The following is a 54,578-nucleotide window of genomic DNA, read 5'->3' on the forward strand; positions in this document are numbered from 1 at the left end:
GTGCCTGGAGCGGAAATCAACTGGCCTGTTAGCATGGACAATCTTTTAACAAATAATGGTATTATGTTCAGATAAAATAAAAAAATTGCCGAGAAAAATACCCTTTCTCGACAATCTGAGAAAACGCAGTTTGGACTGCGTTTTCTTTATGAACAATATTTAAGCCTGTTTAACAATAACCTTTGCTGCTGTTGATTTTCTTTGATAGTAATACCAGTTTAATGCGAAAGAGATTACATAGAATCCAATAAAGATATAGAAGGCACTTACTGGTGTACCCGTTGCTTTAACTGACCATCCAAAAAGTTTTGGGATTAAGAATGACCCATAGGCCGCAAATGCTGCTGAGAATCCAATGACTGGCGCTGCCTCTTTCGGTATGAAAATATTCGGTATCATTTGGAATGTTGAACCTGATCCAATTCCTGATGCTAAGAATAGCACCAAGAATGAGATTAAAAATCCAGCAAATTGCTGTGCATTTAAGAAGTAGATTACTCCTAACGCTCCAATCGTCATGACCACGAAAACATAGGCTGTTACTTTGGCGCCGCCAAACTTATCAGATATCCAGCCTCCAACTGGTCTTGCAGCCGCAGCCACTAAAGCACCCAGGAAAGCAAGAGAAATGTATTCCGGGAATTGCGATTTTAAAAGCAACGGAAATGCTGCAGAGTAACCAATAAATGAGCCAAAAGTTCCAATGTATAACGTAGTCATTATCCAAGTATGTTTCCGTTTTACAATGACAAATTGATCGGCAACGGATTGTTTTGCGCCAGGTACATTATCCATTTTGAATAATGCAAGCAATGTTACGATCACAATCGGAATGACCCAAACAAAGGCAGCGTTTTGCAGCCACAACTCCTGGCCGTTGGATAATACTTGCTTACCGCCAACTAAGGCAAAAGTTCCTGAGGTGATAACTAATGGTGTCACGAATTGTACAACAGATACTCCCATATTTCCTAAGCCGCCATTGATCCCAAGTGCGGTCCCTTTTTCTTTTTTAGGGAAAAAGAAGCTGATGTTTGCACTTGATGAAGAGAAGTTCCCTCCGCCTAAACCACAAAGTGCCGCTAAAATTAACATGACCGTGAACGGTGTATCCGGATTTTGCACAGCAAAACCAATTCCGATAGCAGGAATGGCAAGTATAGCGGTTGAAATGACTGTCCAGGTTTTTCCTCCCATTGTTCCTGCTGCAAACGTATAAACAAACCGAAGTGTTGCCCCCACAAGACCTGGAACGGCGGCTAATGTAAACAGCTGTTCTTCAGTATAGTGAAAGCCAATGTCGTTTAATCTGATAGCAACTACTGACCAAATCTGCCAAACAATAAACGCAAGCATTAATGATGGAACAGAGATCCACAAGTTTCGTTTAGCATGTTTCTTTCCTTCAGTGTTCCAGAATTTTTCGTCTTCTGGATTCCAATACGTTATTCGGGCCATTTTTTTCTCCCCCTATTGTATGTTTAATTTTTTATTCGAAAGTTATTGGTGTTTATGATGCTAATATAAACCACATGGCAACATGAAATTTGTGACGTACGTCACAAAAATAGTGAAGGAACTGTGAACAAAGGGGGTTTGACGAAAAGTTGTCATAAATAAAAGAAAGAGACCTCCGTAAAATGAAGGTCTCCTTGATTGTCCTATTGTCTTTTTTGTTTTTCATTGTCCTCTTTAAATAAACCAACATAATGCTTGGTCTCTCCTGCATCATCCTTAATAGCAGTGATGGTGATCCATTCTTTATAAATCTCATTATTCTTCCGTTTGTTCCAAATGGCACCTTCCCAGTATCCCTCTTTCTTAAGTTGCTCCCACATTGCTTTATAAAATTGGTTGTCGTGTTCACCGGATTGAAGAACACTTGGAGTTTTCCCAATTACTTCTTCTTGTGAAAACCCAGTAATCCTCGTGAAGGCTGGATTTACTTTTTGAATAATGCCGCCCGAATCAGTCAAGAGAATACCTTCTCCTGCGTGGTTCACAATTTTGGATGAAACCTCAAGTTTATCTTGATAATAAAGCCAAACTACCAAAACCAATGTAGCTAAAGAAAACTCTGACAGCGACATGAATCCAATAGCATAATGTCCGGTCCAATTAAAGAGAATTGTTAAGATGATTGGCGGGAAGAAGCCGCCTAGGCCGCCCATTGCAGCAACAATCCCGTTCACAATCCCAGCCTGTTTGGAAAAATATAAAGGAACCAGTTTGAAAATTGCACCATTCCCGATTCCGGCAAAGAAAGCCACTAATAAGCAGCCAAAAGAGTAAATTGGCAGTGAAGGTGTAAACGATAATAAAAATCCGGCAAAGGTCAGGCTGAAAAATACTGCCATTAAGATTAAAAACGGATTGATCTTATCTCCAAGCCAGCCCCCTACAGGTCTAAAGATTGTCGCAAGGGCAATGAATCCGGCTGTTCGAAGGCCCGCATCCACCTTACTTAAGTCAAAATGATTTACTAAAAAGGATGGTAAATAGATGGTGAAAGCAACAAAAGAACCAAATGTGATAAAGTAACATAAGCTTAAAAACCATAATTTAGGGTTACGATAAACCTGTTTGAAACTAATTAAAAATGAATTGTTTACTTTATGCTCATTACGGTCACCAAGAAGGAAGTTGATGACAACAAATATCAAAACAATCACTAAGAAAATTAAAATAGTCGTTCTCCATCCATAAGCACTTGCCAAAACTGGAGCTGAGAACGAAGTGATCGCGGTACCAATATTCCCCGCTCCATAGATCCCATTAATAAAACCATGTCTTTCTTTTGGATAATACTTTGGCAATGAAGTAACACCTATAGAAAAGACTGCCCCGCCAATACCAAGCATAAAGCCGCCCAAAATTAACATAAAAAATGAATTGGCATAGCTAATAATAGCAATTGGAATAACTAAAATAATAAAACTAACAGTAAATAAGATTCTAGCACCATAACGGTTGGCCCAGAAACCAATCGGAATTCTAAGCAAAGAGCCAAGAATTACAGGTACTGCTGTTGCCCAAGAGATTTGTGTCGCTGACAGGGGAATATCTTCCTTTATAAAAGTCATCAATGAAGATATTAATACCCAGACCATAAAACCTACGACAAGGCTGCTTGTTTGAACAAAAAGCTGTCTTGATCCTTGTTTCATTTTAATCCCCCTTCATTTCATTCCTTCATTAATATTTCCTTACCATTTTCAAATATTACCAAACATTTTTCGTAGATGGGAAAATTTCTCTGTGTATTATAGAACAAGTTTCTATAATAAACTGTGAGGTTTGGCACATTTTAAAAATTTGATTATCTCTATACAAATGGTTTTACCCTAAAATAAGAAAATAAAATAATAATTACGTGCTTTGGATAAGGTAAAATATAGGTCCAAACGACAAAGGAAGTAAGGAAGGTCATTATGCGAAAGAAAAAATTCTATCTCGATCCGCCTAAAATACTTGTTATCGGCTTCGCACTTATTATTCTGATCGGGACTCTTCTTCTGACCCTTCCTATTTCGACAACAGATGGAGAGGGTCTGTCATTTTTAAATGCATTATTTACTGCAACCTCGGCTACTTGTGTAACCGGATTGGTTGTAGTTGATACAGGAACAACATTTACCCTTTTTGGCCAAATAGTCATTATATCCATGATACAGGTTGGAGGCTTAGGGTTTATGACGGTTGCAACACTCTTTGCCTTTTTATTAGGTAAAAGAATTTCTTTAAAAGAACGTATTTTGCTTCAGGAATCCTTAAATAACATTTCCATGGATGGAGTCGTCAGGCTTGCAAAGCGGATATTAATTTTTACTGCAGTTATTGAAGGAGCAGGAGCAGTCTTGTTATCCATTCGTTTTTCCTTGGATATGCCGCTTAGAAGAGCAATATATTATGGCATTTTCCATTCTATTTCTAATTTTAATAATGCCGGTTTTGATCTAATGGGCGAATTTCATAGTCTAACCAGTTATGTGTCAGACCCTATAGTCACCTTAACGGTATGTATGTTAATTACATTGGGTGGTATTGGGTTTATTGTTATGAATGAATTGTACGAATATCGTCGCTCTAAAAAATTATCTTTACATACAAAAATCGTCCTTATGACAAGTTTATTTCTTGTAGTTATAGGAACAATCGGGATTTTCTTTTTAGAATTAACGAATGCTAAAACGTTAAAACCGCTTTCGCTATCAGGAAAAGTTTTAGGGTCTTTATTTCAGTCGGTTACAGCTCGAACAGCAGGGGCTAATACACTTAGTATTGGCGACTTAACTCAAACCTCCTTATTTTTAATCATATTTCTTATGTTTATTGGTGCTTCACCAGGTTCCACAGGCGGTGGGATTAAAACAACGACTTTTACGACTTTGATTGGAGCAGTATGGTCGCAAATCCGTGGGAAGGAGGATGTTATTTTTTATCGGCAGCGAATTGTTTATGAAACTATTTATAAGGCATTGACCGTGACCTTCAGCGGTCTTTCAATAGTTACAATAGTAACACTTGTGTTGACGATTACTGAACATGGAAAGGATTTTCTTATGATCTTATTTGAAGCAATATCCGCATTTGCAACAGTAGGTCTCTCAATGGGTTTAACGCCAGATTTATCTCCAATAGGAAGGGCAATCATTATTTTTACAATGTTTGCCGGGAGGGTTGGACCATTGACGGTTGCATTTGCTGTAACAATGCGTAGAAAACCTGATGCATTCCGATATCCAAAAGGCAAAATCATGATAGGCTAGTTTTTACATAAAGGAGGTACTTAAATGGCTAATCAATATGCAGTAATTGGATTAGGCAGATTTGGTATTAATATTGCCAACAAATTGTTTGAATCAGGTCAGGATGTACTGGGAATAGATGTGAATGAAGAACGGGTAGACGAAGCCCAATCTTATGTAACCCACGCTGTCATAGCAGATTCGACAGATGCTGAGGCCATGAAAACAATCGGAATCCGAAATTTCGACACAGTTATTGTAGCAATCGGCAATGACATCCAAGCAAGTATTTTGAGTGTCTTGCTGCTAAAAGAGATGGGTGTTCCAAAGGTAATTGCTAAGGCGCTAAATAAACTTCATGGTCAGGTGCTAGAAAAAGTTGGTGCGGATTGGGTCGTGTATCCTGAACGCGATATGGGTATTCGAGTCGCACACCAGCTCTTATCACCGAATGTATTAAATTTTATTGAAATTTCAAAAGATTATAGTGTGGAGGAAGTTAAGATTCCAAACTCTATGATTGATAAAACATTAAGGGAAATTGACTTAAGAGCTAAATTTAACATTAGTGTCATTGCAATTCGACATAATCATGATATCCATATTACTCCATCTCCCGATAAACTGCTTGATAAAGGAGATGTTCTTGTTGTGATTGGAAAAAATAGGGATCTTGAACGATTTGCAAATTTGGATTAAATAAAATCAAAAAGATAGGATAAATTATGAATAAGGAGGGTGAAGTAATGCCTAGAGGAAAAGAATTAGAACAATTGCCGATGTCAAATACCTTGCCAGGGGCAGGGAAGGATGCTGGTAAATTTAATCGAGAGATCCTCGGTTCGATTGTGCAGAATGCTGAGCCTCAGCCGAATGAGATTGAAAGAGAGAATGAAGACATGGTATAGGCAGGAGCTACTCCTGCCTTTAATCATTATTCCTCGATCAATTCATTAATTTCTACGATAGTCCGTTCTTCAAGCGGCCCACGTAAATGAACAGTAGCAGTTCTGCCGTCATCATTTAATTTGTCAATCCAAACGGATGTACCATTATATTTGACCTCAATATCCGCAGAAGAAGACAAAATTTGTTTAACTCGATTTGTATCCATCTAATCACTCCTTGAAAAATTAATCATTTTAGTCTGTGTAAACAAGCTATTTTACATACGTCTTTGGTAAAATGAAACCGTTTCCTTCTATTATTATAGAGTTTCCTTCGAAGAATTATTAATTGGATAAATAAGTCTAAAATCATATTGCATACCCAATACTCTCATTATATGATGATTAGAAATAATTCTTAGCCTGCTACAGCGAGTTTACACGGTCATTAAAAAAAAAATGAAACCAATCATCATTTATTTCGTCTTATATAATGGAGAAATAAAAATAGTCATGTCCAACCAATAGCAATCATACAAATTAAATGGATATAGGGATAAAAAAGAAAAGTATATTTGGATCTTTGGAGAAAATGTCGAAAATAGTTAAAAAATGGGGAAAGATTTAGCGGGATTTAAACATTAATTGGTATGATTTATGTTTTTCATTTTAAAGAAAATATGATATAGTAATTGATGTTCGTTTACCGAAGCTTAATTTGGTAAGTGAGAGGAGAATTTCAAAATGAATAAAGCAACACTAACTAAAAAACTAAATAATAGTCATATTACATTTCTTGCAATAGCCGTTATATTATTCTGGATTAAAACATATGCGGCATATCGAATTGAATTTAATCTTGGTATTGATAATAATCTGCAGAAATTTTTACTGTTTATTAATCCTTTAAGCTCAGCACTTTTCTTTTTTGGGCTGGCATTATTATTTAAAAAGCGTACGAAGCTTGTCATGATTATCACAAACTTCATTTTATCCTTTTTATTGTACGCAAATATTGCTTACTATCGTTTTTTTAATGATTTCATCACAGTTCCAGTTTTAATGCAGACTAAGACAAACGCAGGTCAGTTAGGGGATAGTGCGCTGTCATTAATGTCGCCATGGGACATTTTTTACTTTGCAGATTTCTTTATTTTGATTGCATTAGCATTAACAGTTTTCAAACATGTGACGGTAACGAACAGAAAATCATTTAAAATTGTTCTGTTATTTTCAATAACAACTTTTTTATTTAACCTTGGTTTAGCTGAAAAAGACCGCCCACAACTATTAACGCGTTCTTTTGATAGAAATTACTTAGTAAAGTATCTTGGGGCATATAACTTTACCATATATGATGTAATACAAAACGTTAAATCATCCAGTCAGCGTGCACTTGCTGATTCAAGTGATATTACAGATGTAGAGAACTATCGTAAAGCCAATTATGCAGCACCTAACCCTAAGTATTTTGGCAAAGCAAAAGGAATGAACGTAATTTATGTTTCAATGGAGTCCTTACAAAGCTTCATGATCGATTATAAGATGCCGGATGGTCAAGAAGTTACTCCATTCCTAAATTCGTTAACACATGATAAAAATACATTCTATTTTAAGAATTTCTACCATCAAACAGGGCAGGGGAAAACATCTGATGCCGAGTTTTTAATGGAGAACTCTCTATATCCAATGGCACAGGGGGCTGTTTTTGTTAACAAAGCGCAAAACACCTACCAAGCTATGCCTGCGATATTAAAAGGTCAAGGATATACTTCGGCAGTATTCCATGGAAACTATAAAACATTCTGGAATCGAAACGTAATTTACAAAGCTTTCGGCTATGATCAGTTTTTTGATGCTGAATACTATAACATGACGGAAGAAAATACAAAGAACTATGGCTTAAAGGATAAACCGTTCTTTAAAGAGTCAATGCCAATGCTCACAAGCCTGAAGCAGCCTTTCTACACGAAGTTCATTACATTATCGAACCATTTCCCATTTGCAATGGATCCTGGAGATACAGATTTTCCTGCAGGTGATTATGGCGATACGGTTGTTAACCAATATTTCCAATCTGCCCATTATATGGACCAAGCATTGGAACAATTCTTTAATGACTTAAAAACATCCGGATTATATGATAATACTATCGTCGTCCTTTATGGTGACCACTATGGTATTTCCGAAAACCATAATGATGCCATGGCACAAGTACTAGGAGTCGATGAAATTACACCTGCGATTAGTGCGAAATTGCAGCGGGTACCGCTATATATTCATGTACCGGGGGTTAAAGGTGGTATTCAATCACAAGTAGGCGGGGAAGTTGACGTTCGTCCAACAGTGCTTCATCTACTTGGTATTGATACGAAGGATTACTTGGAATTTGGTTCTGATCTCTTATCTAAACAGCATCGCAATTGGGCATTATTCCGAAATGGTGATTTTGTTTCTGCAGATATGATTCAAGTAAAAGATAAATGTTATTCTGCAAATACTGATGAACTTTTGGAAGACTCTGAAGCATGTAAGGATATTTCTGACAGTGTCAATACAGAGATGCAGATGTCAGATGAAGTGGTTTATAAAGACCTCCTTCGGTTCTATAAACCAGAAGGGTATACACCAATAAACCCAAATGACTACGATTATCTTGGACCAAATGCTAAAAAGGGAACAGAGACAATTGAAAATAATCAATAAAAAAAGAGAGAAGACGTGTCTTCTCTCTTTTTTTATTTCAGATTATCTTTAAGTTTTGTTACAATAGTGGATATATTATTAATAACAAAAGAGGTTTTTTTCTATGCGGAATAAATTACAATTTTCCATTTTGTTTTTTGTTTTCATTCTGGGAGTTATTATTACTGGATGTACGAGTACTGACCCGGCTTCAAATAACACAAATAAAGATGTCTCCAATCATGCAGCACCTCCTGTTGAGCAAAAAACTGTTGGACCTAAAGATTCACTAAATAGTGAACATTCTACAAATGTTTCAGAAACTGATAAAAGACTAATCCCGGCTGTCATCGTGAAAAATATAGACGGTGATACTGTTGAAGTAAAAATCAATAATAGGGTTGAAAAGCTTAGAATGCTGTGTGTAGATACACCGGAAACCCATCATCCCCGTTTAGGCGTTCAACCATTTGGGCCAGAGGCGTCAGAATACACTAAAAAAATCCTTTCAGTAGGAGAAAAGGTGGAAATTGAACCCGGGATTGGAGATGGCCGTGATAAATACGGCCGCCTACTGGGTTATATTTACATTGATGGAAAAATGTTTAATAAAATGCTTCTTGAGAAAGGGCTGGCCCGAATTGCTTATGTTTATGCTCCCAATACTAAATATGTAGATGAATTTTATGCGGTTCAGAAAGAAGCTCAGAAAAAAGGTGTGGGCATTTGGTCAATTGAAAATTATGCTCAGGAGGATGGCTATCATTCCTCCACAGTAAATAGTGATCAACAATCGCCGAGCCGTTCAAACAATAAAAGTGAAGGCAGTTTTCAAAATAACCCTGGTGACGATCAAGAAAATAATTTGGCGTGCAAAGGGAAAATTAAAGGGAATGCCAATTCTCATATTTACCATGTTCCGGGCGGAAGTTACTATGAATCTGCCAAGGATAATATTGTATGGTTTTGTTCTGAAAAGGATGCTCAAGATGCTGGATACCGAAAATCCAAACGATAATACTAATCTGTTAGAAAAATAGTTAGCTGCACAATAAAAGACTGGGCAAATTGCCCAGCCTTTATTGATTGTAAGGGGGGACCAGGAATATCCTATCTCCGTTGCCAACTAATTCAGGATGGCAGCAGGTTTCATTTCCTGTAATTTAGTAGAAACCTCCGTAGGAACTACCAACAATGATTAATAGGATAAACAGAACAACAATCAATACAAAGCTCATGTTTCCACCACCGTAGCTCATTTAACTACACCTCCTTTTATTTTCTAATACAAATTATGTAAAAACATCTTCGATGGTTTGGACGAACTCCCTGAAAAGGAAAGTTTTTTAAAAAAAGGCTATTCAAATATAATAATCGCTAGTAAAGTGCTAGAAAATACAGATATTACAGAATTATTATGAAATTTGCGAAATATATTGATAAATATGTTTAGTTCTGTTATTATAGTAGTAACTTAAATTTAATAAAAATTTTTTAGGAGGAGTCTGTCACCAAGGGGTATCTATGCCCTTGGTAGACAGGCTTTTTGTGTTTTTTGGAAAAAGGGCCTGTAATCGTTTACAGGCCCTTTTTATTAATTTAGAGAAGGAAAGGTGATTGGATGGAATTATTATTACAGCTGGCTATTATTCTAGTAGCCTCAAAAATCGCGGGAGACATAAGTGTTAGATTAGGACAGCCTTCTGTATTGGGGAAATTGTTAATAGGAATTTTATTAGGACCTGCCGTTTTAGGAATTATTACTGAAACCACGACATTGGAACAAATAAGCCAAATTGGAGTTATTTTGTTAATGTTTATTGCCGGTCTTGAGACAGATTTAAACGAATTTAAGAGGTCCGGGAAGGCAGCGACCTATGTCGGCTTAAATGGGATAATCGTACCATTATTAGTTGGTTATGGTACGGGAATTGTAATGAACATGTCGACAGTTGAGTCATTATTTTTAGGATTATTGCTTTCAGCTACTAGTGTAAGTATCTCAGTTCAAGCTCTTAAAGAATTAAATAAAATGCAATCGAAGGAAGGTTCGACCATTTTAGGTGCAGCTGTTATTGATGATGTTGTCGTCATCATTGCCTTAGCATTTTTAATGAGTATGGCCGGTGGTGATGTAAACTTAAGCATGGTCATCGTTAAAAAGGTACTTTTCTTTGGCGGCGCGTTTTTTGTAGCATGGAAGGTTGTTCCATGGTTCTTAAAGAGATTTGTTTCTTTAAAGGTGACAGAAACGGTCATCACAGCAGCTTTGATTATTTGCTTTCTATTCGCTTATGCCGCAGAAATAACAGGTGTGGCGGCGATTATTGGAGCTTACATTGCCGGTATTGCCATAAGTTTAACAGATTATAAGAATGAAGTATTTGAAAAGGTAGAAACAATCGGCTTTTCTATATTCATCCCAGTATTTTTTACTTCGATTGGTGTGAAAGCTAGTTTTGATGGAATAGGGCAGCATTTGGGCTTCATGGTGATCTTAAGTATTATTGCAATCTTAACAAAATTAGTAGGAGCTGCCATTGGTGCAAAAATGGCACGCTTTTCTTGGAATAGCTCGCTGGCTATTGGAGCTGCAATGGTATCACGTGGGGAAGTAGCCTTGATTTTGGCCACTATTGGTTTAGAAACAAAATTAATTACACAGGAACTATTCTCCATATTAGTTGTAGTCGTTCTAGTTACGACTATCGTCACTCCGCCAATGATGAAATACTTCTTTAAGAAGGGAGAAAATCAAAAGTTGATTAAGAACCAATTAAGAAAACAAGCCTAGAAATGAATACAATCCAGCCTGACTTAGGCTGGATTGTTTTTCTTATGATGCAGTTTTATAGGATTTTTTTTGCTGGGGTTGCCGCCCAATATTTCTTAATCCAATTATATACCGAGTAGTAAAAATTATAGCAGCGGCAATGACAAAAATTCCGCATATGACACCAGCTTGGTCTGAACTTGTCCATTCAGGTAAATGTTCTGCCCACCGGCGTGGTACGCTGATTTTGCCAGCATACAAGAATGATCCTGCTAAGCCGGTGAAAAAAAGAAAATAAGTGGCAATTGCAAGCTTATCAAACCCATTTTGTTTTTGTGTGCCTTCGGATTTATTAAAATAGTACATAAAACCGAAAATCATCGCAACCACACCCATTCCCATGTATGTATGGAAGTGTCCCGGCACCCATTTGGTATTATGCATAACATGGTTAACAACAATTGTGGCGTCAATAATTGCCGGTACTGCACCTGCCACCCAGCCGAACATGGCTAAAAACATCATACTGGAGGCAAAGTCCCATTTTACAGCTGAACGGAAAACAATCATTAGGGCCCCATATGCTGTTACAACCATTACAGGAAGACCGTTTGCATATGAAAATATTTGGCCGATAATCAACATCCATTGCGGCACGGCAAAGTCCATTAATAAGTGGTGTGTATAAATCATTAGTGTAAACAGAGTTGAACAGTTCCATGCTATTAGGAAAGCTTTATTAGACTTCCAAGGGCGACCTGTGTACTCTGATAGAATTTCATAAACGGCAATAACAGCCATATAAATGGTGCAATTGGCAAAAATATGGCCAAAGGCATATGTCAAATGTTTGGCAAGCATTGGGTCAAAAGTGATATGAGGATTCAATATATTTATAATTGACTCCACTAATGCTGTTGCCCCTGCAATGATACCAACAGAATTTGCAATAATAACCATTGTAGAAGCTACAACTGCAGCAGGGGGCCCATAACCTTTCTTTCCCCTAAAAATATAATCCCAGCCAAGTGATTTACCTAAGCTGCCATATTCTTTTACAAATCTTACAGCGATATAAAAATACATGATTAGGTAGCCGACACCTAAAATTAACAAGCCAAATAAGAATAGCAGGGCTCCTGTTGAGCCATATATTTTCGCTGATGCTGAAGGAAGTGGATAGAGGAATGTCCAGCCATCCGAAAACTTAAATACAAATATTGCTACCAGCACCATAACAACGCCTATTAATGAAAGAAATAGATTTGTAAAGTAGATCTTTGGATTCAAATGAATATATTTGGTTAAAAAATACCACATGATGGCGCTTCCGCCTAAGGCAGCAATTCCAACCATACCCGTTCCATGGATGGTCATCACTTGGTAAAATAATTGCGGTGAAATTTTAACTACATTTCCTTGATTCAAAAGCATTATAACACCGAAAATCATCATTAATACCAGCACTATAGAGGTAATAGTTAAGGCAATAGCAACGGCTTTTTTATTGAGACTACGAGCTTTTGCTTCCATTTATTTACCTCCTTTCGGTTTTACAACGATATCTTTGATCATCAGATGATGTCCGGTACTGCAATATTCCAAGCACATAATTTTATAAGTTCCCGGCTTATCAAACGTTACTGTAAGAGCATTAGTATATTCTGGCATAGTCTGAGTTTGGCTAATAAGCTCTAAGTCAGGGTCATATAAGCCAAATCCGTGGGTAACATCCTTGCTTGTAACGCGAAACTCTACTGGCTCCCCAACCGAAAAATTTTCGTCACTTAAATCCCAAGCAAACTGATACCCTGTAACATCAACAACTTTTGCATTAGATTCTGCTTTCGCATGCTGTGCGTGGTATGGCAGCCTGCTCAACGTTAAGCTTGAGGCAAACCCCATAACGGCAATTAAAGCAAGAAAATAAAATTTACGAATTTTGTAGCCTTTTTCTTGAATAGGTCCATACTCTCTTAATTTTCTCGACTCCCCATAAACAAAAGAAAATGCAAGTGCGATGAGGAAAACGAAAAAAAGTGTAGCGTACCAGGCAATTAATTGGTACATTCTATTCCCTCCCATTATTGAAATAGCCAAACAAGAAGTCCCCCAACTGCTTGTTTGTTTCACTAATCATTGTAAACGGCAATTTGTGAAAAAATAGTGAACTAAATCATACCTTCCTAGTGAAATCAAATACGTTCAAATATTTTTCATTGACTTTTTTAGAAACAACCCCCATGTTCCTGCGTATTATTACGAAGAATATAGTAAAAGAAAAAAGTTTATTTCACTCGGGAGGTTAGATAAATGGGAACAAAGGTTATTGATATTGACACATTACTAGAGGCAACGTTAGATCTAACAACTGAGAATAGCGCTTTTATGATGAAACAGGTAGAGATTGATAAATTGCTTGATAACACTCAAGATTGGTAATTGCAAAATAAGTTTCCCCCATTCATAGTTTAATATAATTTTATTGGCCTTCTGTACTTTCGGAAGGCTTTTTTGTATTTGTAATAAAGCCCTATGTGACTAAAATGCTTTAAAGCGAAAAAATATTTTTCCTAATTCTATTGCTTTTGGCCTAAAAAAATACTAGAATAGTTTTTAATATATGAATTTTTAGAATACTTTTTTTGACAATTTAAGGGGGACTTTTAAACAATGAAAAAAACAGTAAAAGGGCTTTCAATTGCCTTAGCAGGAATGCTGCTTCTAGCAGGATGCGGCAGTAAAGAGTCAGCAGGAGAGGCGAAACAGGGAGGAACTGATAAGGAAAAAACATTTAAAGTTGGAATTTCGCAGTTTGCCCCGCACCCATCATTAGATGCAGCAACAGAGGGCTTTCAAAAAGCATTAGAAGACAAGGGAATTAAAGTGGAATTTGATGTACAAAATGCACAGGCAGACCAAAATAATACACAAACCATCGCGAAAAACTTTGTCGGGGACAAAGTGGACTTGATCTTTGCAAATGCGACTCCAAGTGCCATTGCTGCACTTAATGCGACTAAAGATATTCCAGTTATCTTTACATCTGTAACCGACCCGGTAGGTGCAGGATTGGTTGAGGCGTTTGATAAACCTGGTAAAAACATTACAGGAACGACAGATAATCATCCGGAAGCTACAAAGAAAACAATCAGCTTTATTACGGACGAAGTAAAAGCAAAAAATATCGGCGTTATCTATAATGCCGGTGAACAAAATTCTGTTGTTCAAGTTGATGAGGTAAAGAAATTAGCACAAGATAAGGGAGCTAAGCTTGTTGAAGTATCTGTTGCCAATACATCAGAGGTGAAACAGGCTGCTGAGTCACTTGTTGGGCGCGTTGATGCTTTTTATATCCCAACAGATAATACAGTTGTAACGGCGCTTGATGCTGTAATTGCAGTTGCGAACAACAAAAAGATTCCGTTATTTGTCGGTGAGCTTGACTCTATGAAAAAAGGTGCAGTTGCAGCGAGCGGATTTAGCTATTATGACCTTGGCTATCAGTCCGGGGAAATGGCTGCAGAAATCTTAAGCGGCAATAAAAAGGCGTCTGACATTCCAGTTGAGCTGCCAAAAAGCTTGAAGCTTGTTATTAATAAGAAAGCAGCGGAAGCCCAAGGGTTAACGGTAAAAGAGGAATGGAAAAGCCTTGGTGAGTTCTACGACGGAAAATAATTAACTAAATGCTTGGCGGGAGTCAATCTAGAATAAGATTGACTCCTTGACTGATTAGAGATTAATAGTTTATTTGAAATTGTAAATCTTTATCGCTTAGGCCTAAAGACTAAAAGAAAGGATGATCTTATTGTTTACGGCAATTTTTGGATCATTTGAAGCGGGTATCATCTATGCGATTATGGCTCTGGGCGTCTATCTTTCCTTTCGTATTCTAGATTTTCCCGATTTAACGGTAGACGGCAGCTTTGTAACTGGAGGCGCGATTGCAGCCGTAATGATTATGGGTGGTGTTAATCCCTATTTAGCTACAGTAGTGGCACTGTTGGCTGGATTTTTAGCCGGATGTATGACAGGCATCCTGCATACCTTTGGTAAAATCAATAATTTATTATCAGGTATTTTAATGATGATTGCCCTATATTCGATTAACCTCAGAATTATGGGGCGCCCCAATATCTCCATGTTAAATACTGACACTGCTTTTTCAAAGCTTGAGGCGGTATTTGAAAAAATCGGTATAGATGCGTTTTTGAATAATTTACTGACAATTGTCGGCTTAGGTGATAGTCTCCCTGAGACATGGGGCGTTCTCATTATGATGTTAATCGTGACTTTTGGGATTAAATTCCTGACCGATTGGTTTTTACAAACGGAAATTGGCCTTGCTATTCGAGCAACGGGGAATAATAAGCGAATGATTCGCAGCTTTTCAGCTAATACGAACCTTTTGACCATTTTAGGACTTGGAATTTCCAATGCCTTAGTTGCCTTTTCTGGTGCATTGATTGCCCAGCAGGGGGGATTTGCTGATGTCGGCATGGGTATTGGGATGATTATTATTGGTCTTGCCTCGGTGATTATTGGTGAAGCTCTATTTGGCACAAAGACGATTGTCAGAACAACGCTGGCTGTAATTGGCGGATCAATTATATATCGTATTGTTGTGTCAATGGCTCTCCGGTTTGATTTCCTAGACCCAGGAGATATGAAACTCATAACAGCTATTATCGTCATAACTGCCCTTACGATGCCGAAAGTATTGGAGCACTCTAAAGAAAAGAAACGCAAAGCCCGTAGAAAAGCAGAAATGTTAAACATCTTGGCGACTTCTGTCAAGGGGAAGGGGGAAAATCATGCTGCAATTAAATCAGATTCATAAGATATTTAATGAAGGCTCTCCGGATGAGAAAATTGCTATCGATCAAATTAACCTTTCCCTTAAAGCTGGAGACTTTGTTACCATAATAGGCAGTAACGGTGCCGGAAAATCAACGTTGATGAACATTATCTCAGGCGGGTTATTCCCGGATGTTGGGGAAGTATATATCGATGGTAATAATGTCACCAATATGACCGAATATAAGCGTTCAAAAATGATTGGACGGGTCTTTCAGGATCCAATGGCAGGTACCGCTCCCAGTATGACAATTGAAGAGAATCTCGCGATGGCCTATTCCCGGAATAAGACCCGGACCTTAAGAAGGGGTGTAACGAATAAAAGGCGGGAATACTTTCGAGAAGTGCTGGAAACCCTTCATCTAGGATTAGAAAACCGCCTTAGTGCTAAAGTAGGTTTGTTATCAGGCGGGGAGCGTCAGGCCCTTTCCCTATTGATGGCAACCTTTACCGAGCCGTCTATTTTACTCCTTGATGAGCATACAGCTGCTCTTGATCCTTCCAGGGCAGAACTAATCACAAACATTACCAAGGAGATTGTCGATCGCTATAAGCTGACAACCTTAATGGTTACACATAATATGCAGCAGGCAATTGACCTTGGAAACCGTCTCATCATGATGGATAAAGGTCAGATTATTCTTGAGGTAAATGAAGAACAGAAGAAGCATCTAACAATTGAAGGCCTATTGGAGGAATTTAAACGAATCCGCGGCACACAAATGGCAAGTGACCGGGCTATTCTATCGTAAAAAATTTTTAATAACGAAGTAGTCTATAATATTTTACCAAAAAACATAATTACAAGGTTAATAGGAGAAACATCCATTATTGATGGGTGTTTCTTTTGTTTTTTCTCGCAATTTATTATATGAAAAGAATTTTTCTTTATTACCTGAAAGCGGCACAGCTTTCCCCCCTGTTCTTGAGAGAATATGGAATTTTACTTTAAAATTAATTCGAATATTTCAATTTTTTATAGGGAGGTCTTAAAATGTCAGAAAAAAGAGCTGTTGCCGAAAATCAGATAGAGGATTTTTTCCCGGTAAGGGATGTCGATTATATTGAAATTTATACAGGAAATGCCAAGCAGGCTTGTCATTATTTTTGTACCGCCTTTGGGTTTCAGCCGATTGCTTATTCTGGTTTGGAAACAGGAAATCGTGAAACCGTTTCTTACGTTGTTAGGCAGGAGAAGATCCGCTTAGTGCTAACAGGTTCTTATACAGAAGGCAGCAGGGCAGCCCAATTTGTGAAAAAACATGGTGACGGCGTCAAGGACGTTGCCCTCCTCGTTGACGATATGGATAAAGCATTTTCAGAAGCGGTTGAAAGAGGGGCGATTGTCATTTCTGCACCTTTTGTGCTGAAGGATGAATATGGCTCAGTAAAAAAGGCCGTTCTTGGTACATATGGTGACACCATCCATACGTTAATTGAACGGAAAAGTTACCAAGGGGCGTTTTTGCCTGGATTCAAACCATATACGGCTTATTTACCGGTAGAGGATGCCGGTTTAATTGGATTTGACCATGTCGTAGGAAATGTGGAGCGTATGGAGGAATGGGTCGAATATTATTCAAAGGTCATGGGATTTAAAGAAATGAAACATTTCACTGATAAGGATATTACTACTGAATATTCGGCTTTAATGTCTAAAGTTATGCATAATGGCGGACGTATAAAATTTCCAATCAATGAACCGGCAGAGGGTAAGCGGAAATCGCAAATACAAGAATATCTTGAATTTTACAATGGACCGGGCGTTCAGCATTTGGCGATTTTAACAGAAGATATTGTTTCCACTGTTTCTACATTAAAAAAGAATGGTGTTGAATTCCTTTCTACACCAAATGCCTATTATGATTCATTAGCTGAACGTATTGGTAAGATTGATGAAAAAATTGAAAAGTTAAAAGAATTAAATATCTTGGTTGACCGCGACGACGAAGGGTATCTGTTGCAAATCTTCACAAAACCAATTGTTGACCGGCCTACATTGTTTATCGAGATAATTCAGCGTAAAGGAGCACGCGGCTTTGGCGAAGGAAACTTTAAAGCATTATTCGAGTCAATTGAGCGGGAACAAGAGAAACGCGGAAATCTTTAAAAATATACTTTAATTGGAATGTTAGCATAAAAGAAGGCAGGTAAAGCCTATGAAGTTTGTAACCTTTGAAAAGGTAGATGGGACCACTAGAACTGGTATTGTCATAGATAGCTGCAATGTCATCGACCTATACGAAGTATCTAGCGGCAGGATCCCCGAAACATTAATCGATTTTCTCGATTCTTGTCAAGAAAATCTCGAAAGAGTTAAAGCACTATTCCCATTATCCCATGAGCGGGATGGTGTTTATCCTTTAAATGAAATTAGGTTAAAGACACCGCTTCCTGCTCCGAGGAGCTTTCGAGATTTTTATGCCTTTGAACAGCATGTGAAAACGGCGAGAGAGAATCGAGGCCTTAAAATGATCCCCGAGTGGTATGAGATCCCAGTATTCTATTTTTCCAATCATTTGGCGATTAAGGGGCCGGGAGAGGAGATAGAAATGCCAAAGGAGTGCGCGTGTCTTGATTTTGAACTGGAAATCGCTTGTATTATCGGTAAAAAAGGGAGAAATATTAAAGCTGGAGATGCAGAGGATCATATTTTTGGATATTGTATACTGAATGATTGGAGTGCAAGAGATCTCCAAAGAATGGAAATGAAGGTTGGTTTAGGACCTGCCAAGGGAAAGGATTTTGCTACTTCAATCGGCCCCTGGATTGTCACGAAGGACGAACTGGAGCCGCTGAAAATGGGAAAAGGGTTTGATATGAAAATGAAAGCAAGAGTGAACGGCATACAAATATCAGAAGGGAATATGAAGGATATTTACTATTCATTTGGTGAAATGATTGAGAGAGCATCGGCTGATGTCACTCTATATCCTGGGGAAATGATTGGTTCAGGAACAGTCGGCACAGGATGTATTCTTGAACTTGGCCAAGGGCTGCACCGCTGGCTTGAACCAGGAGATCAAATCGATTTGGAAATAAATGGACTGGGAGTTTTGTCAAATAGAATTATAAGTGGAAAGTAGGTGAGAGCATGTTTTACCAAAGGCTGGGGAAAATTCCGCATAAACGCCATACGATGTTTAAAAAGGAAGATGGGACTTTGTACCGGGAGCAAGTGATGGGAACAAGAGGCTTTTCCGGAACACAATCAATATTGTATCACCACTATATGCCTACTGAAGTAATTAAAGCAGACCAAGATGAAAATTATTTACCAGAATATGAACGGGCTGGGTCACTTAAGCACCGTCACTTTTTTACAGAGAGAATTGTAAAAAAGGGAGATGCGGTTAATGCACGAGAATATATTTTGGGGAATCAAGACGTATTAATAGGTACAATGAACGTTACAGAACCAATGGAGGGCTTTTACCGCAACGGCGATGGGGATGAGCTGCTCTTTATCCATTATGGCTCTGGCAGACTTGAAACAATGTTTGGAACAATTTCCTTCAGCCCAGGAGATTATTTAATTATCCCAATCGGTACCATTTATCGGGTAGTCCCTGATTCGAATGCCCGTTTAAAAATTCTATTTTTGGAGTCGTTTAGTCAGATAACAACCCCAAGGCGATATCGTAATGAGTATGGACAGCTCTTAGAGCACAGTCCCTTCTGTGAACGTGATATTCGCGGTCCAGAGATACTCAAGACTTTTGACAGCAAGGGAGAGTATCAGGTTCTTACTAAATCCAGGGGAGCGCTTCACAAACATATTCTTGGGCATCATCCATTTGATGTTGTTGGCTGGGATGGATATTTATATCCTTGGGCCTTTAATATTAACGATTTCGAACCAATAACCGGGAGAATTCATCAGCCGCCTCCGGTTCATCAAACCTTTGAAGGTAATAATTTTGTAGTGTGTTCATTTGTACCAAGGCTTTATGATTATCATCCAGAAGCGATTCCCGCACCATATTACCATAGTAATGTAAATAGCGATGAATTGCTTTATTATGTAGCAGGGAATTTTATGAGCCGCAACGGTATTCAGGAGGGGTCTATTACACTTCATCCCAGCGGTATCCCGCATGGTCCGCATCCGGGAAAGACAGAGGCAAGCATTGGGAAGAAGGAAACGCTTGAGCTTGCGGTAATGGTTGATACGTTTCATCCATTGAAAGTGGTAAAAAGTGCTGCACAGTATGAGGACAAAGGGTATATGAATTCTTGGATCGAAAATAGGCAATAAATTTTTGCACAATCCGGCGGAACAGCTGGGTTGTTTTTTTCTATCGAATCAGTTGAAAACATGATAAGGTAAAGGTGGATAAATATTGTTTACATGAGAGGTGTACATATGGAACTGGAAGCGATTTTGTCAAAGCTAAAAAAACATACGCCATCCATCTTAGGCAGCAGTGAATATTCCAAATATGCTGTCATGGTGCCGCTTATTCAAAAGGAAGATGGAATCCATGTGTTATTTGAGGTCCGTTCGCTTCAATTAAGACGTCAGCCGGGAGAAATTTGTTTTCCCGGGGGGAAGATTGATCTCGATGATATTGACGAGAAAGCTGCAGCAATTCGTGAGACGAAAGAGGAATTGGGAGTAGATTCTAGTGATATATCTGGGGTGCTTCCGCTGGATTTTATGGTCTCTCCTTTTGGAATGCTCATCTATCCGTTTGTTGGATACGTCAGCCAACCTGAAAAGATAAAATGTAATCCAGTTGAGGTAAGTGAGGTTTTCACCGTACCTTTATCCTTTTTTATGAGCCATGAACCGGAAATACACTATGTGAAATTTAAAGTTATTCCTGAACAAAACTTTCCCTATGACCTTATCGTTGGCGGCAAAAACTACAATTGGCGTACCAGAGAAGTAGAAGAATATTTTTATGTTTACGAAGACAAAGCCATTTGGGGCATGACGGCAAGAATACTAGCCCATTTTATTGAACTTCTCCATTAGGGTGTCAGGCACCATGTGAAAAATTCACATGGTGCCCTTTTGTCCACTGTAAAAATACAAATGTCCATATACGGTGGAAAAAAAGACTTGATTATTTTCTAAATTGTAATAAAATTAAATTTATATTTTTGATTTAGGAGATGTAATCATGAAGGTAGTTAAGTTTGGTGGCTCGTCTTTAGCATCTGGGAAACAGTTGGAAAAGGTGTTTGATATTGTGATTTCTGATCCTGAGCGGAAGGTTGTTGTCGTTTCTGCTCCAGGTAAGCGATATTCGGAAGATACAAAAGTAACTGATTTGTTAATAGAGTGTGCTGAAAAGTGCTTGAAGAAGGAAGATCCTAAAGAGCAGGTCAATGCATTAATTGATCGGTATGCAGCGATTGCTGATGAACTTTCCCTGCCAGAGGGTCTTATCAATGAAATTAAGAAAGATTTAACTAGCAGGATCAATGCTGACAAAAGTAAACCAGATCGTTTTATGGACCTGCTAAAAGCAGCTGGCGAAGATAATAATGCGAAATTAGTTGCCGCCTTTTTTCGTGAAAAAGGGGTAGAGGCTTCTTATATTGATCCTAAAGAAGCCGGACTATTTGTAACTGCTGAGCCTGGGAATGCTCAGGTGCTCCCAGAAAGCTATGAGCAGCTTTTTGATCTTCATGAACGCCCAGGAATTCTTGTTTTCCCTGGCTTCTTCGGATATAGCAAGGAAGGGGAGGTATATACCTTCTCCCGGAGCGGCTCAGATATTACCGGTTCCATCCTTGCTAATGCACTTAAAGCTGATTTATACGAAAACTTTACCGATGTTGATGCGGTTTATGCAGTAAATCCCAGCTTGATTGATAGACCTAAAGAAATCAAGGAATTAACTTTTCGGGAAATGCGCGAGCTATCCTATGCCGGTTTTTCCGTACTGCATGACGAAGCACTTGTTCCAGCATTTCGTGCGGGTATTCCGGTCCATATTAAAAATACAAACAATCCCCAGGCGCATGGAACAAGAATTGTAGCTGAACGGGATAATACTAATGGTCCAGTGATTGGCGTTGCCAGTGACGAAGGGTTTTGCAGTATTTATGTAAGTAAATACTTAATGAACAGGGAGATTGGTTTTGGCCGGAAACTGTTAAGCATTTTAGAAGACTTAGGATTATCCTATGAACATACGCCGTCAGGCATCGATGATTTATCTGTTATTTTAAGAGAAAATCAGCTGAATGCTAAAAAAGAAGCGGAAATTCTACATCGTATTAAAACGGAATTGCATGCGGATGAAGTGAAAATTAAGCATAGCCTGGCCCTTATCATGGTGGTAGGCGAGGGGATGCGTCATAATATCGGAACAATGGCAAGAGCTTCGAAAGCATTAGCAAAGGCAAATGTTAATATTGATATGATAAACCAAGGTTCATCAGAAGTCAGTATGATGTTTGGCGTGAAACAAGTAGATGAAGTAAGAGCTGTAAAAGCGATATACGATGAGTTTTTCGCGGCTGTACCAGTTTAGTTATATATAATCAAAAAAGCAGTGCAAACGAGAACGTTTAGCCTGCTTTTTTGATTATACGGAAGGCAGCTCTTTGCTTTTTTTCAATTTAAGCTTTGTTCTGATACCACTCCAGCAGGCGATAATAAGACCCCCGCCTGTATCGGCAATCAGGTCTGTCATTGTATCCTTATTGCCACCTCCCTGTAAACTCATGCCTAAAAACTGATCACAGCTAAATTCATAGATTTCCCATAATACCCCGCCAAGGGCGGCAAATGAAAGGGTAAACCAAAATACAAACCAAGGGGAAATGGCATTTCCAGCATTTCGGTGGATCAATCTTTCGTATAAAGCAATCCCTGCAAAGGCGATGATTCCGCCGCTGATAAAATGAACAAATGTATCCCACCATCCGAGCCCATACCAGCCTCTGAGTGAGCCTAGATACTGTGACATTACTAAGAAAATTAGATAGGAAATGACAATCGGCAGGTTAAACTTTAGTTTTGTAAACAGTGCAAGTATTAGTGGTATGGCACCGCAGACCATACCGCCAATGGAAATCGTAAATTTAAACGATTCTCCTTGATTGAAGTAGTACACTGCTAAAATAGCCATGAAGATGACATACAAGGCACTTAAACTGATGACAAGTTTCCGCTTCATTTTGAACCCCTCCTTCTAAATATTCTTTTTTCGATACAGTGAATAGATACTAACAAGGAATCCGCCGGCCATGCCCCATAATAAATCCATCATTGTATCTTTATTTCCGCCTCTTTGCATTGTATGTGTAAAGGTTAAATCACCAACGAATTCATAAGTTTCCCATATTACGCTGGATAAAACCGCGAGTGAAAGGACGAAAAGAACCAGAATCCATACCGATACATCGTTTCTAACTTTTTCGGGTATAAGCCGTTTAAAAAGGACAATCCCTACAAATCCAATGAAAATCCCTTTATAGAAATGCAGGGTAGAATCCCACCATTTAACATGGAGGTAAAAGCTCGAGATGGAACCCAGATACAAAGAACAAAACAGAAACAGATAATAGCCGATTATAATTGGTATGTTAAAAGGATTTTCATTCAATTTTAATAATAGAAGCGGCAAAACGCTGACTAAAATCCCGCCAAGAGCTACCTGCCATCTAGAGGAATCACCTTTTATCAAGTAGTAAATGAATAGTGCTGCCATAAAGATGACAAATAAGATGCTTAACCAGATGATGAGTTTTCGTTTCATAAAGGCACCTCGATTCTGGGAGTTACTTTCAATTATGTCCAATTTTTCATCATTCTAATGGTTTTACATGCAGCTGGATACAACGTATAGTGATATATATACCCGCAAAACGACAAATGATTAAATGAATTTAGGTGGTGGATGCTATGCAAAGGGCACAAATACCTACATATGAGCGTATAGCAATTGATTTAGCAAATCGTATATACGACGGGGAATTAAAGGAAGGGGAAAAAATCTATGGCAGGTCTACTCTTGCCAGTGAATACAAGGTATCTCCGGAAACAGTAAGAAGGGCAATTAAAATATTAGAGGATGTGGAAATTGTCCATTCCACAAAGGGAAGCGGGATTGTGATTGCTTCAAAGGAAAAAGCTTTCAAATACATATCGCGCTTTTCCAACTTAGCGAGTATGAAAGAACTCGAGAAGCAAATGAATACATTGATATCCGAAAGGAACAGAATGGATGAACAAATATATGAAACACTTCGAAAAATTATGGATTACTCCGGTAAGCTTCGACATACAAATCCATTAACTCCGATTGAAGTAGATGTCTTTCCAGGCTGTCAGCATATTGGTAAGTCGATTTCGGAATTGAAGTTTTGGCAGAATACTGGAGGTACAGTAATCGGAATAAAGCGTAATGGGGAATTAATCATTTCACCAGGACCATATGCTTCTATTTTAGAGAATGATGTTTTACTTGTTATTGGTGACGAAAAAACATATGACCGCGTAGTTCACTTTTTATCCGAACAATAAAAAAGAAGCCTGCTTGTGTGTAGAAGCAGGCTTCTTCTTTGTTATGAATTAATCTATTAACTCTTCATTTTGTAAAAATTCCTTTGCTACTTTCGCTGGAGACTGTTTTAAGCTATCAACTTTATAATTCAACTCACGCATTTTATCTTCTGTTAGCTTTCCAGTAAGAGAGTTTAACACTTTTTCGAGTTCCGGGTGTTCTTTAAGTGTTTCATCTTTTACGATTGGAACAGCATAATAAGGTGGGAAAAAGTTTTTATCATCTTGTAAAAGCTTCAAGTCAAATGCTTTAATTAATCCATCCGTAGAGAAGGCATCAATGACATCACTTTTATGGTTATCTAAGGCCGTGTAACGTAAACCGCCATCAACTGCTTTTACTTTTTTAAAATTCATATTATACGTTTTCGTCAGTCCTTTTAAACCATCTTCCCGTGTTGAAAATTCAATGGTTGGTCCAACAGTCAACTGATCACTGACTTTTGCCAAATCAGATACTGTTTTTAATCCATATTTTTTCGCGGTGTCCTGGCGAACTGCCATTGCATACGTGTTATTAAAACCAAGCGGCTGAAGCCATTTTATTCCGTATTTTTGCTGGAATTCCTTTTGAACATAGTCAAAAACCTTATCCGGGTTATTAATTGGTTTCTGGTTTAAGATGCTGACAAATGCAGTTCCAGTATATTCAACATACATATCAACATCACCTTTATTGATCGCGCTGAAGGTTACTTGGGATCCGCCAAGGTTCAGTTTTCTTTCCACTTGAATATCGGTCTTCGCTTCTATTAAATCGGCCATGATATTGCCTAATATTAATTGCTCATTGTAATTTTTTGAACCAATTACAATCTTATCTTTTGCATTTGCTTTTGAAAAAATCGTAAAGCTACCGGCTGCAATTAACAGCACTGCAGCAAACGAAACGATTAATTTCTTTGTTTTTTTACCTGTTGTGGATTTTTGCTTTCCTTTATAGGATAGAGTTGTTTCAAGCTTTCCTACAACAAAGTCAATTACTAAAGCAAGCAGGCAGGCAGGGATTGCCCCGGCTAAAATCATAGCATTGTCTACGGATTGTACCCCGGAAAAGACGAGATAACCAAGACCGCCTGCGCCGACAAATGCAGCAATCGTCATTAAACCAACGGCGGTTACTGCTGATATTCTAATACCTGCCATAATCATCGGAAATGCCAGCGGCAGCTGGATTTTTCTCATCGTTTGACTCTTTGTAAGTCCGATACCTTTGGCAGCTTCTAGAATGTCACGATCAATATTTGTCAATCCGGTAAACGTGTTTTTAACAATCGGCAGAAGTGAATACAGGACGACCATGATAATTGCAGGTGTACTGCCGATACCAATAAACGGGATTAAAAATCCGAGCAAGGCTAAACTTGGAATCGCTTGTATCACATTCGTTGTTCCAATAATTGGCTTTGAAAGCTTAGGCTCTCTTGAAATTAATATTCCGAGCGGAATCCCGACCACTGTTGCGATTAATACTGAAATGACACTTAAATAAATATGCTGCCCTATCAATGTTAAAATTTGATCATAATTTGTTGCAATATAATTCCATAAATCACTCATTAAAAAGCCACCTCCATGTCAATTAATTGGCTGCTTAAGGCAGATAATATGCTGCTTCTAGTAATTAGACCGATTAATTGATCTCGATCGTTTACTACTGGCACATAGCCGATTCGGTGTTCATTCATCGTTGCCAAAACGGAAATTAAATTAGCATCATGTGAAACAGAAAGAACATTTTTTTCCATAACGTCCTCAACCGTAGTGTTACGGTTTAACAGTTTAATCCCTTTTAAAGTCACTAAACCAATTAATAGATTATTTTTGTCTGTTACCATTAAACTATCAACCTTATTTTCTTTCATAATTTCAAGCGCCTGAAGAATATTGCGCTTTGCCGTGATTTTAACCGGATTTGGAATCATAAAGTCTTCAGCTATCAATAATTCTGGATTATTCCAAATTCTACGTTTTCCGATAAAATCAGCGACAAATTCATTGGCGGGATTTTTGAGGATATTTTCAGGTGTATCAAATTGGAGAATATCGCCATCTTTTAAAAGACAAATTCTGTCTGCTATTTTAATAGCTTCATCCATATCATGGGTAACAAATATGATGGTTTTGTTTAATTCCTTTTGCATTTGGAAGAGTTCATCTTGAAGCGATTGCCTGGTTACGGGGTCCAACGCACTGAAAGGTTCATCCATTAAAATAATATCAGAGTCCGTTGAAAAGGCTCTGGCAACACCGACTCTTTGCTGCTGGCCCCCAGAGAGTTCCTTCGGATATCTGTTTTTATATTCCTTTGGATCAAGCCCTACCATTTGAAGTAATTCGTCTGTTTTTTTCTCAATCGCTTTAGGATTCTCCCCTTTAAGCTTCGGTATTAACTCCACATTATCTTTAATAGTCATATGTGGAAATAACCCTGTATTTTGAATTACATAGCCGATATTTCGCCGCAGTTCAATTGGATTCATTGACGCAATATCTGTACCATTAACAAAAATTTGTCCTGATGTCGGCTGAATTAATTTGTTAATCATTTTTAACAAGGTTGTTTTCCCGCATCCGCTAGGACCGATAAACACTACGAGTTCGCCGGCATTAACTTTTAAAGAAAATGGATTAATAATCGTTTTTGTGCGATACCTTTTAACAATATTTTTAAATTCTATCAAGTAAAGATTCCTCCTTTTTTAAAAGTAACAACTTAATCGTAACACATAAGTTGTTTGTTTGTCGAAATAAAAATCTGGAAACGACTCATGGACTAATTCTTTTAAAAAAATGATTCATTAGGTAAACTGTTATCATAGTAAAGAAAATGAATCGGGTGTTAGATTTGAAAACAATCTTAATTGTGGACGATGATGTACATATTCGTGAATTGGTAAATAGTATTTTGATGAAAGAAGGATTTAAGGTCATACAGGCGGAAAATGGAATGTTTGCACTGGAGCGACTGCAAGAAGTTTTATGTGATTTAGCAATCGTCGATATCATGATGCCTGTTATGAATGGGTATCTTTTAACGAATGAAATTCGAAAACTTTATGATTTGCCGATTATTTTGTTAACAGCGAAGGCTCAGATTGAAGATAAGCAAAAAGGTTTTGAAGCCGGTACAGATGATTATTTAATAAAGCCTTTTGAGCCGAAGGAGTTAGTTTTTAGGGTAAATGCGCTGCTTAGAAGATACGGAATTTCTGGAGAAGCCAATATTCATTTAGGCACTTTATTCATAAACAAAAAAAGCTACGAGGTAAACATAAAAGAGAAAACGTTTATTCTCCCGCTGAAGGAATTTGAATTGTTAGCATTCCTTGCGTCTCATCCAAACCAGGTATTCAGCAGGGGCCATTTGATTGAGAAGGTGTGGGGGCTTGATTTCGATGGAGATGAACGTACCGTAGATGTTCATATTAAACGTTTGCGGGAACGTTTTGCCGGAACTGCCGAAGATTTTATGATTAAAACCATCCGAGGGGTAGGCTATTCTCTGGAGGTTCTATAAATGATCATGAAATCTTTATATAGTAAATTTGCTTTTATTACGATAATGATTATGATTGTCAGCGGGATTATATCGTTTTTTTTATCAAATGCCTATTATCAGGTCAAATTAAAGCAGCAGAATGATGCGAAAATTACTAATTTTGCACTTGAAATTGCGGACTTTGCCGGGAAGCATCCAGTTATCAGCTTAGAGGAATATTTTGACCATGTTGGCACAATTGGCTACCAACTCCTAGTGATTACTGCGGATGGTAACCGGCAATATTTTGGGTCACCATTTAGAAAACGTAATCTCCCAGTTGAGATTCCTAAGAAGGTTTTACAAGGAGAAATCTATCATGGGATTCGAGAGTTTCCACATAAAACCTTTGTTACCGGCTTTTTTGCGAATGAATTGAAAAATTCGGTGGGTGTTCCTTTTGAATACCAAGGGAAAAAGTATGCGTTATTTATTAGACCCGACATCAAGCTGATGTTTAATGAAATGCATGTACTCTTTGGCTGGCTGCTGATTCTTTCCATTTTGCTAAGTATTGTCTTCGTTCTGATTAGTACGAAATTTCTTGTTGAACCAATTAGAAAATTAAATCGTGCGACCAAGGAAATTTCAGAAGGAAACTTTTCCATCAAACTTGATATTGACAGAAGAGATGAACTTGGACATTTAGCTGCTAATTTTACGTCAATGTCGGAAAAATTAGCCCGGGTAGACATGCTTCGCAGAGAACTTATTTCGAATATTACCCATGATATTCAATCGCCGCTGACAAATATTAAGGGCTATATAAAGATGCTCGAGGATACTCAGAAAGACGAGCGGGAAAAACGGCAATCTATAAAAATTGTACAGTCAGAGGTAGACCGTCTATCGGAGATGACGAAGCAGCTTTTACTTTTATCCTCCATTGAAAGTAAAAGGGATTTAATGGACGTGGAAAAAGTGAATATTGCAAGTCAAATAAAGACGGTTATTCATCAATACCAATGGAGCATGATGGAAAAAGGAATCATGATTAGTTTTACGCTGCCGAATACGAGTATTTCGGGTGACCCGAACTTGTTATATTCAGTCTGGGAAAACCTAATAACAAATGCGATTAAATACAATCGGGAAAATGGATCCATTGATGTACAGCTAATTGAAGAGGATTCCCAGGTGACCGTAATTGTAAAAGATACAGGTATTGGTATGAACGAAGCGGAGAAGGATAGAATCTTTGACCGCTTTTACCGTGCCGATCGATCACGGGATCGTTCAGTGCAAGGCACGGGACTTGGGTTATCAATTGTGAAGTCAATTATAGACCTTCATCATGGGGACATAGAGATTGAAAGCGAAACAGGGGAAGGAACATTGATTAAGGTAATTATACCTAAATAGTGTTATTGTAATGTGGTATAAGTTTCACAATTAGATACCAAACTAATTTTTATGGAAATATAATGGAATGGTGGTAAACAAATGGTTAAACTTTTTACGGACATTGATTTAGATGGATTGGGCTGCGGGGTGATAGCGAAAATCGCATTTGGAGAACATGTGAAGGTATCTTATTGTTCGTATCGTAATCTTAATCAACGAGTAGAGGCATTTATTTCGAATCCAGAGAATAATAAGGAAGATACATACATCACAGATCTTGCTGTGAATTCTGAGGTTGAGAAGAAATTAGCTGAACGGCACCGGACGGGGAAGCATATTCAAGTGATTGACCATCATGTAACGGCAATGCATTTCAATGAGTACGATTGGGGAATTGTGAAACCTGAATATGAAAATGGGAAAAAGACATGTGCGACTTCCTTATTTTATGATTATTTAATTGAACAAGGGAAGATCACGAGGAATCAGACCCTTGAGGAATTTATTGATTTAGTGCGGCAATACGATACATGGGAGTGGGATGAAACTAATAATTTGGCTGCAAAAAGGTTGAATGATTTGTTTTACATCATAAACAGAGAACAATTTGAAGAGGAAATGATTAAAAGAATTACAGAAAATACCGGGTCGTTTACATTTACAGACACCGAAACGATGATTCTGGATATTGAGGAGAAAAAGATCCAGCGGTATATACAATCAAAAAGCAGACAAATGATACAGACCTTTTTTGGAGATCTCTGCATTGGTATTGTTCATGCTGAACAGCATTTATCGGAACTTGGGAATGCCTTAAACAATCTTAACCCTCATTTGGATATGATAGCTTTATTAAATGTAGGTACAAAGAAAATTGGTTTCAGAACAATACATGATGAAATAAATGTAGCGGATTTTGCCAAACGGTTTGGTGGAGGCGGGCACCCAAAAGCCTCTGGTGCTGATCTGACTGCTGAAGTATTTAAAGCTTTTGTTGTAGATGTGTTTGATGTATTGCCGCCAAAACCGGATGCTGATCGGAATGAATGTAATGTAAAAGAATCCCCGATTGTAACCAGCTATCAAAACCATCATGATGAGATATCGTTTATTCTTCCTAATACTAGCGGGACGTATGTAATTTTTCATAATGGAGAGAAAATTGAGCAAAAATTTTCTTCGTTTAAGGATGCGGAACGGTTTATTAAGAGAAATTATTCCTCTTGGCTAAGATATGATCAAGAGTATCTTAGACAACTGGCGTCCCTGTTTAATATTACATTAGACGAATTAAAGGAAAATTACCAAGAGATTGTAAGTAATCGATTAATGGATATCATCTAAACGGAAAAAGGGCTTTAGAGTCTGTATGGCAGTGTTCCCCCATACAAACCTTAAAGGCTTTTTTCTTTTTGGCTGTGTAAAGGTCATTGTTGATTTTTTAACACTGTTGATTTGAGCGGAAGGCGCGAAGACTCCTCGAAAATGCTGGCGCATTTCCTTCGTGCGTGGGCAAGTTCGAGGATGTATGTAATTCAATGTCCTGCGGGAGTAGGGGGCAGGGGAGACCCCACAGGCGCCTAAGCGCCGAGGGAGGCTCGACGGAACGCCCGCGGAAAGCGAAGCGCCTGCAGCGTAAATCAACAGACAAGTTTAACACAGCCTTCTTTTTAAAGTAGTTATTTTTTCATAGGAAAAAATAATTATTATTGCGGTATTGTAAATATATTGCAACCAAACGTTATTTTTCTAACATCATTCTGTAATAGTTATAGGGTAATATGATAAAAAGGGTAATTCAACTCAGTTTTCAATAAGAGGACTGTATTTATTTAAACTGTAGACAAAATATAATTATAATTTTAAAATACCTTTTGATAAATCTTATTTACAGAGGTGATAATAAATGGCTTCTCCATCAAAAAGGAGTAAGTATTTTGATAACGCCAAATTTATCTTAATTTTTCTTGTTGTATTTGGGCATGTGATTAGTCCGCTAAAGGAAAAAGACGGAGTACTGTTTACCATATATACCTTTATATATCTCTTTCATATGCCGGCTTTTATTTTTATCTCAGGTTACTTTTCAAAAGGCTTTAAGAAAAAAGGGTATATTCAAAAGACTGTGAAGAAAATACTGCTGCCGTATTTTATTTTTCAAATATTATATTCCGTTTTTTATTTTCTAAGCGGCAAAGAAGAAACACTTCATTTTGATTTATTCCAGCCGCATTGGACTTTGTGGTTCTTATTAAGTCTATTCTGTTGGAATTGCATGCTGTATCTTTTTGCTCGATTAAAATGGAAGGGTGTAGCTGCGGCTTTTTTTATTGGAATTATCGTTGGCTACATTGATCAAATAGGAAGCTTTTTAAGTTTATCGAGAACCTTTGTTTTCTTTCCCTATTTCCTGATCGGCTTTTTGATAAACGGAGAACAGTTAAAGCGTATTATTAAAAATAATTATTCTCTGCCTATTGGAATAGTAGTGATCGCAGCAACATTTTTCTTCTTTAACCATGGCTTTCCAGACAATGCGGTACCATGGCTTTTAGGAGACCGTTCCTATACAGCTATGGGGATTGACCATTTAGGTGCCGGCTTATATCGGGGATTGCAGTATATATTAACTATTATTGTGATTTTTGGGTTTTTAACATTCATACCTTCCATTCATTTGAAACTAACAAAAATTGGTGAGAGAACCCTTTATATCTATTTGTTCCACGGGTTTATCATTAAATCACTTTCTACGTTTATCCCTAAAAAAGGTTTATCGGTTATTTCAGATCAATATTTGCTCCTAGTTTGTTTTTCATTTATTGTCTGTTTGTTTTTAGGTAGTTATATTGTGAAAAAATTTACGAAACCAATTGTTGAACCCAATTTGTCTTATAGTACCGGCGGCCATTAACTCCTTATCATGAAAAGCGATTTTCTAATGAGAATCGCTTTTTGCTGTTCAAGTTTTGGAATTGAAGGATTTTGTTGTATAGATATGGTAATATTGTGTTAAGTCTTCCAATCATTTAAAGCTTAAGCTTTTTTCCTTTCTAATAACAATAAACAGCGGCATTTCAATATCTGTGTGGAGAGCTTTTGTTTATAGTGTGCATTTGGAAGGTTCATTTTTTTTTTTATTAAGGAGGAATTTTACGATGAAAAGAATTATGAAGGTCTGCAGAAGGTTTGATCATAGTAAGGGGGCTATCTATTATGAACCATAGTAAGGAGTTTTTTACCGAACAATTAGCCTATATTGAAGAAAATATAAAGGATTTAACAAATCTTTATATTTCCTCAACCCCTATCCAGGAAAGACTAAAGCACTTTTTTAACCGATATATTTTAGAAGTAGAGGGCTTATTGAAACAAAATCGAAATCATGCAGTTATTTCATTTTATCCCATGGTTTATATTGGGACAAAGGTCACCGTCTTTTATGATGATGAAGAGGACACGGAAGACTATTGTATTTGTTTTCCTGATGAGTCAGATCCGGACAAAGGATTCATTTCCTTTTTATCTCCCGTTGGAAGACAGCTGCTTTTGAAAGGACTTGGGGATAAAATGTCACTGAAGATTCCAACAGGTGAATTGCAAGTGACGGTTAAAGAAATATCTTATGTAGGCGATTTATTCGGATTGGAAAGAAGGAAGAAAGAAGCCTAAACAATAAATTTCCTTTTTCATTTCAAATAAAATGACCGAATGTTTTTACGCTCGGTCATTTTATTTATAATGCCTTTTAAATGTGAACATATCTATAACCCAAATAGCGAGCTCACAAAATTTTTCTTCTTCCTTTTTATCTTGCCATCACCCAAAACATGAAGTTTTTCTAATGTAGGTGCAGCTTTAAGTGTATTTAATTCTTGTTGAAGCATGACAATTGTATCGTTAAGCTTTGTAATTTGAGTTTGCAAGTCTTCAATTTCTCTCCGGTGCTGCAGAAGCTGATAAGAGGTAACGGAATCTGCTTTTGCATGGAGATTTAATTCTATTTCCTTTACCTTGGTTATTAAAAATTCGATTCTTTGATCATCTTCGATTGTCTTTACTGTCCCTTTTCGTGAATTTTTCTTCTCCGTCACCGGGGCAATATCTTGCAGAATAGCTCCGTTTTGAAGTTGTTCCTGGATATTTTTTAATAATTGAATATCCTCATCTTTAAAATAATAATGTCCACGGTCATTTCGTTCCATGGGCAGACCCAGCTGCTTTACCCAACGCTGTACTGTACTGACAGATACCCCGAGTAACTTAGCTACTTCAGTTGAATTCACGATAATCCCTCCAATGAAATAATAGCCAGTGACAATAAAGAACAGAATGCAGGATGGTGGGAATTCCATATGAAAGGCGATAAATTTGATTTAAATAATTTAGGACCAGAATTTCCACCACTTTTTTTCCTTTGCTGCTGCAACATCTCTAAAATTTGTTAACATTTGCTGAAAGGCAGCTTCCCTATGACTTATTTCGTGAAGATATTGCTGTCGTTCCTCTACGAAGAATTCTCGATCAAGGGAAATAGCCTCGGTTAGTCCGGATAATTCATTGTTCGTGTAATCGATTGTATGGGAAAGATTATTCGTCGTCTCAGCTAATTGCTTCGATAAAGCCGATATTTCATCTGAGGTTTCAATTGAAACGTTTTTAATGCTGTTTGACAGATACTGTAATTTATCAGCAGTCAATTCTGACGCCTTTTCAACGGTTTCTGACAGTTCATCAATCTCGGCCTTTGTATTGGCATTATATTTATAGATCGAATCAGAAATGGTTTTAACCGTATGAAGATTCCCTTTCGAAATTTCTTTCTTTACCTCCTCTATAATTTCTTTACGGACAACCGTGCGGAGTTCCTCTTTTACTTCATTAATAAAATTGGTTTTAAAGGTATCGACTGCTTCCAATAACATACTGACATTATGATTATTTTCATTGTTTATAGGAACGGGTGTGACCGTTTCCGCAGGAATTATTTCTACATTAACTTCGGCTGGTTCTGAAGTAACGGTTTTTTGCTGTAAATCGGATACATCGATTTTTTCGGATAAATCCTGAATTACGGATTCAACCTCACTCTCAGGAGCCAATTTCTTTTGTAGGTGATTTCGAATCATCTCTTTGCTTAATTTTTGAACATACATTTCCCTAATTTCAAGCAGCAGCCCAATTTCGGTATCTGAATAGATACGTGCACCCTGTTTAGAGCGGGGAATCTCAATTAATTCACTTAATTCTTTTTCCCATTGTCTAATGATTCCGGGGGCTATATTAATTTTTTTAGCAACCTCTTTTAAGGTATATGTTTTCATCAAAATCCATTCCTTTCTATATCTATCTAGGAAAAAATTTGTCTATGTTTATGTAATTCACCATTCGGTATCCTTTTTTCCTGCTGCTTGACAAAAGCTTTCAAAACAAGACTAGATGTAAGAAATAACAACATATTTTGCGGGTCTTACTACATGAATCTATAATTTTTTGAAAATATGATTGAGATTTGTAGAAAACAGGTTTATATTTGTAATGGAAATAGACAAGAGAGAAGGATCAACATGTGGATTGCGGCAGCGTTTGTTACAATGTTTTGCTTTGGTGCAAATAATACAATCTTTAAATGGAGTACTAGGAACGGCTATTCTAAAGTTCATATTCAGCTGTACTTTTATTTCACGGCATTCATATTAACAATAGGTTTTGGGATTTTTAAAGGAGTACACATTGGTCTGACGGCTATTTTACTCGGAGCCATTATTGGCATCTTGAATGCAAATGGAAATATTCAGATGTCAAAAGCATTTGAAAAAGGCCCTGCCAGTTTAACATCACCCATTATCGGAACGAATGCTATTTTTCCTATTTTGACTGCAGGGATTATTTTCCATGAGCAAATAACGGCATTACAATGGGTGGGAATCGTGTTTATGTTAGGCTCAGCCATTACCATTCAATATTCTCCTGCTTCAAACCGAATTATCAACTATCGTCCTTGGATTATTCGAGTCATTCTCTCGATTTTGTCCTTTGGATTATTAGGAATTTTAATGAAAACCTCTTCATTTTTGCATATTGGTTCGCTTGAGATCCTAATTGCCATGTATGGCGGGGGATGCCTCTATTTGGCAATGTGCAGTGTGGCTATGAAGGAGAAATGGCAGAAATCAGAATTGAATGTTGGTTCGCTTGTCGGCATAATCAGCTTTTTTGGATATAGCAGCTATTTCTATGCACTGCAAACAGGGACAGCAAGCATCGTTTTTCCAATTGTCAGTTTAAATTGTTTGATTGTTGTTCTTGCCGGCTTGTTGTTTTTTAAAGAAAAATTAAAAGGCTATCAATTGGTCGGGGTCTTTACCGCGTTGCTGGGGATTATTTTTACAAAATTATAATCTATGAAAACACATTGTAAACTGTGCGAAACTTCCATGTAATCAATTATCGATATAATAAGGAAAAACACTTATCGTGCGGGGGTTTATATGGAAGAAACGATGATAAAATCCTATCTTCAGAAATCATTAGAAGATTGGAAGGACGATATATTACAGGTTCTAGATGAAATAGAAAGAGAGTATGAAGAAGTAGCACAGGAATTAAAGGTATATTCATATAAATATGGGATCACTAAGCAAGTGATTCAATCGACCGTAAATGAAGAAATTATCGAAAAAATTCGTGAGATGTACCATAAACCATTTGAAGAAAGTTATAACCAACTTAAGGAATACATACGTGATTTGGAAGAAAAAAAGCGGGTTTTTCAAATGTTTATTCAAAAAATTGATGAGGTAACAAGAAAAGAATCGGCAAAGATTGCAACTTAATAAGGAAACGAAGGCGGCCAAAATTTTTGGGCGTCTTTTCACTAGGAATAAGCAAATTTTCGAATACCTTACCACTGAAAAAGGTTCCTGCATATATTGATAAGCAGAACAAAAAGTGGAGGTGGCAGGAAACATGATTACGGTGAATCTAGGGAGTAAAACATATCGGATTCCAGAAAATCTTGAACGCTATTTTCAAACATTTCGTTCGGGGACCATAGGTATGAATCAAGAATTCGATTCTCCTTTTGGGAAAAAGAAAATCTTATATGCTGATTGGACGGCGAGCGGGCGCCTTTACAGACCGATAGAACAAAAAATTTCCGAAGTGTTTGGGCCTTATATGGCCAATACCCATACAGAATCAAATATTACTAGTTTAATGATGACCGGTATTTATAAGCAGTCAAAAGAAATAATTAAAGAACATGTGAATGCCGACCCGCATGATGTGGTGATTCTTGACGGCTTTGGAATGACGTCTGTTATTAATAAATTTCAGAGGATATTAGGGATTCGAGTGCATGAACAATGGAAATCCCGGCTAAAGATTTCTGAGCGGGAAAGACCTATTATTTTCCTGACGCATTTGGAGCATCATTCGAATCAAACGTCTTGGATTGAAACGCTTGCGGATGTAGAAATCATAAAGGCAGATGATGAGGGCAATGTTGATGTTACTCATTTAAAACAATTATTACGTCGTTATAAAAACCGGAAAATGAAAATTGGCTCATTTTCTGCTTGTTCCAATGTAACAGGGATTCAAACGCCTATCCATCGACTAGCCAAAATCATGCATCAGCATGGCGGTATTTGTTTTGTTGATTTTGCAGCATCCGCACCATATATCAAAATGAATATGCACCCGAAAGATCCTTTGGAAAAGCTGGATGCAATCTTTTTTTCCCCCCATAAGTTCTTGGGCGGTCCGGGGGCAAGCGGGGTTTTAGTGTTTGATTCGAGGTTATATAATATTAAAATCCCAGACCATCCCGGAGGCGGAACAGTCTCCTGGACGAATCCTTGGGGCGGACATCAATATTATAATGAGATTGAACTTCGGGAAGACGGAGGTACCCCAGGAATTCTGCAGGCGATTCGAGCTGCACTTTGTATTAATTTAAAAGAGCAGATGGGGATTGATAATATCCTGAATAGAGAAAAGGAGCAGTTGGAACTTTTGCTGCCTCGGCTCGAGAAAATTCCAGGGATTCGTATCTTAGAGGGCCATTTAAAAAACAGGCTTGGAATTATTTCATTTACTATCGAAAATATTCATTATAATTTAATTGTGCGGCTGCTTAACGACCGCTACGGGATTCAAGTAAGAGGCGGCTGTTCATGTGCCGGAACATATGGTCATTATTTATTTAAGATTGATAAAAGTGCATCAAAACAAATTACCGATCAAATAAATCAAGGTAATATGTCAAATAAACCTGGATGGGTCCGTTATTCTATCCATCCAATCATGACAAATGAAGAATTACTCTTATTTACGCGTGCATTGAAGGAAATTGCTCTTAATATAGATGAATGGAAAAAGGATTATAGATATGATGCTGCTAGTAATGATTATTTTTACAACAACTTTGTAAGAGAAGATTTGACCCCATTATTTAGAATGTAAGATGAGAGAGATTGGTTTTCATTAACCAATTTCTGTATCTTGACATACCACAACCGGTTGTGTAAATTGTAATATAATACTAGTTGACAAAACTAAACACTAATCGCAGGAGTGAAAAAAATGATATATAATGATAAAGCAATCAACCGTTTAAAACGGGTTGAAGGGCAAGTTAAAGGGATCTTGAGGATGATTGAAGAGGGGAAGGACTGTAAAGAGGTAATTACTCAATTATCAGCCGCTCGATCAGCAATTGACCGTACGATTGCTGTAATTGTAAGTTCAAATCTGGAGCAATGCATCCGTAAGTCATATGAATCAGGAGAAGTTGATTCCTCAAAGCTCGTGGAAGAGGCTGTAAATCTGTTGGTGAAAAGCAGATAAAACCAAAAGTTAACGTTTGACTTGAAGGGGCATATGCTAGTGAAAAAGGTGTGACCCCAAATGATTCATATTGTGAAACCCGGTGAGACGCTTTCTTCCATTTCCGCTGATTATCGGGTTAGTTTGAACCGCCTTTATGCTGCAAACCCAGGAATCGGCCATTTGCACGCAGGTCAAAGAATCCAGATTCCTAATCTTCCAGAGCCAAATACCATCCCGTATACCATTCAAGTTTCAGTGAGTAAAAGAAGGTTAACGCTTTACCATAATGGGAAACTTGTAAAAATCTTCCCGATTGCAGTTGGAAAGATGCTGACAAGAACGCCTGCTGGGGAATATGTAATTGTCAATCGGCAAATAAATCCGGGTGGACCATTTGGGGTTATGTGGCTAAGTCTCTCTAAGCAAGGCTATGGGATTCATGGTACAAATGACCCTAGCTCCATAGGAAAAGCGGTTTCCCATGGATGCATCAGAATGTATAATCGTGATGTGCTTCAACTTTCTGGAATGGTACCAAATGGTACAAGAGTTATTATTAAACAATAGGTAGTAGGTTGAATTCTAGGCTGATTTAAAATAAATCGGCCTAAAACATTTACATATCCATTAAAAAAGAGGCTGCAGTCTGCGGCCTCCTTTTATATTACTCAGCTTTAGCAGCTTGAATTTGCAAGTTAATTTTTACTTTATCGCCAACTAGAACGCCGCCAGTCTCAAGAGCTGCATTCCATACTAAACCGAAATCAGAGCGGTTGAGTGAGCCTGTTGCACTGAAACCAACTTTTTCATTTCCCCAAGGATCTTTTCCTGAACCTTCAAATGTAACAGCAAATGTTTCTTGTTTAGTTACACCTCGAAGTGTTAAATCACCAGTTACGTCATATTCACCTTCATCTGTTTTGACGATGTTTGTTGCCTTAAATGTCATATTTGGGTGATTTTCTGCATCAAAGAAATCGGCAGAAACTAAGTGACCATCACGATCTTTATTGCGAGTGTCAACACTTGCCGTTTCAACAGTAAATTCGATAGTGGCTGTCGTTAAATCGGCTGGATCTGCTTCAATTGTTGCAGAAAAGCTTTGGAAAGAACCTTTCACATTTGCAATCATCATGTGACGAACAGAAAAGTCTACACTGCTGTGTACTGGATCAAGAGCCCATTTAGTTTTTGTCATTTTATTTCTCCTCCAAAAAATTTATTTCAATTATATTTATCTCGAATTTAAAATAACTAAATTCAAGATAAATTATAGAAGTGAATTACCATAATGTCAATTATTTTTTTAAATTCTCTATTTATTTTTAATAAATACACAGGAAATTGGTTTTAAAGGGAAACAACAGAATGGAAGTGGAGAAAAAAGACATAATAAAAACGCCTTAATCAGGCGCTGAATTCGAAGATAAAAAGTCTTGATAATAAAAAAATAGCATGATAAAATTACTTTTGGCATATATGTTAATGTTGATTTAAAAATATAATAACCCTATATTAACATTAACATAATTATTTGTGGTTGTCAACAGAATGAGCCAAATTTTATTGTGGGAGTGGTTGTATGCATGAGTTGCAAAACAAGGACTGGCAAACAGAACAGGAAAGGGTCCATTCGGTTGCGGGCGAAATAGACAAAACCATCAATAAGCTTAAAAAGAATACTGGCAGTGTAAGTTCTGATGTCCTCGAGCTGAGAAAAACTTTCTGGGAGGATGTAACCGTCAATCTTGATGAACCGGATGATGTTATAGAGACTGCCGCGAGTATAAAACAACAGGCAGAATTGCTTTCAGAACGGGAACGAACTCATAAACAATTGGCTCAACAGCTTAACACCTTGGAACGGTTAAAGTACTCTCCATACTTTGGCCGGATTGATTTTTTTGAGGATGGTGAGAAAACAGTAGATAGTGTGTATCTAGGTATTGCCTCTTTTATGGACCAAAAGGAGGAAAATTTCCTTATTTATGACTGGCGTGCACCGATTTCTAGTCTGTATTACGATTATTCTCCGGGACCAGCTCATTACCAGACTCCAGAAGGGATCATCCAGGGAGAAATGCAATTAAAACGCCAGTTCATTATTAAGGCGGCAGAAATTAAAGGAATGTTCGATACGGGTGTAACCATCGGTGATGAAATGCTTCAAGAGGTGCTTGGGAATACTGCCAGCACACAAATGAAAACTATTGTTGCCACAATTCAGCGGGAACAGAATGCCATCATTCGTAATGACAAAAATAAATTTCTAATTGTTCAAGGGGGGGCAGGAAGCGGGAAAACATCAGCTGCCCTACAGCGTGTTGCTTTTTTATTATATCGCTATCGGGGTACAATTACCTCAGAAAACATCATGCTTTTTTCACCTAACCCATTATTTAATAGTTATGTTGCGACTGTACTGCCCGAGCTTGGTGAAGAGAATATGCAGCAAACCACCTTTCAGGAATTTTTATATCAGCGGATTGGAAGGAATTTTGCCGTTGAAGATTCTTTTATCCAAATGGAATATTTACTGAATAAAGAACATGATCCGCATTATCAGACGAGAATTAATGGAATTCGCTATAAGGCAAGCCTTGATTTTAAAAATATGATTGATCAATATAGTACCAATTTATCAATCCAAGGTCTCATTTTCCGAGACTTAACCTTTAGAGGAGATCCACTTATATCTAGGAGAGACATTCATCAATATTTTTATTCGTTAGACAGAACTATCAGCATTCCGAACCGTATGCAGCTTGTGAAAGAATGGCTTTTACTGGAGCTAAAAAGGGCAATGAAAAGGGAACGAACACGCAGCTGGGTAGAGGAGGAAGTGCAATTTCTTGAGAAGGAAGACTATATGGAAGCCTTTAAAAGACTCCAGCAGAAGCAAAGGTTTTCGGATGATACATTTGATGATTTTGACCGCGAGCAAAGGCTGCTTGCGGATATGGTGGTCAAACAAAAGTTTAAACCACTATTTTCGATCGTGAAAAATTTAAGATTTATCGATATGCCAAATATTTATTTACAATTATTTAATGAAAATCAAGAGTATGCCGATGCTCTGCCAGCAGATTGGGACGAAATTTGCAGGTTAACAAGAAATCGCTTTGACGAAATGGTGATGTCATACGAAGATGCCGCGCCATATGTTTATTTGAAGGATCTGCTTGAAGGACGAAAGGTAAATACAGCCATTCGCCATATTTTCATAGATGAAGCCCAAGATTATTCGCCATTTCAGTTTGCCTATATTCGCAGGCTATTTCCTTATAGCAAAATGACGCTGCTAGGTGATTTTAATCAAGCCATTTTTTCTGGAGTAACAGAGGCTGAAACAGTGTTAAATCAGATTGTGGTTGCAGGAGAAGATGCTGCTGCGTTTAACCTCACAAAGACGTACCGCTCAACTAAAGAAATTGTGGAGTTTACTAAAGCGCTAATCCCTGGAGGGGATCAAATTGAACCATTTAACCGTGCTGGTAACAAACCAATTGTGACGTTTATAAACAAAAATAGATTAATAAATGGAATTACAGAAAAACTGAAGGATTTGCAGACGGCCGGGCACCAAACAATCGCGATTATCTGCCGTACGGCAGAGGAGAGTAAACAAGCTTTTACGGCACTGAATAAAGAGGTATCGCTTAATTTGATTGAAAAAGGGACGATTGTCTATGAAAAAGGCATCAATGTTGTTCCGTCTTATTTAGCAAAAGGAATTGAATTTGATGCTGTTATCTTGTATGATAGCTCTCAATATAACAGGGAAAGTGAACGGAAATTATTTTATACTGTATGTACTAGGGCAATGCATGAGCTTCATTTGATGACGACAAATGGAATAAGTCCCCTTATGAAGAAGGTGCCAAAAGAAACATATTTGATTGAAGATATAGACTAAAGTAAAAAGCTGTATGTTGCAATGTAGCAGCATACAGCTTTTTATGTCTTTACCATCCTATTTACTTTTTCCATTGCTTTTCAACTTGTTCAAAGGCAAGACGCATAATTTCTTCATCAGAGGTGTTTCGGTCGGTAATAACATTTGTCAAATAGCTTTTTCCTTCAAATGTAATCGTTACTTCAATTTGCATCATTTTTAATCACCCTTCTTTTTAAATGTAGATTAATATACGAATTCCATTGTCATTTTATGATAAAAAAATTCGTTTTTAAGGAAGAAAAAAACTTCCAAGTTGGAAGTTGTTAGACTTCTACAGTCATAAATTCCTCGGCAAAGAGCTGAACATCGTTTTTGTTGATGTTGTCCTTTTTCAATAGTGATTCAGCGATAACTACGAAGGCTTGCGTTGAATCATTTCGTTTTAGGTCTCTAATAGATACATCTCCATTTAGCAATTGAATTGCCTTCTCCTGAATGTCAGGATTCTTTGAAGATTTGTAAAGAAGGTAGGCAATACAAGTAATTTTGTCCATACTACCACTCCTTATTATTCATGAATCACTTTATTATTAATTCGACTGTAATCAACCATTCTCCTTCTATTTTCTGAAAATTTTTTAAACTCGAGGTTAAATTGAAGAATTTGAAGAATATTGCTTATTTGTTTGGATTTTTATATAATATGGAAGGGATAAAAGACAAACGGTAAAAGCAAAATATTACCTTTCGTCCCAATGAGGGATGAGAGGTTTTTTGTTTTACCTGCTGCCTTTATACATAGGATTTAGGAGTGAAACAATATGAAACAAACCTTAATAAAAGATTTATACCGTAATACAGAAAGCTACATTGACCAAAAAGTACAAATATCTGGTTGGATTCGCACCATTCGTGATTCCAAAACTTTTGGTTTCATAGAATTAAATGATGGCAGCTTCTTTAAAGGTGTTCAAATTGTTTTTGATAATCAGTTAGAAAATTATAAGGAAATAGCTAAGCTGCCAATCAGCTCATCGCTAAAGATTGAAGGCGAATTCGTTCATACTCCACAGGCAAAACAGCCGTTTGAGATTAAAGCAACGATTATTGAAATTGAAGGAACCTCCAATGTTGATTATCCATTACAGAAGAAAAGACATACATTTGAATATTTAAGAACGATTGCTCACTTACGGCCAAGAACCAATACATTTAATGCCGTTTTCCGATTACGTTCGGTAGCAGCTTATGCCATTCATAAGTTTTTCCAAGAGAAAGGATTTGTCTATGTTCAATCCCCAATTATTACTGGGAGTGATACTGAGGGAGCAGGCGAAATGTTCCGGGTTACTACCTTAGATTTGGACAATCTGCCAAAAAATGAAGAAGGAAAGCTTGATACATCCAGCGACTTCTTTGGTAGAGAAACAAATTTAACGGTGAGCGGACAGCTATCTGCTGAAGCGTTTGCCTTAGCATTCCGAAATGTATATACATTTGGTCCGACCTTTAGAGCTGAAAACTCCAATACAGCTAGACATGCAGCGGAATTCTGGATGATGGAGCCGGAAATGGCGTTTGCCGAGCTGCCTGACATTATGGACAATACTGAGGAAATGGTGAAATTTGTTATCAATTATGTATTAGAAAATGCCCCTGAAGAAATGAATTTCTTTAACAGCTTCGTAGAAAAAGGATTATTGGATCGTCTAGAAAACGCCCGTACTGCAGATTTTGGACGCGTGACCTATACTGAAGCAATAGAGCTGTTAAAAGAGTCAGGTGAAAATTTTGCTTATCCAGTTGAGTGGGGATTAGATCTGCAGACAGAGCATGAGCGTTATTTATGTGAGAAAGTGTTTAAGAAACCAGTCTTTGTTACGGACTATCCAAAAGAAATTAAAGCCTTTTATATGCGATTAAACGAAGATGACAAAACGGTTGCTGCAATGGATTTACTTGTACCTGGAATCGGAGAATTAGTTGGCGGCAGCCAGCGTGAAGAGCGTGAAGATGTCCTTGCTGCAAAAATTGATGAGCTTGGTATGAATCAAGAGGATTATTGGTGGTACCTGGAATTAAGGAAATACGGCGGCACCAAGCATGCAGGCTATGGTCTTGGCTTCGAACGTTTAATCATGTATTTAACCGGAATGACCAATATTAGAGACGTTATTCCGTTCCCAAGAACACCAGGAAATGCAGAGTTTTAATCATCTGAAAAACAGACTCAGAAAATGGGTCTGTTTTTTTGTGTTGTTATTATTTTTGTTTATTAATACATATTTAAAGCTAGAGTTAACAATATTAATTTTATTGTTTAATTTTATAAATAATTTAAATTTATTGTTTAATTATTATTGGGGATGTTGTATGATATGGTTAATACAGGAAAGGAGAAGAATATGGCATATCCTTTACTAACACATTGTCCAGTTTGCAGCCAACAATTGAAAATTACGAGGCTGCAATGCCGACATTGTCAGACAATAATAGAAAATGAATTTGAAGTTTCAAAGCTGGCGGCGCTAGGTAAGGAACAGCTCCGTTTTATTGAAGTCTTCCTTAAATGCCGCGGGAATATAAAGGAAGTAGAAAAAGAGTTAGGCATTTCCTATCCGACTGTCAGAGGGAAATTGGATGAAATCATAACAGCTTTAGGGTATTCGACACAAAAGAAACCAGAAATTGATAAGAAAAAAATTGTTACAATGCTGGAAAAGGGAGAAATCTCAGCGGAAGAAGCGATTGAATTGCTGAAAGAGGGGGAAGCGGAATGAAGGATGAAATTTCTAGAATTTTAACGATGGTAGAGGAAGGAAAAATTGACAAGGAAAAGGCGAGTGAATTGATTAATATTCTCCAGGGGAAGGAGCAATCAGAACCGGTTTCCTTAATAAAAGAAAGAACCCCTTATGGCAATAAAATGTTGAAGATCCGAGTAACATCCGTTGAAGGCGATAATGTAAATGTAAATTTACCGATTAATCTTGTGAAGGCAGTTTTAAAGGTAGGGACAAATATAGCGGAAAAAATACCGGAGGCTTCTAAATATGTGAAGGATATCAATATTGATCTGTTAATCGAAGCGATTGAAAATGAATTAGATGGACAGATTGTTGATATCAACTCAGCAAATGGCGATAAAGTATTTGTGGTGATTGAATAGTAATGTTAAAGGTCAGGGTGAAAGTAAATGATAGAAAATTCTCCATTCCTGTGCCGTATGCGGTTTTGAATTTGGCAAGTTTGATTATTACCTCAAAGCGAGTTAACCGTTTTATTAATAAGGCGATTGAAAAAGACGACAGTAAATTTATCTTCCCGGATATTGACAGAAAAGATTTGAAACCTTTCCTCCATGAACTCTCCAGGTATAAAGGGCTCGTCCTTGTAGAAACAAGGTTAAAGGATGGAACTGAAGTAGAGGTAAAACTATAAAAACAACACGCACCAGATGCGTGTTGTTTTTATAAAATTAAACTTCTAAATCACATTTATTTAGTGGAATTAGCTTCGTTTTCCTTGTTAATTTATGCCCAATCCAAAGGATTAGAAACAATGGTAAGCCAATATAAGAAACCATTACACCATTCCAATCAATATGATCGCCCAAAAATGCTGAATAATTTTGCCCTAATACTACGAAAGCACAAACTGCAAAGGCGAAGATCGGACCGAATGGGAATAACTTCGATTTATACGGTAATAAGCTAAAATCCTTTCCTTGCGCAATAAATGCCCTGCGGAAACGATAGTGACAAACCGCGATGCCAAGCCAAGCAATAAACCCAGACATTCCGGAGGCATTCAACAGCCAAACGTAAACCGTACCATCACCGAAGAATGAAGCTAGAAAAGCGACAGTACCGACTAAAGTAGTAGCAATTAATGCGTTTACCGGAACTCCTCTTTTATTTAGTTTACCAAGGAATTTTGGCGCTTTACCTTCACGTGCTAAATCCCAAAGCATCCGGGTTGAGGCGTACATTCCAGAATTCCCTGCAGATAATACAGCTGTTAGGATAACGGCATTCATAACAGAAGCAGCAAAGGCAATTCCTGCTTTTTGGAAAACAAGTGTGAACGGACTGACGGATACGTCTCCATTCGCTAAGCTTTCATTTGTATAAGGAATTAATAGACCAATGACTAAAATGGCTAACACATAGAATAAAAGAATCCGCCAAAATACAGATCTTACTGCACGTGGAATTGATTTACCAGGATTATCTGTTTCACCGGCAGCCACACCTAATAGTTCTGTTCCTTGGAAAGAGAAACCTGCAGCCATGAAAATACCGAGCATAGCCATAAAGCCACCATGGAATGGAGCATCACCAACAGTGAAGTTTTTAAAGCCAACAGCCTGGCCCCCCATGATTCCAAATACCATCAACGTTCCTGTAATAATAAAAATGATAACCGTAACAACTTTAATTAAAGAGAACCAATATTCCGCTTCACCAAAGCCTTTAACAGAGAGATAATTTAATAGGAACATTATTACTAAAAAGATTCCGCTCCAAAGAAAGGATGGTGTATGAGGGAACCAAAACTTCATGATCATTGTTACCGCAGAAAGTTCGGCAGCAATGGTGATTGCCCAGTTATACCAATAATTCCAGCCAAGGGCAAAGCCAAGGGATGGATCGACAAACTTTGTCGCATACGTACTGAAGCTGCCCGCTACCGGCATATAGGCCGCCATTTCGGCTAAGCTTTGCATTAAAAAGTAAACCATAATCCCAATTACTATATAGGAAAGCAGCGCACCACCGGGACCAGCCTCATGAATGGCTCCGCCGCTGGCAAGAAATAATCCGGTACCAATCGTTCCGCCAAGGGATATCATCGTCAGGTGGCGTGATTTTAAACTTCGTTTTAGCTCAGTTGTTTCTGTTTTTGATGTCCCAGTCTCTGAATAGACATCCTTTTTAAGTGCATTTGGAGATGGCATAACTATGACTCCTTTTAATTTTGTTAGGAAGGAGTTTGGAATAAAAAATGCCACCGAAGCAGATTCTGGTGACATTGTTGATATCCCGCATCAGACCTTCCGAAAGATAGCTCAACACGATGGTGGTAAGTCCAAACGTGACAGTTCTGTTCCTATTCGGAGACAGCCCCAGCATACTCTACAAGAGATAAAGTACACTTCGGCAGCTTTTCCTTTCAAATGAAGTCAAGCGATGTCTCTGCATCTCGTCCATTTTACTGATAAAAACTGCGACCTCTACCCCATCGGTTTGATGAGGATTTTTATGAAATTAATATATTTATATAATAAAAATCAATATAAAAAATGTCAATGGTAAAATTTTTAGTGTATTCCTTTCAGTGAACATGTCTGAAAAGAAAAATGTTAACAAAAAATTCAGAAACCTGATATACTAGAGTGGTTAATTTAAATACGCTACAATCTGGAAAAATTTTTGACAAATAGGGGAAGAAAAATAATGAAGCCAATCATAATAGGAATATTTGCTTCTTTCTTTTTTGCTTTTACATTTATTTTAAATAGATCGATGGACCTTAATGGCGGCAGTTGGATCTGGAGTGCATCCCTAAGATATTTCTTTATGGTTCCATTTCTTTTTATCATTGTAATTGCAAGAAAAAACCTAAAACCACTTTTCTCTGAAATGAAAAAAAAGCCTGGGACATGGCTGCTATGGAGTTTTGTAGGATTTGGGTTATTTTATGCACCGCTTTGTTTCTCGGCAGCGTATGCCCCCGGCTGGCTAATCGCTGCTACATGGCAAATTACCATTATCTCCGGGTCTCTACTTGCACCACTATTCTATGAGACGGTGCTGACAGAACATGGGCCAAAACATATAAAGGGGAAAATTCCGCTCAAAGGGCTGGCCATGTCGCTGATTATTTTGCTCGGAATCATACTGATGCAGCTGCAGCAGGCGTCAGAATTGACGGTTATTGCCGTTACGCTGGGGATTTTGCCGGTTGTAGCAGCCTCATTTGCTTACCCGCTTGGAAACCGAAAAATGATGGATGTATGCGGCGGGCGATTGGATGTATTTCAGCGTGTATTAGGGATGACAATTGCAAGTTTGCCGTTTTGGATCATCCTTTCCATTTACGGTTACTTTACAGTTGGCTTGCCAAGTATGGGACAGACAATTCAATCCAGTCTGGTGGCCATTTCCTCAGGCGTTATTGCAACAATTTTATTTTTCCAAGCAACTGACCTTGTCAGAGGAAATATGCAAAAATTAGCAGTGGTTGAAGCTACACAATCAATGGAAGTGTTATTTGCATTATTGGGTGAAGTATGGCTGTTGAATTCTGCTTTTCCCACTCCGTTATCGTGGATGGGAGTTGTATTAGTAATGGCCGGAATGGTGCTGCATAGTTATATTTCGAATAAAAAAGAAGCACCAGTTGGCAGAAAAGCAAGTGCTTAATAATCCATTAAATAATCCTTATCAAATTCGTTGATAAGGATTATTTTTGGTTGCTACCCGTTTAGATAAGGTTCCATTTTGTTAATCATTTCTTGGAGGATGGCGGCATTTTTCTTATACATAGCTTTTGATTTTTCACATTCTGTTGATAAAGAGAAGATTTCTAAATCTGCTTGGGTTTTTTTCAATGAGGCCAATAATAGCGGACGCTGCTGCGGCTGCGGAACCTGGATTTTATCATCATAAAGATCTAGCGTTAATTCACCGTAGGAATCTACTTGGCCAAGAAATACATTATCCAGTGTCGCATTCATCTTTTCCAGCTCAGTGTATAGCCAGCCTCTGCCTTTTCCGCTCCAACGTAATGCGTCATCTATAATTTTTCCGTCCATAATGATTGTAAACGGTTCTTTCTCATTTGGCACTTTCATTTGTAAGTCTTTTGGTGTTAACGGGCGATTTTCTTTTTTTAGAAGTACACTAAGCTTTCCTTGGGGTTCTAAAACTGCAAATTCCACATCAGCTACTTTAAAGACATTATTTTGTCTTAGTAAGGTTGAAATGTTGTCAATTGTGTACTTTTCCTTTTTTAAATTGTCCTCTAATAATTTTCCATCTTTAATGATAACGGTCCCACTGCCTTCCACAATATCACGAAATTTTTTGCTTTTTAAGGAAATGGTGTCCGTTAAAAATGTGACGAGCCCAAAAATAAAAACAGCCAAGGCACCTTGAAGATAATTCTGTTCTAATCCCGTAACAACCTCACCAGCAATACTACCTATGGTAATTCCGGAAACATATTCAAATAAGGTAAGTTGTGAAATTTGTTTTTTTCCGACGAGCTTTGTGATTAAGAATAAAAATAAAATAAAACTAATAGACCTCAACAGTATTTCAAGATATCCATTCATCCAGTTTCACCTCTTTAAGAGCCTTTATATTGCGGTTCTTGCCTCTCTAGCTCTAAGACACGAAATTGAAGATCCTTTTTTACTGTTTCAATGGTCATGGCTGATTCATGAAAAATGGCTTTTGCTTCTTCATCTAATGAATTTAATGCTAAGGATGATAATTGTGATTCAATTCCCCGAATGGTTGCAAGACATTGTTTTACGTTTGAGGCAATTGTCATTTTCTAACCACCTTTTTAGAAAATAATAAAACATGAAAAGGGGTTGGCAAAAATCGCCAACCATTTTCATTATTGATTGTATTGAGGTTCTTCAGTAGTAATTTCTTGAAGACGCGGTTCCACGCTATCAATGATTGACTGAGTTTGCTGTGCTGCTTGTTGGTAAAGCTGCTTTGCATTTTTGTTATCTGTTTGCAATGCAAAAGTTTCAAACGATGCTTGTGCGCTTTTTAATCCTGCTATTGTTTGTTTCACCTGTGTGCCTACAGTCATAATTGTACCTTCTTTCATATTAAGATAGATGTTTCAAGGATAGTATGCGAATCATTCCAAAGCTTATGTATGTAATTAATGTGTTAAAAGGCAAAAGTTTTTCCAATTATAAAGGAAAACAATATTCAATTATTTAAGTTAAAAAATTACAATAATTAGTAAATTTTGATAAAATTGAATAGGAAATATAGAGTATTAGAGGGGGAATTATTTTTGATTTACATAAGGAAAAAAGAGTCAGCTGAGGAGAATTCCGTTAAGCTTGTTGCTTACACAATTATTTTGTATATAAGCAGTTTTTTTGTTCCGTTTGTCATTGTTGCGTCTTTTCAAAGTGTAGTTTACTATTCACGGTCACAATGGTTTTTTGCAACACCATTTTCAGCCTATATAACGTTTATGGCCGGTATGTTTTATATTGCTATTGTATTTACATTCTTTCTTATTTTCCGCCAAAAGTGGGAAGGGGGGAAATTTAAGTCAATTATTAGTTTGCTTCTTTTAATCAGTATTCCGGTCTTTTATTTGAGCTTAACCAATTATTATTATGTAGATGATAAAGGGGTCCATTATAATTCATTAATAAGTATCTCAGAAGAGGAATATAAGTGGGAAAATGTAAACACAGTTCATATTATTTATCGAAATCATCAAGGGATTGTTAGCAATTTTCAATATAAGTTTCAGATGATGGATGGTGAGACAATTACTCTTCCATATGATGATAAGTTTTCCGAAAATATAAGGCGGATTGAGGAAAAGATTCAACAGTATCACATTGTAGTTAAGGACAATTTTAAGAACCCAATTGTAGATTGATTGATCATCAAGCAGGGTGGATAACCTCCTTTGAATAGTTGTATGAGTGTATTGAGAAAATAATGTTTGAAGGGGGTTTACAAAAATGTCTAAACGAAAAGATCAGAAGAAACAAACTCCGACACTTGCTCCGGGGATGGATGATCACGAAGAGTTGGAACAAAGAGCATCAGAAGAAGAAATTGAAGATGGTGAATATACTAGTGTGACTACATTTTCATTCGATGAAGTGGAACCAAGCCGTTAATCGGTACCGCCTGCTGCGTTTTCAGGCGGTTTTTTTGAGAAAAATTTAAAAACTGAAGCAAATCTATATAAATGTCGGACCTATTTCGGTATTCTATATATAGACAAATAATTCGAAAGGGGCTAGATAATGCAAGAAAGTCATGAGCTAAATCTAATCGACCAACAGGAAACGATTGAAGTAGTAATGGAGAAAATGCAGCATCGAAAATTAACAAAGAAAAAAATCCTCCAGCGGATTTTCCTAATAACCTTCGGTGCAAGTTTAATGGGGGTCGGCCTGGAAATATTCCTTGTCCCAAATAATGTAATTGATGGGGGGATTACCGGTGTTTCAATTATGCTTTCTTATGTTACCGGCTGGAAATTGGGGATTTTCCTATTTCTTTTAAATATCCCATTTTTCTTTTTAGGCTACAAGCAAATCGGAAAAACCTTCGCCATATCAACTCTTTACGGTATTATTATCCTTTCCATTGCAACTACTTTACTCCATCCAGTTCCGGCCTTTACCCAAGATATTCTCTTAGCATCTGTTTTTGGAGGAATTGTTCTCGGAATAGGTGTAGGGATGGTTATTCGCTACGGTGGTTCTTTAGACGGAACCGAAATTTTAGCGATATTATTTAATAATAAACTCCCTTTTTCGGTAGGGGAAATTATTATGTTTTTTAACTTGTTTATTTTAGCTTGTGCCGGTTTTGTATTTACCTGGGACCGCGCGATGTATTCCTTAATTGCTTATTTTGTAGCCTACAAAACGATTGATATTACGATTACGGGACTTGATGAATCAAAATCTGTGTGGATCATTAGTGATAATGCACAAATAATCGGTGATGCAATCATGAATCGTCTAGGCCGCGGAGTAACGTTTTTAAATGGAGAAGGTGCCTACTCCGGTGATCAAAAGAAAGTTATTTTCTGTGTGATTAATCGACTTGAGGAAGCAAAACTAAAGGAAATTGTAACAGAATGTGACGATAATGCCTTTTTAGCTGTTGCAGATATTGCCGAAGTTCGAGGCGGCAGATTTAAAAAACGAGAAATCCATTAATAGTGACAGGCAGGAAAGAAATTTAGGGAAATTTGCTAATGTCGAATAAAAAACAAATGACACGAATGTTGTAATTTTCAGAAAATTATTATCAGTTTTTGTCATACTATGCGCTTGCCTAGGAAATAATGACACGGAAAAAGAAATATTTCCAAAAAAGATGGCAGAATAGCACCGCCATCTTTTTCAATTTAGAACAAAAGCTCATATACCTCATTTAATTCGTAAACCCTTTGATCATCTTGCACATCCTGGGCATAATTGATTTCTGCATGTAAAATATGGTTTAAAAAATCAATTTCTTTTTCATTCAGGGTTCTAACAAATGCACCTTCCGTTTTAAAGTTTCCAGTCGCCAACTTTTGATAAATTTGCCTGCCTTCGGAATGGTCATCGGTATAATTTGATAGTGTTTCTTTGAGATATCCTAACGTTTTATCCAAAACATTCACCAATCCTTTCATCCTTAGTTTTTGATGAAAAGGATTAAATATACCTAATTATAGGCACACCAAAAATCTATTCTTTTTTAAAAAAAGGTACCATACTTGCACATCTACCATAATAACGGAAAACCTATACCAAAACCAACAAACGGGAAGAAAACAGGCGGCCGCCAAAATGGACCCCAAAAACCGTAGCCATAGCCTTCTTCAGAATTGGACTGACCATGTCCTAATTCCTCAATTTCAAGACCGTTTTTCCGAACCTTTACGACCCTTCCAAATGTCCATTTTCCTTCCTTATTTTTAAAATGAATAATTTCACCTTCTAAACGACGCGCCTGTTCGTAATTTAATTCCATTTCCTATTCCTCCATTCGTAGGTACTTGCTATAAAGTATGAAGGATGTCCAAGGTATGTCAGGGCGATTAACCAAATCTTGTCCAGATTCATAAAAATAAAAAGCCCTTCATTTCTTAAATGAAAATCAAGGCTTTCTTTCCTTCATTTTATTTAGAACAAGAAAATATGCGATGACTTAAAATGTCATGATATTTCACCAGCATATTACCGTGCTGATTCAAAATACTGAATAGCTCAGGCTCAAAATTCTGTGAAAAATTAAATTCTTGAGCAGAGCTGTTATCCATAAGATTAAGATGCAATGACTTTATTTCAATATCTGTGAAGCCGCATTCCTCAAAAAGCTGCACCCAATCACTTTCTAATAATAATGAATCAATATTGTAAAACTGGACTATTTCCTCCTCTGCTTGTTTGTTTAGCTTTGAATTAATGGTCATTTCATTTGCTAAAAGTCGTCCTCCAGGTTTTAATACCCTGTTGAATTCTTTAAGTGCTTTTGGTTTATTCACAAATGCTAATACGGACTCACATAAAATGAAATCAAAGCTATCATCCTGAAATGGAATTTCTTCTACAGACCCCTGAATGAGCTGAATGGGATATTGCAGGCTTAGAAAGCGATTTTTTGCCTTTTCAATCATAATTGGATTCAATTCAAGACAGGTGATTTTCGCTTTATATTGGTCAAATAAATAAGCTGCTGTTTGTCCTGTACCGCAGCCTGCATCTAATATCGTACATTCATTTGTAATATTTTCCTCTGCTAGTATGCTTTTTGTTAAACCTATTCCTCCTGGATGGGCTCCGCCAACGCCAAACTTCGCAAGGAAATCAATATATGTTAAGCCACCCATAGACACCATCCTCACTTCTTTTTTGCATCTTATGAAATGGATCGGGAATAGGTGCTGTATCTACCATATTATTTTTGCTAATAAACAGTAACTATATTATGTTAACTTTAGTAGTTAAAAATATAACCCTGCCACAGTCACATTTCAGGATTCTTTCTCAAGCCACCACATTAAACCTCTGCAATTACGTAACTTATGGACATAATTCTTCCAGTAAATAACTTTTGATGCACAGTTTCCTACTTATACTCGTTTGAAACGAGGACAAATTAAATAAATGGAAGGCTTCTTTGTTCTTCCGTATAAAGGTAAAGGGGTGCAAAACATGAAAAATAATTTAATGAGGATGCCGTTTTTAAAAATGTTTATGCCAAAGCGGCGAAATAATGGAGCTATTTGGGCATCACTTGCTGGTATAGGATTAGGTGCAGCTGTTTATGGTATGGCAAAAGGAAAACGAAATGTTATGACACTTCCTATAGGTGATTCTGTAAAAAATTTTGCTTCTCCCATTAAGGATTCCGTAAAAAACATCGTCCCAAAAATGAATATAAATAATATGGATAATGCTGCATTAACGGAGTTTTCCGACGAGTTATTAGAAAGTGCATTAAATAATAATAAAAATAGATAAATGAAAAAGTCCGCAAAGCTGCGGACTTTCAGGCTGTCGAAAAACTTTCGATGGCCTTTTATTTTGTATTATTTCTTTAACAATTCACTGCGTTAATTTGTTACAATATTATTGATATATAAGCTTTTCAATAGGTCTGTTGATTTCCGCTCCAGGCGGCTTCGCTTTCCGCGGGCGTGCCGGAGAGCCTCCTCGGCGCTTTAGCGGAGGCCACTGAAAAACTTTCT

58 protein-coding genes and 1 riboswitch are annotated in these 54,578 nt (G+C 37.4%); of the genes, 36 read left to right on the top strand and 22 right to left on the bottom strand.

Annotated features, from left to right (window positions below):
* Positions 1-159 precede the first annotated feature (159 nt).
* Together IE222_RS22195 and IE222_RS22200 are read right to left on the bottom strand one after the other, a co-directional pair.
* Positions 160-1,458 (bottom strand): MFS transporter, encoded by a 1,299-nt coding sequence (locus tag IE222_RS22195; RefSeq protein WP_191276566.1) that lies wholly within the window; start codon positions 1,456-1,458, stop codon positions 160-162.
* Positions 1,459-1,661: 203 nt separating this feature from the next.
* The gene (locus IE222_RS22200; protein WP_191276567.1) at positions 1,662-3,167 is read right to left on the bottom strand and encodes an MFS transporter; all 1,506 of its coding nucleotides are present in this window, start codon (positions 3,165-3,167) and stop codon (positions 1,662-1,664) included.
* Positions 3,168-3,431: 264 nt separating this feature from the next.
* Here IE222_RS22200 and IE222_RS22205 point away from each other — a divergent pair, with 264 nt between their 5' ends.
* Genes IE222_RS22205 through IE222_RS22215 form a run of 3 tightly spaced genes read left to right on the top strand, consistent with a single transcriptional unit; the run spans position 3,432 to position 5,656 of the window.
* Positions 3,432-4,769 (top strand): TrkH family potassium uptake protein, encoded by a 1,338-nt coding sequence (locus IE222_RS22205; RefSeq protein WP_191276568.1) that lies wholly within the window; start codon positions 3,432-3,434, stop codon positions 4,767-4,769.
* Between the two features lie 24 nt (positions 4,770-4,793).
* Entirely contained in the window at positions 4,794-5,447 is a 654-nt protein-coding gene (locus IE222_RS22210; protein ID WP_191276569.1) for a potassium channel family protein, read from the top strand.
* Positions 5,448-5,494: 47 nt separating this feature from the next.
* Complete coding sequence (locus IE222_RS22215; RefSeq protein WP_191276570.1) at positions 5,495-5,656, top strand: hypothetical protein; 162 nt, start codon at positions 5,495-5,497, stop codon at positions 5,654-5,656.
* Positions 5,657-5,682: 26 nt separating this feature from the next.
* On the opposite strand, the gene IE222_RS22220 is transcribed toward IE222_RS22215, so the two are convergent.
* Entirely contained in the window at positions 5,683-5,862 is a 180-nt protein-coding gene (locus tag IE222_RS22220) for an H-type small acid-soluble spore protein (RefSeq protein WP_191276571.1), read from the bottom strand.
* Positions 5,863-6,379: 517 nt separating this feature from the next.
* Between IE222_RS22220 and ltaS the strand changes: the two genes are divergently transcribed.
* Together ltaS and IE222_RS22230 are read left to right on the top strand one after the other, a co-directional pair.
* On the top strand, positions 6,380-8,341 hold the full coding sequence (gene ltaS / locus IE222_RS22225; RefSeq protein ID WP_191276572.1) for a lipoteichoic acid synthase: 1,962 nt from the start codon (positions 6,380-6,382) through the stop codon (positions 8,339-8,341).
* A 103-nt stretch (positions 8,342-8,444) separates the two neighbouring features.
* The gene (locus IE222_RS22230; RefSeq protein WP_191276573.1) at positions 8,445-9,338 is read left to right on the top strand and encodes a thermonuclease family protein; all 894 of its coding nucleotides are present in this window, start codon (positions 8,445-8,447) and stop codon (positions 9,336-9,338) included.
* A 145-nt stretch (positions 9,339-9,483) separates the two neighbouring features.
* Here IE222_RS22230 and IE222_RS22235 read toward each other — a convergent pair whose 3' ends face one another.
* A complete protein-coding gene (locus IE222_RS22235) occupies positions 9,484-9,579 on the bottom strand; it encodes a YjcZ family sporulation protein (RefSeq protein WP_191276574.1) in 96 nt (31 codons plus the stop codon).
* Positions 9,580-9,941: 362 nt separating this feature from the next.
* Here IE222_RS22235 and IE222_RS22240 point away from each other — a divergent pair, with 362 nt between their 5' ends.
* On the top strand, positions 9,942-11,114 hold the full coding sequence (locus IE222_RS22240) for a cation:proton antiporter (protein WP_191276575.1): 1,173 nt from the start codon (positions 9,942-9,944) through the stop codon (positions 11,112-11,114).
* Between the two features lie 42 nt (positions 11,115-11,156).
* On the opposite strand, the gene IE222_RS22245 is transcribed toward IE222_RS22240, so the two are convergent.
* The gene (locus IE222_RS22245) at positions 11,157-12,626 is read right to left on the bottom strand and encodes a cbb3-type cytochrome c oxidase subunit I (protein WP_191276576.1); all 1,470 of its coding nucleotides are present in this window, start codon (positions 12,624-12,626) and stop codon (positions 11,157-11,159) included.
* Positions 12,627-13,163 (bottom strand): cupredoxin domain-containing protein, encoded by a 537-nt coding sequence (locus IE222_RS22250; protein ID WP_191276577.1) that lies wholly within the window; start codon positions 13,161-13,163, stop codon positions 12,627-12,629.
* A gap of 243 nt (positions 13,164-13,406) precedes the next feature.
* Between IE222_RS22250 and IE222_RS26760 the strand changes: the two genes are divergently transcribed.
* The 9 genes from IE222_RS26760 (at position 13,407) to IE222_RS22290 (ending at position 22,441) form a co-directional block, all read left to right on the top strand.
* Positions 13,407-13,535 carry a hypothetical protein gene (locus IE222_RS26760; RefSeq protein WP_275671492.1) on the top strand — a complete coding sequence of 43 codons (129 nt, stop codon included), beginning with the start codon at positions 13,407-13,409 and terminating at the stop codon, positions 13,533-13,535.
* A gap of 231 nt (positions 13,536-13,766) precedes the next feature.
* Entirely contained in the window at positions 13,767-14,771 is a 1,005-nt protein-coding gene (locus IE222_RS22255) for an ABC transporter substrate-binding protein (protein WP_191276578.1), read from the top strand.
* 130 nt (positions 14,772-14,901) lie between these two features.
* Positions 14,902-15,933 (top strand): ABC transporter permease, encoded by a 1,032-nt coding sequence (locus IE222_RS22260; RefSeq protein ID WP_191276579.1) that lies wholly within the window; start codon positions 14,902-14,904, stop codon positions 15,931-15,933.
* A complete protein-coding gene (locus IE222_RS22265) occupies positions 15,908-16,702 on the top strand; it encodes an ABC transporter ATP-binding protein (RefSeq protein ID WP_191276580.1) in 795 nt (264 codons plus the stop codon). Before IE222_RS22260 ends, IE222_RS22265 begins: the two co-directional genes overlap by 26 nt.
* Positions 16,703-16,944: 242 nt before the next feature.
* Positions 16,945-18,060: a 4-hydroxyphenylpyruvate dioxygenase gene (hppD, locus tag IE222_RS22270; protein WP_191276581.1), complete on the top strand. Its 1,116-nt coding sequence runs from the start codon at positions 16,945-16,947 to the stop codon at positions 18,058-18,060.
* A 49-nt stretch (positions 18,061-18,109) separates the two neighbouring features.
* On the top strand, positions 18,110-19,036 hold the full coding sequence (locus tag IE222_RS22275; protein WP_191276582.1) for a fumarylacetoacetate hydrolase family protein: 927 nt from the start codon (positions 18,110-18,112) through the stop codon (positions 19,034-19,036).
* Between the two features lie 8 nt (positions 19,037-19,044).
* Positions 19,045-20,208, top strand: coding sequence for a homogentisate 1,2-dioxygenase (locus tag IE222_RS22280; protein ID WP_191276583.1), 1,164 nt, complete (start codon positions 19,045-19,047; stop codon positions 20,206-20,208).
* Between the two features lie 108 nt (positions 20,209-20,316).
* Complete coding sequence (locus tag IE222_RS22285; protein WP_191276618.1) at positions 20,317-20,931, top strand: NUDIX hydrolase; 615 nt, start codon at positions 20,317-20,319, stop codon at positions 20,929-20,931.
* A 148-nt stretch (positions 20,932-21,079) separates the two neighbouring features.
* Positions 21,080-22,441 carry an aspartate kinase gene (locus IE222_RS22290; RefSeq protein ID WP_191276584.1) on the top strand — a complete coding sequence of 454 codons (1,362 nt, stop codon included), beginning with the start codon at positions 21,080-21,082 and terminating at the stop codon, positions 22,439-22,441.
* Positions 22,442-22,495: 54 nt separating this feature from the next.
* Here the strand turns inward: IE222_RS22290 and IE222_RS22295 are convergent, their stop codons facing one another.
* The gene (locus tag IE222_RS22295) at positions 22,496-23,089 is read right to left on the bottom strand and encodes a DUF2238 domain-containing protein (RefSeq protein WP_191276585.1); all 594 of its coding nucleotides are present in this window, start codon (positions 23,087-23,089) and stop codon (positions 22,496-22,498) included.
* Between the two features lie 15 nt (positions 23,090-23,104).
* Complete coding sequence (locus IE222_RS22300) at positions 23,105-23,671, bottom strand: DUF2238 domain-containing protein (protein WP_191276586.1); 567 nt, start codon at positions 23,669-23,671, stop codon at positions 23,105-23,107.
* A 146-nt stretch (positions 23,672-23,817) separates the two neighbouring features.
* Here IE222_RS22300 and IE222_RS22305 point away from each other — a divergent pair, with 146 nt between their 5' ends.
* Complete coding sequence (locus IE222_RS22305; protein ID WP_191276587.1) at positions 23,818-24,438, top strand: GntR family transcriptional regulator; 621 nt, start codon at positions 23,818-23,820, stop codon at positions 24,436-24,438.
* 48 nt (positions 24,439-24,486) lie between these two features.
* On the opposite strand, the gene IE222_RS22310 is transcribed toward IE222_RS22305, so the two are convergent.
* A complete protein-coding gene (locus IE222_RS22310) occupies positions 24,487-26,037 on the bottom strand; it encodes an ABC transporter permease/substrate-binding protein (protein WP_191276588.1) in 1,551 nt (516 codons plus the stop codon).
* A complete protein-coding gene (locus IE222_RS22315) occupies positions 26,037-27,161 on the bottom strand; it encodes an ABC transporter ATP-binding protein (RefSeq protein ID WP_191276589.1) in 1,125 nt (374 codons plus the stop codon). The genes IE222_RS22310 and IE222_RS22315 overlap by 1 nt, the downstream gene beginning before the upstream one ends.
* Before the next feature lie 164 nt (positions 27,162-27,325).
* Between IE222_RS22315 and IE222_RS22320 the strand changes: the two genes are divergently transcribed.
* The 5 genes from IE222_RS22320 (at position 27,326) to IE222_RS22340 (ending at position 33,034) form a co-directional block, all read left to right on the top strand.
* Positions 27,326-27,997 (top strand): response regulator transcription factor, encoded by a 672-nt coding sequence (locus IE222_RS22320; protein WP_191276619.1) that lies wholly within the window; start codon positions 27,326-27,328, stop codon positions 27,995-27,997.
* Positions 27,998-29,380, top strand: coding sequence for a sensor histidine kinase (locus IE222_RS22325; protein WP_308435618.1), 1,383 nt, complete (start codon positions 27,998-28,000; stop codon positions 29,378-29,380).
* 81 nt (positions 29,381-29,461) lie between these two features.
* On the top strand, positions 29,462-30,706 hold the full coding sequence (locus tag IE222_RS22330) for a DHH family phosphoesterase (RefSeq protein WP_191276590.1): 1,245 nt from the start codon (positions 29,462-29,464) through the stop codon (positions 30,704-30,706).
* 562 nt (positions 30,707-31,268) lie between these two features.
* Positions 31,269-32,276 carry an acyltransferase family protein gene (locus IE222_RS22335; RefSeq protein ID WP_191276591.1) on the top strand — a complete coding sequence of 336 codons (1,008 nt, stop codon included), beginning with the start codon at positions 31,269-31,271 and terminating at the stop codon, positions 32,274-32,276.
* A gap of 302 nt (positions 32,277-32,578) precedes the next feature.
* The gene (locus IE222_RS22340) at positions 32,579-33,034 is read left to right on the top strand and encodes a GreA/GreB family elongation factor (protein WP_191276592.1); all 456 of its coding nucleotides are present in this window, start codon (positions 32,579-32,581) and stop codon (positions 33,032-33,034) included.
* A gap of 92 nt (positions 33,035-33,126) precedes the next feature.
* Here IE222_RS22340 and IE222_RS22345 read toward each other — a convergent pair whose 3' ends face one another.
* The gene (locus IE222_RS22345) at positions 33,127-33,648 is read right to left on the bottom strand and encodes a MerR family transcriptional regulator (protein ID WP_191276593.1); all 522 of its coding nucleotides are present in this window, start codon (positions 33,646-33,648) and stop codon (positions 33,127-33,129) included.
* Between the two features lie 99 nt (positions 33,649-33,747).
* Positions 33,748-34,686, bottom strand: coding sequence for a MerR family transcriptional regulator (locus tag IE222_RS22350; protein ID WP_191276594.1), 939 nt, complete (start codon positions 34,684-34,686; stop codon positions 33,748-33,750).
* 243 nt (positions 34,687-34,929) lie between these two features.
* On the opposite strand from IE222_RS22350, the gene IE222_RS22355 reads away from it, so the two are divergent.
* The 5 genes from IE222_RS22355 (at position 34,930) to IE222_RS22375 (ending at position 38,764) form a co-directional block, all read left to right on the top strand.
* A complete protein-coding gene (locus IE222_RS22355; protein ID WP_191276595.1) occupies positions 34,930-35,763 on the top strand; it encodes an EamA family transporter in 834 nt (277 codons plus the stop codon).
* A 90-nt stretch (positions 35,764-35,853) separates the two neighbouring features.
* The gene (locus IE222_RS22360; protein WP_191276596.1) at positions 35,854-36,198 is read left to right on the top strand and encodes a hypothetical protein; all 345 of its coding nucleotides are present in this window, start codon (positions 35,854-35,856) and stop codon (positions 36,196-36,198) included.
* A 133-nt stretch (positions 36,199-36,331) separates the two neighbouring features.
* Positions 36,332-37,831: an aminotransferase class V-fold PLP-dependent enzyme gene (locus IE222_RS22365; protein WP_191276597.1), complete on the top strand. Its 1,500-nt coding sequence runs from the start codon at positions 36,332-36,334 to the stop codon at positions 37,829-37,831.
* A 120-nt stretch (positions 37,832-37,951) separates the two neighbouring features.
* Positions 37,952-38,215 carry a metal-sensitive transcriptional regulator gene (locus IE222_RS22370; RefSeq protein ID WP_191276598.1) on the top strand — a complete coding sequence of 88 codons (264 nt, stop codon included), beginning with the start codon at positions 37,952-37,954 and terminating at the stop codon, positions 38,213-38,215.
* A gap of 60 nt (positions 38,216-38,275) precedes the next feature.
* Positions 38,276-38,764: a L,D-transpeptidase family protein gene (locus IE222_RS22375; RefSeq protein WP_191276599.1), complete on the top strand. Its 489-nt coding sequence runs from the start codon at positions 38,276-38,278 to the stop codon at positions 38,762-38,764.
* Between the two features lie 97 nt (positions 38,765-38,861).
* Here the strand turns inward: IE222_RS22375 and IE222_RS22380 are convergent, their stop codons facing one another.
* Positions 38,862-39,395 carry a YceI family protein gene (locus tag IE222_RS22380; protein WP_191276600.1) on the bottom strand — a complete coding sequence of 178 codons (534 nt, stop codon included), beginning with the start codon at positions 39,393-39,395 and terminating at the stop codon, positions 38,862-38,864.
* 384 nt (positions 39,396-39,779) lie between these two features.
* Between IE222_RS22380 and helD the strand changes: the two genes are divergently transcribed.
* A complete protein-coding gene (gene helD / locus IE222_RS22385; protein ID WP_191276601.1) occupies positions 39,780-42,113 on the top strand; it encodes an RNA polymerase recycling motor HelD in 2,334 nt (777 codons plus the stop codon).
* A gap of 61 nt (positions 42,114-42,174) precedes the next feature.
* Here helD and IE222_RS22390 read toward each other — a convergent pair whose 3' ends face one another.
* Both IE222_RS22390 and IE222_RS22395 read right to left on the bottom strand, forming a co-directional pair.
* Positions 42,175-42,309, bottom strand: coding sequence for a BA3454 family stress response protein (locus IE222_RS22390; RefSeq protein WP_191276602.1), 135 nt, complete (start codon positions 42,307-42,309; stop codon positions 42,175-42,177).
* A 109-nt stretch (positions 42,310-42,418) separates the two neighbouring features.
* Positions 42,419-42,649: a hypothetical protein gene (locus IE222_RS22395; protein WP_191276603.1), complete on the bottom strand. Its 231-nt coding sequence runs from the start codon at positions 42,647-42,649 to the stop codon at positions 42,419-42,421.
* A 267-nt stretch (positions 42,650-42,916) separates the two neighbouring features.
* Here IE222_RS22395 and asnS point away from each other — a divergent pair, with 267 nt between their 5' ends.
* The 4 genes from asnS (at position 42,917) to IE222_RS22415 (ending at position 45,536) form a co-directional block, all read left to right on the top strand.
* Positions 42,917-44,308: an asparagine--tRNA ligase gene (asnS, locus tag IE222_RS22400; RefSeq protein WP_191276604.1), complete on the top strand. Its 1,392-nt coding sequence runs from the start codon at positions 42,917-42,919 to the stop codon at positions 44,306-44,308.
* A 192-nt stretch (positions 44,309-44,500) separates the two neighbouring features.
* A complete protein-coding gene (locus IE222_RS22405; RefSeq protein WP_191276621.1) occupies positions 44,501-44,875 on the top strand; it encodes a DUF2089 domain-containing protein in 375 nt (124 codons plus the stop codon).
* Positions 44,872-45,264, top strand: coding sequence for an SHOCT-like domain-containing protein (locus IE222_RS22410; RefSeq protein WP_191276605.1), 393 nt, complete (start codon positions 44,872-44,874; stop codon positions 45,262-45,264). The genes IE222_RS22405 and IE222_RS22410 overlap by 4 nt, the downstream gene beginning before the upstream one ends.
* A 2-nt stretch (positions 45,265-45,266) precedes the next feature.
* Complete coding sequence (locus tag IE222_RS22415) at positions 45,267-45,536, top strand: hypothetical protein (RefSeq protein ID WP_191276606.1); 270 nt, start codon at positions 45,267-45,269, stop codon at positions 45,534-45,536.
* Between the two features lie 37 nt (positions 45,537-45,573).
* Here the strand turns inward: IE222_RS22415 and IE222_RS22420 are convergent, their stop codons facing one another.
* A complete protein-coding gene (locus tag IE222_RS22420; protein ID WP_191276607.1) occupies positions 45,574-47,055 on the bottom strand; it encodes an amino acid permease in 1,482 nt (493 codons plus the stop codon).
* Between the two features lie 99 nt (positions 47,056-47,154).
* A riboswitch (Lysine riboswitch) is annotated at positions 47,155-47,342 on the bottom strand.
* 212 nt (positions 47,343-47,554) lie between these two features.
* On the opposite strand from IE222_RS22420, the gene IE222_RS22425 reads away from it, so the two are divergent.
* Complete coding sequence (locus IE222_RS22425) at positions 47,555-48,523, top strand: DMT family transporter (protein ID WP_191276608.1); 969 nt, start codon at positions 47,555-47,557, stop codon at positions 48,521-48,523.
* 53 nt (positions 48,524-48,576) lie between these two features.
* Here IE222_RS22425 and IE222_RS22430 read toward each other — a convergent pair whose 3' ends face one another.
* The 3 genes from IE222_RS22430 to IE222_RS22440 all read right to left on the bottom strand — a co-directional run bounded on the left by IE222_RS22430 (position 48,577) and on the right by IE222_RS22440 (position 49,931).
* Complete coding sequence (locus tag IE222_RS22430; protein WP_191276609.1) at positions 48,577-49,437, bottom strand: DUF421 domain-containing protein; 861 nt, start codon at positions 49,435-49,437, stop codon at positions 48,577-48,579.
* A 14-nt stretch (positions 49,438-49,451) separates the two neighbouring features.
* Complete coding sequence (locus IE222_RS22435) at positions 49,452-49,658, bottom strand: DUF1657 domain-containing protein (RefSeq protein WP_191276610.1); 207 nt, start codon at positions 49,656-49,658, stop codon at positions 49,452-49,454.
* A gap of 69 nt (positions 49,659-49,727) precedes the next feature.
* Positions 49,728-49,931 (bottom strand): DUF1657 domain-containing protein, encoded by a 204-nt coding sequence (locus tag IE222_RS22440; RefSeq protein WP_191276611.1) that lies wholly within the window; start codon positions 49,929-49,931, stop codon positions 49,728-49,730.
* 213 nt (positions 49,932-50,144) lie between these two features.
* On the opposite strand from IE222_RS22440, the gene IE222_RS22445 reads away from it, so the two are divergent.
* From IE222_RS22445 to IE222_RS22455, 3 genes are all read left to right on the top strand, one after another.
* Positions 50,145-50,750, top strand: a complete 606-nt coding sequence (locus IE222_RS22445; RefSeq protein ID WP_191276612.1) for a hypothetical protein — start codon at positions 50,145-50,147, stop codon at positions 50,748-50,750.
* Positions 50,751-50,835: 85 nt separating this feature from the next.
* Positions 50,836-50,997, top strand: coding sequence for a hypothetical protein (locus tag IE222_RS22450; RefSeq protein ID WP_191276613.1), 162 nt, complete (start codon positions 50,836-50,838; stop codon positions 50,995-50,997).
* Between the two features lie 186 nt (positions 50,998-51,183).
* The gene (locus IE222_RS22455) at positions 51,184-52,053 is read left to right on the top strand and encodes a YitT family protein (RefSeq protein ID WP_223282853.1); all 870 of its coding nucleotides are present in this window, start codon (positions 51,184-51,186) and stop codon (positions 52,051-52,053) included.
* A gap of 191 nt (positions 52,054-52,244) precedes the next feature.
* On the opposite strand, the gene IE222_RS22460 is transcribed toward IE222_RS22455, so the two are convergent.
* The 3 genes from IE222_RS22460 to IE222_RS22470 form a co-directional block, all read right to left on the bottom strand.
* Entirely contained in the window at positions 52,245-52,496 is a 252-nt protein-coding gene (locus IE222_RS22460; RefSeq protein WP_191276622.1) for a sigma-G-dependent sporulation-specific acid-soluble spore protein CsgA, read from the bottom strand.
* Between the two features lie 113 nt (positions 52,497-52,609).
* Entirely contained in the window at positions 52,610-52,858 is a 249-nt protein-coding gene (locus IE222_RS22465; RefSeq protein ID WP_191276615.1) for a hypothetical protein, read from the bottom strand.
* Between the two features lie 148 nt (positions 52,859-53,006).
* Positions 53,007-53,717: a class I SAM-dependent methyltransferase gene (locus IE222_RS22470; protein ID WP_191276616.1), complete on the bottom strand. Its 711-nt coding sequence runs from the start codon at positions 53,715-53,717 to the stop codon at positions 53,007-53,009.
* 325 nt (positions 53,718-54,042) lie between these two features.
* On the opposite strand from IE222_RS22470, the gene IE222_RS22475 reads away from it, so the two are divergent.
* Positions 54,043-54,351: a hypothetical protein gene (locus tag IE222_RS22475; protein ID WP_191276617.1), complete on the top strand. Its 309-nt coding sequence runs from the start codon at positions 54,043-54,045 to the stop codon at positions 54,349-54,351.
* Positions 54,352-54,578: the final 227 nt, after the last annotated feature.

It is taken from the genome of Neobacillus kokaensis (genome assembly GCF_014656545.1).
GTDB lineage: Bacteria > Bacillota > Bacilli > Bacillales > Cytobacillaceae > Neobacillus > Neobacillus kokaensis.

What these genes read in the sequence shown, in the direction of transcription:
- IE222_RS22195 (WP_191276566.1), bottom strand. Translation starts at nt 1,458, where the DNA reads ATGGCCCGAATAACGTATTGGAATCCAGAAGACGAAAAATTCTGGAAC.
- IE222_RS22200 (WP_191276567.1), bottom strand. Translation starts at nt 3,167, where the DNA reads ATGAAACAAGGATCAAGACAGCTTTTTGTTCAAACAAGCAGCCTTGTC.
- IE222_RS22205 (WP_191276568.1), top strand. Translation starts at nt 3,432, where the DNA reads ATGCGAAAGAAAAAATTCTATCTCGATCCGCCTAAAATACTTGTTATC.
- IE222_RS22210 (WP_191276569.1), top strand. Translation starts at nt 4,794, where the DNA reads ATGGCTAATCAATATGCAGTAATTGGATTAGGCAGATTTGGTATTAAT.
- IE222_RS22215 (WP_191276570.1), top strand. Translation starts at nt 5,495, where the DNA reads ATGCCTAGAGGAAAAGAATTAGAACAATTGCCGATGTCAAATACCTTG.
- IE222_RS22220 (WP_191276571.1), bottom strand. Translation starts at nt 5,862, where the DNA reads ATGGATACAAATCGAGTTAAACAAATTTTGTCTTCTTCTGCGGATATT.
- ltaS (WP_191276572.1), top strand. Translation starts at nt 6,380, where the DNA reads ATGAATAAAGCAACACTAACTAAAAAACTAAATAATAGTCATATTACA.
- IE222_RS22230 (WP_191276573.1), top strand. Translation starts at nt 8,445, where the DNA reads ATGCGGAATAAATTACAATTTTCCATTTTGTTTTTTGTTTTCATTCTG.
- IE222_RS22235 (WP_191276574.1), bottom strand. Translation starts at nt 9,579, where the DNA reads ATGAGCTACGGTGGTGGAAACATGAGCTTTGTATTGATTGTTGTTCTG.
- IE222_RS22240 (WP_191276575.1), top strand. Translation starts at nt 9,942, where the DNA reads ATGGAATTATTATTACAGCTGGCTATTATTCTAGTAGCCTCAAAAATC.
- IE222_RS22245 (WP_191276576.1), bottom strand. Translation starts at nt 12,626, where the DNA reads ATGGAAGCAAAAGCTCGTAGTCTCAATAAAAAAGCCGTTGCTATTGCC.
- IE222_RS22250 (WP_191276577.1), bottom strand. Translation starts at nt 13,163, where the DNA reads ATGTACCAATTAATTGCCTGGTACGCTACACTTTTTTTCGTTTTCCTC.
- IE222_RS26760 (WP_275671492.1), top strand. Translation starts at nt 13,407, where the DNA reads ATGGGAACAAAGGTTATTGATATTGACACATTACTAGAGGCAACGTTA.
- IE222_RS22255 (WP_191276578.1), top strand. Translation starts at nt 13,767, where the DNA reads ATGAAAAAAACAGTAAAAGGGCTTTCAATTGCCTTAGCAGGAATGCTG.
- IE222_RS22265 (WP_191276580.1), top strand. Translation starts at nt 15,908, where the DNA reads ATGCTGCAATTAAATCAGATTCATAAGATATTTAATGAAGGCTCTCCG.
- hppD (WP_191276581.1), top strand. Translation starts at nt 16,945, where the DNA reads ATGTCAGAAAAAAGAGCTGTTGCCGAAAATCAGATAGAGGATTTTTTC.
- IE222_RS22275 (WP_191276582.1), top strand. Translation starts at nt 18,110, where the DNA reads ATGAAGTTTGTAACCTTTGAAAAGGTAGATGGGACCACTAGAACTGGT.
- IE222_RS22280 (WP_191276583.1), top strand. Translation starts at nt 19,045, where the DNA reads ATGTTTTACCAAAGGCTGGGGAAAATTCCGCATAAACGCCATACGATG.
- IE222_RS22285 (WP_191276618.1), top strand. Translation starts at nt 20,317, where the DNA reads ATGGAACTGGAAGCGATTTTGTCAAAGCTAAAAAAACATACGCCATCC.
- IE222_RS22290 (WP_191276584.1), top strand. Translation starts at nt 21,080, where the DNA reads ATGAAGGTAGTTAAGTTTGGTGGCTCGTCTTTAGCATCTGGGAAACAG.
- IE222_RS22295 (WP_191276585.1), bottom strand. Translation starts at nt 23,089, where the DNA reads ATGAAGCGGAAACTTGTCATCAGTTTAAGTGCCTTGTATGTCATCTTC.
- IE222_RS22300 (WP_191276586.1), bottom strand. Translation starts at nt 23,671, where the DNA reads ATGAAACGAAAACTCATCATCTGGTTAAGCATCTTATTTGTCATCTTT.
- IE222_RS22305 (WP_191276587.1), top strand. Translation starts at nt 23,818, where the DNA reads ATGCAAAGGGCACAAATACCTACATATGAGCGTATAGCAATTGATTTA.
- IE222_RS22310 (WP_191276588.1), bottom strand. Translation starts at nt 26,037, where the DNA reads ATGAGTGATTTATGGAATTATATTGCAACAAATTATGATCAAATTTTA.
- IE222_RS22325 (WP_308435618.1), top strand. Translation starts at nt 27,998, where the DNA reads ATGATCATGAAATCTTTATATAGTAAATTTGCTTTTATTACGATAATG.
- IE222_RS22330 (WP_191276590.1), top strand. Translation starts at nt 29,462, where the DNA reads ATGGTTAAACTTTTTACGGACATTGATTTAGATGGATTGGGCTGCGGG.
- IE222_RS22335 (WP_191276591.1), top strand. Translation starts at nt 31,269, where the DNA reads ATGGCTTCTCCATCAAAAAGGAGTAAGTATTTTGATAACGCCAAATTT.
- IE222_RS22340 (WP_191276592.1), top strand. Translation starts at nt 32,579, where the DNA reads ATGAACCATAGTAAGGAGTTTTTTACCGAACAATTAGCCTATATTGAA.
- IE222_RS22350 (WP_191276594.1), bottom strand. Translation starts at nt 34,686, where the DNA reads ATGAAAACATATACCTTAAAAGAGGTTGCTAAAAAAATTAATATAGCC.
- IE222_RS22355 (WP_191276595.1), top strand. Translation starts at nt 34,930, where the DNA reads ATGTGGATTGCGGCAGCGTTTGTTACAATGTTTTGCTTTGGTGCAAAT.
- IE222_RS22360 (WP_191276596.1), top strand. Translation starts at nt 35,854, where the DNA reads ATGGAAGAAACGATGATAAAATCCTATCTTCAGAAATCATTAGAAGAT.
- IE222_RS22365 (WP_191276597.1), top strand. Translation starts at nt 36,332, where the DNA reads ATGATTACGGTGAATCTAGGGAGTAAAACATATCGGATTCCAGAAAAT.
- IE222_RS22370 (WP_191276598.1), top strand. Translation starts at nt 37,952, where the DNA reads ATGATATATAATGATAAAGCAATCAACCGTTTAAAACGGGTTGAAGGG.
- IE222_RS22375 (WP_191276599.1), top strand. Translation starts at nt 38,276, where the DNA reads ATGATTCATATTGTGAAACCCGGTGAGACGCTTTCTTCCATTTCCGCT.
- IE222_RS22380 (WP_191276600.1), bottom strand. Translation starts at nt 39,395, where the DNA reads ATGACAAAAACTAAATGGGCTCTTGATCCAGTACACAGCAGTGTAGAC.
- helD (WP_191276601.1), top strand. Translation starts at nt 39,780, where the DNA reads ATGCATGAGTTGCAAAACAAGGACTGGCAAACAGAACAGGAAAGGGTC.
- IE222_RS22390 (WP_191276602.1), bottom strand. Translation starts at nt 42,309, where the DNA reads ATGATGCAAATTGAAGTAACGATTACATTTGAAGGAAAAAGCTATTTG.
- IE222_RS22395 (WP_191276603.1), bottom strand. Translation starts at nt 42,649, where the DNA reads ATGGACAAAATTACTTGTATTGCCTACCTTCTTTACAAATCTTCAAAG.
- asnS (WP_191276604.1), top strand. Translation starts at nt 42,917, where the DNA reads ATGAAACAAACCTTAATAAAAGATTTATACCGTAATACAGAAAGCTAC.
- IE222_RS22405 (WP_191276621.1), top strand. Translation starts at nt 44,501, where the DNA reads ATGGCATATCCTTTACTAACACATTGTCCAGTTTGCAGCCAACAATTG.
- IE222_RS22410 (WP_191276605.1), top strand. Translation starts at nt 44,872, where the DNA reads ATGAAGGATGAAATTTCTAGAATTTTAACGATGGTAGAGGAAGGAAAA.
- IE222_RS22415 (WP_191276606.1), top strand. Translation starts at nt 45,267, where the DNA reads ATGTTAAAGGTCAGGGTGAAAGTAAATGATAGAAAATTCTCCATTCCT.
- IE222_RS22420 (WP_191276607.1), bottom strand. Translation starts at nt 47,055, where the DNA reads ATGCCATCTCCAAATGCACTTAAAAAGGATGTCTATTCAGAGACTGGG.
- IE222_RS22425 (WP_191276608.1), top strand. Translation starts at nt 47,555, where the DNA reads ATGAAGCCAATCATAATAGGAATATTTGCTTCTTTCTTTTTTGCTTTT.
- IE222_RS22430 (WP_191276609.1), bottom strand. Translation starts at nt 49,437, where the DNA reads ATGAATGGATATCTTGAAATACTGTTGAGGTCTATTAGTTTTATTTTA.
- IE222_RS22435 (WP_191276610.1), bottom strand. Translation starts at nt 49,658, where the DNA reads ATGACAATTGCCTCAAACGTAAAACAATGTCTTGCAACCATTCGGGGA.
- IE222_RS22440 (WP_191276611.1), bottom strand. Translation starts at nt 49,931, where the DNA reads ATGACTGTAGGCACACAGGTGAAACAAACAATAGCAGGATTAAAAAGC.
- IE222_RS22450 (WP_191276613.1), top strand. Translation starts at nt 50,836, where the DNA reads ATGTCTAAACGAAAAGATCAGAAGAAACAAACTCCGACACTTGCTCCG.
- IE222_RS22455 (WP_223282853.1), top strand. Translation starts at nt 51,184, where the DNA reads ATGGAGAAAATGCAGCATCGAAAATTAACAAAGAAAAAAATCCTCCAG.
- IE222_RS22465 (WP_191276615.1), bottom strand. Translation starts at nt 52,858, where the DNA reads ATGGAATTAAATTACGAACAGGCGCGTCGTTTAGAAGGTGAAATTATT.
- IE222_RS22470 (WP_191276616.1), bottom strand. Translation starts at nt 53,717, where the DNA reads ATGGGTGGCTTAACATATATTGATTTCCTTGCGAAGTTTGGCGTTGGC.
- IE222_RS22475 (WP_191276617.1), top strand. Translation starts at nt 54,043, where the DNA reads ATGAAAAATAATTTAATGAGGATGCCGTTTTTAAAAATGTTTATGCCA.